Below are 57,671 nucleotides of genomic sequence, written 5' to 3'. Positions count from 1 at the left end.
GCACCGGGTTGGGCGTATCCGGCAGGATGAGTGCGGTGTGGATGAATTCCGATCCCTGCGCTTTGTGCACCGTCATGGCGAAGACGGTCTCGACCGCCATCAGTCGGCTGGGCAGGATCCAGCGGATCCCGCCGGTCCCGTCGCCGCTCGGGAAGGCGACCCGCAGTACCCGTCGGACGGCGCCATCGGTCTGGCGTACCGGGACCTCCAGCGCGATGCCGATGTCGCCGTTCATCAGCCGCAGTCCATAGTCGTTGCGGGTGACCAGCAGGGGGCGGCCGGCGAACCAGCCCTCGCTGGCGTTGGCGAATGTCTGTGCCGGGTTGGCGCGCGGTTGCAGCAGTGGCTCGTCGCCGGTGCTCAGCACATCGATGATGCGCCGGTTCAGTCCCTCGACACCCCAGGGCCCTTGGCGCAGTGCCGTGAGGAGCTGGAAACCGGCGTGCTCATTCAGCACGGCGGAGGCCCAGTCATCCAGGGTTTGACGATCGGCCTGGTCGTCTGGACGTCCATCGCGCATTAGGCGCAGATAGCCGGCATAGCCATCACGGACCAGATCGTCGAAGGACGTATCCTGAGTGTCTCTCAGCCGAATGGCGGCGATGCGCCCGAGTTGCGCGTCCAGGTCGGATTGCTGGCGCTCGAACAGCGACTTGAGCGCGGCCAGTCGGTCGGTGACCGGTCTTTGGTCCAACATGCCCGCGTTGACCAGCTCGGCCAGGGCGCCGATGCCGCCTTCCGGTTTGAAGCGATAACTGCGGCGCAGCATGGCGATGGCCTGATCGAGTGGTCGGCCCTCGGGGTCGAGATGGATCGATGGGATCGGCTGGCCGGTGACCCGTTGCAGCCAATCGGCGGTCTGCGGGCGGTAGTGGGCCTCGCGCGCCCGCTGGCAGAGATCGCCGAGCACCGCCCCGGCCTCGACCGATGCTAGCTGGTCCTTGTCGCCGAGCAGGATGAGCCGGACCTCGGGGCGCAGCGCGTCGAGCAGCCTGGCCATCATCTCCACGTCGATCATGGATGCCTCGTCGACCACCACCAGATCGGCCGGCAATGGATTGCCCGCGTGATGGCGGAAATGACGGCTGTCCGGGATGGGTCCGAGCAGGCGGTGCAGCGTGGTCACCTGGGTCGGGATCTCGGCGCGGATCCGCTCGCCTTCGGCGATAGCGTCGAGCGGAAGATCGGCCACCTGGCCGGCGATGGATGCGTTCAGGCGCGCGGCGGCCTTCCCGGTGGGCGCAGCGAGCCGGATGCGCAGCGGCGGTTCGCCACGGCCCATGGAGAGTCCCTGGAGTAGGGCCAGCAGGCGCACCACGGTGGTGGTCTTGCCCGTGCCCGGTCCGCCGGTGATGACGGCGAAGGCGTTGCGGGCGGCCAGGGCGCAGGCGACCCTTTGCCAGGCGTCCACCTGAGCGTCGGATCCGGGGGCGGGTGCGAAAAGCGGGTCCAGCAGACCCTTGACGTCCTCCTCCGGTAGTTCGATGGCGTCTTCGAGGCGTCGGTCGATTCCTGCGCGGATCCGTTGTTCGTCGCGCCAGTAGCGGCGCAGATAGAGCAACGGGCGTTCCGGCGTGCCATGCAGAACCAGTGGGGATTGGTCTTCCCCCTCGGTCACCTCGGTCGCCTCGATCGCGGTATCAGGGACGAGCTTGGAGTCGATGGCCGGACTGCGTGACAGACGTGCGATCCAGTCGGTGATCCGCAGCGGGGCGAGCAGTCCGGGCAGGTCGCGACGGACCTCCTCGGCTTTATCTACGTCGTTGCGCAGACGGGCCAGCAGCGCGTCCGGGTTTCGCTGCGTACCCTCCAGGTCGAGACAGACATGGCCGTGCGCGTTGCGTTCGCTCGTCAGCGCGACGGCGAGCAGCACGGCAGGATCGGTCTCGCCGCACTGCATATGGACGAAGCGCGCCAGTGCCAGGTCGAGCGCGCGCAGCACTCCGGTCTCTACCCAGGTTTCGAGCCGGAAGAAGAGATCTCCCGCCGTCATGCCGCCGAATTCTTCATCTCTAGGCCGCATCGCTGGTTCCCTCGGTTTCGCGACCGCCAGCGAACAGACGATCCAGTCGTTCGATCGCCTCTTGGCTCGGCCGGTTCATGTAGAGCCCCTGGGTCGCGTTTTCGGTGCCGCGCAGGAAGACATAGAGAATGCCGCCAATGTGACGATCGTAGTCGTAATCCGGCAGCCGCGCGCCGAGCTGGCGGTGCAGGGCGAGCAGATAGAGCAGGTATTGGAGGTCGTAGCGTCTGGCGAGAATGGTCTCGCGCAGGCGCTCGCGATCGTAGGCCGCGTCGTCCTCTCCCAGTGTGTTGGACTTCCAGTCGAGGAGGTAGTAGCGACCCTGATGCTCGAAGACCAGGTCGATGAACCCCTTGAGCATGCCGTTCAGGAAGTGGGGCGCCAGTGCCGGACGCGGCATTCCTGGATGGATGTACTCCATCGCCAGACGTTCGATGCGCCGCGTGTCGACGCCGTGGCTCGGCAGCCAGAATTCCATCTCGACCTGGATCTGGCGCGGACTCAGGTCGCGCAATGCCAGGTGGGTCGGATTGGCCGGATCCTCTGCCAGGTCGCTCAGCACCCAGGTCTGGACGAGCAGGTCGCGCAGCCAGGCATCCAGCGTGTCGATCCATTGGGTCAGGCCGCGCAGGTTGCAGCGCCGGCCGAGCATCTCGCGGCGCAGCGACTCCGACTCGGCTGCGGCGGCATAGCCGTTCAGCATGCGTCCTGTGTCGTCGCGGGTCTGCTGGGTGGCCGCCCATTCCAGAATGCCGTGCAGAAAGGTGCCGATATGAGCACCGGTCGGAAAGGCGTGCAAGCGTCCACGTGAGATCGCCGTCGCGCTGGAGCTCGGTGTCTCTGCGGCTACTGTGCTCGCCGATTCCTCTAGGGCCGTCTCCTGCGCGGCGGTTTCAGAGGAGAGCGGCAGGTTTGAGCCGGGTTCGCCGTCCGTTCCGGAGGCTGGATAGATGTCGTGCGTGATGGCCGAATAGCTGGCGATCCACCAGGGCTGGCGGCGGATGTTCGGGGCGGGGCGCGCGTGCTCCAGGCGCTCGGCCCCCTCGGGTGGAAGCGGGATCGCGCACGCGGTCGGCACCGGCTCGATGCGGATGTGCTGACACTTGTCGCGCAGTGCCCCGAGCGCCTCCCAGATCTCCGACGGGCTGTCGAAGACCCGTCCGCCGCCGAGCAGATGACCGATCGCCGACTTTTCCAGTTGCGGTCGCTTGGAGCGGCCGCTCTTGAGCGGCGCGATCCCGGCCCAAAGGGCGTGGCGGGCACGGGTGAGTGCGACATAGAGCAGACGCATGTCCTCGCTCAGACGCGCGTCGTCGGCCGCCAGCCAGGCCTCGGCGAATCCCTGCTTGGTCGCGATCTCCAGATAGGTTCGGCCCGCATGGCGATAGGGGACCTGGCGACTGTGTCCGTCGACCTCGCGCCAGCCGCAGATGAAGGGCAGCAGCACCAATGGGTATTCGAGCCCCTTCGATTTATGGATGGTGATGACCTGAATCAGCTCGGCGTCGCTCTCCAGGCGCAGAATCTGCTCGCTGTCCGAGTGTTCGATCTGCTCGGCGAAATGGCGGATCAGGGCCTGTTCGCCGTCGATCCCGGTGGCCGAGGATTGGAGCCATTCGGCCAGGTGCAGCAGATTGGTGAGGATGCGTTCGCCGTCGGCGCGTCCGACCAGACGGGCCGGCAGGTCCAGGTCTCCCATCAGGCGGTAGAGCATGGGGAGCACGCCCTGGCGGCGCCAGATGCGCTGGTAGATGCCGAAGCGCTCGACCTGCTCCTCCCAGGCCAGTTCGTCGTCCTGAAGTCGGGCTAGCTCTGCGAGCGGGACCGCGAGTGTGTTGGTGCCGAGCGCGGCCCGCGCCAGTCCCTCGTCGGTCGGTGCGGCGCAGGCACGCAGCCAGTGCAGCAGGTCGGCGGCCTCCTGGGAGTCGAGCACCGAGTCGCGGTCGGAGAGATAGACGCTCGGCACCTGGCGCGCGGCCAGCGCCTCGCGCATCAGGGCCGCCTCGCGGCCGGTGCGGACCAGGATGGCGATGTCCTTGGGACGCAGTCGCTCGAATCCGTCCGGCCGGGTGAATCCGGCCCGGTTCTCGCGCGCCGCGCTCAGCCAATCGACGATCTGGGTCGCTGCGGCCTCGGCCATCGTCTGGCGATAGGTGCCGGGTGAGACGGGCTCTTCGCCGGTGTCCAGTGTCCAGAGGGTGAGAGCGGGTGCCTCCCGGCTGTCCAGCGTCAGTCGCTCGGGACGGTCGTTGGATCCCGTGGAGACGAATGGGATGGGGTTGTATCCGGTGTCGTCCTTGAAGCGGAAGGCGCCGCGACTCCACGACTCGGCCTGTTCGAAGAGTGTATTGCAGGCGTCGACCAGCGGGGCGGTCGAGCGGAAGTTGGTGGCGAGCGTGTAATGGCGCCCTTCGGTGGCCGAGCGGGCCGCCAGATAGGCATGGATGTCGGCGCCACGGAAGCCGTAGATGGCCTGTTTGGGATCGCCGATCATCACCAGTGCGCTGCCCGGATGGGGCTCGGCGACCCTGTAGATGCGATCGAAGATGCGGTACTGGACCGGGTCCGTGTCCTGGAACTCGTCGATCAGGGCGACGGGGAACTGACGGCGGATGGTCGCGGCCAGGTGGCTCGCCTGGGCGGTGCCGAGTGTCGGGTCCAGCGCGGTATCGAGCTGGCGCAGCAGGTCGTCGAACCCCATCTCGGCGCGGCGCTGGAGTCGCTTCTCCAGCTCGGCCCGAACCCAGTCGGCGGCGTGCGCCAGCAGGCAGGACTCCAGTGGCGGCTCGGGCGCGTCGGGCTGGGCGGGTCGCATGCCGTCGGCCGCCCTCCAGTCGGCGATGGCCTGGAAGGCGGCATGCTGGGGTGCGGTCTGAACCTTGGCGGTCTTCTTGAAGGAGAAGGCGTCCTGGGCGAAGTTCTTGAGTTTGCCGGGTGCCGGGTCGCCCTCGGACCAGTCGGCGATGGACTGGAGCAGTTGGTCGAAGGTGTCCGCCTTGGCGCTAGCGTGCGAGGTGCCGTTGAGGTGCGGGCGCAGCGCGCGCAGCGTTTCCTCCAGCGCGGGCCGATCCGCGCGCCAGGCGGCGCGCGCCTTGTCTTCTTCCTGCTGAATCGCCGTATCGAGCCGCGCACATTCGGCCTCGACCTCGCGCTTGCTGGCGGACCAGGCGAGATGTGCGGCCAGTGGCTCGGTCAATGACTGGCAGATCAGAGGCTCGCCCCGATAGCTGAATCCGCTGTCGCGCCGACCGAGCCAGCGCGCGAGCTGATCGCGCAGGGCCTCGGGAGACTTCACGACCTCCAGCACGGCCTTCGCCTGATCGGGGGTGAGTCTATAAAAATGGGCGCGCCAGTAATCCCGCAGCACCTCGGCCACCAGGTCGGACTGATCGGTGACCAGTTCGCGGTCGAACAGACCCCGTGTGTCGAAGGCGTGCTCCTTGAGCATGCGGTTGCACCAGCCGTGGATGGTCGAGATGACGGCCTCGTCCATGGCCTCGGCGGCGAGACGCAGTCGGCGTGCGCATCCCGGCCAGTCCTCGGGCGGATAGTCGGCGCGCAGACCGATCATGGGGTCCGTTTGCATGTTCGCGGCGTTGATCTCGCGGTCTGGCGACTCGAAGAGGGTCGCGGCCTCGACCAGACGTGTCCGGATACGCTCGCGCAGCTCCTGGGTCGCGGCCTCGGTGAAGGTTACCACCAGGATTTCGGGGGGCGTCAGCGGGCGCTCGAAGGCGCTCTCTTCCGGGCCATGGCCGAGCACCAGACGGGTATAGAGCAGGGCCAGGGTGAAGGTCTTGCCGGTTCCGGCGCTGGCCTCGATGAGACGGCTGCCGCTTAGCGGGAAGCGGAGCAGGTCGAGTTCCTGGCTCATGCGAGGTCTCCCTCCTGGCACGGCGCCGGATCGGCGCTCAGATGGTCGAACAGTGGGCGGTAGAGTCGCTCGACGAGCGTCTCGAATGCCGGGTCGGCGGCGAGTCGGTCATAGCTCGGCCAGAAGCGCGCGTAGCCCGGATGGTCGCGCATTTCGCCCGTGCGGTCGTAGCCGTCCTCGTAGATGCTCGCCGGATCCGCCGACCGGCCGTCGCGGGAGCGGAGCAGGGCGAACCCGGTGCGGCAGGCGAGCGGTTGGAGTGCCGTCATGCCCTCAAGATAGGCGTCGAGCAGATCCTCCAGCAGTGCGCGTGCCTGCTCGGTCGGCAGCGGCTCCAGAGCCAGATCGGTCTCCGGCCCCAGGATACGGGTGACGACCGGGCCTTCGAGCTGAGCGGCGAGATGGACCGGCCAATGCCGCACCAGCTGGTACCACTTGAGGTCGTTGCCAGAGTGGAGACGGCTCGCCTGGAGCCGGAGCATGAGGCGCTGGTCGTCCGCGTTCTGGCGCAGATTCTCCAGGCTGTCCTCCAGACGGATCCCCGGACGTTCCAGAATCAGACGCTGCGATGGGCATTGCTCCGGGTAGTCGTGCAGCCACCCCTGGTAGGTGGCGATCGGCTCGCGCAGATTCTCGGTCAGCGACGCGATCCAGACACCATCGAACGGCGGCAGCGGCAGATGTCCGGCACGGGCCAGGCGCCGCACGTTGTGCTCCAGTGTGGCGTCGACATCGGTGCTCGGATCCTGGTGCAGTCGGCTCGCAACCCATTGGACCAGATTGTCCTGCAAGGCCCAGTTCCGCAACGAATCCAGGTCGAAGGTCTCCTCGTCGTCGGCGGTGTCGTCGGCCTCGGTGAAGTGGAGCGCGAGTCGCTCCTGATAGAAGCTGGCGACCGGATGGCGCAGAAAGCGTCCCAGGGTTTTGAGCCCGATGGGTGCGTCCAGGATCGGCGTGGACAGCCGGGGCGGGGGCTCGATGCCGGTCGCGCGATCCTCGTGAACCAGTCGCCACTCTTTGGCATAGGTGAAGAGGTTCGGATCGCGGCCGGACTCGAAATAGCGCCGGCTGAATGGCTGTAGCGGATGTTCGGTGGTAAGCGCCTTCAGCAGATCCTGTCCGCTGCCGCCTGGAAGGCGCCAGCCGGCGGCGATGTGATCGCGCAGCTGTCCGACCAGCACCGAGGGCGGTCGGACCGCGTTGTCGCGGATGCTGCGACCGACCCAGCCGATGACCAGACGCTCGCGCGCCGAGAGAAGAGCCTCCAGGAACAGATAGCGGTCGTCCTCGCGCCGCGAGCGGTCGCCCGGGCGATAGTCGTTGGCCATGAGATCGAAGTCGGCCGGTCGCCGGCTGCGCGGATAGTCGCCGTCGTTCATCCCCAAGAGCCAGATGTGTCGGAAGGGGATGGCGCGCATCGGCATCAGGGTGGCGAAATTGACCGCCCCGGCGAGGAAGCGCTGGCTCAATGTGGGCTGGTCGATCTCGCTCAGGATGGCCTCGCGCACCACCTCCAACGGCAGGCTCTCCTCGGTGGCCCCGGCCAGGCGGCACTGGTCCTCCCAGTGTTCGAGCGCCTGCTGGACCTGGGCGATGGCCAGGCCGTCCGCGTCGCCGGTCTCGGCGAAGGCATCCGCGAGCAGATTGACGATCAGGGCGGTCCATTCGGTCGGCCGGCGCGTCTCCTGCAATTGGCCCCAGTAATCATCCAAGGTCTCCAACAGCTCGGCCAGCGGACCCAGCAGGGCGGCATCCAGACCGCCGATCTCGTCGTAGGGCTCGACGCCACACCAGGGACCGCCCCCGGCGCTGGCGAATCCGAGCAGCATGCGCCTGAGTCCGAAACGCCACGTGTTCTGCTCCAGTCCATCCGGCAGATCGAGCGCGGCGCGCTGATGCGCGTCCAGGCCCCAGCGGATGTTGGCCCCGGCGACCCAGCGGCGCAGTCGCGGCAGGTCGGTCTCTTCGATGCCGAAGCGCGCGCGCAGGGCGGGGATGTCGAGGAGGTCGAGCAGCTCGCTCACGGCGAAGCGCGAGCTGGGCAGACCAAGCAGGGACTCCAGACCGATCAGCAGCGGATTGCGATGACGCAGACCCTGGTCCGAGAGATGGAAGGGGATGAAACGCGGATCCTTCGGCGCCAGCCGTCCGAAGACCGCCTCGATATGCGGTGCGTAGGTGTCGATGTCCGGCACCATGACCAGCACCTCGCGCGGCTGGAGCGGTCGGTCGGTTTGGGCCGTCCGCTCGAAGGCGTCGAGCAGTTGATCTTGGAGAATCTCGATCTCGCGCTGCGGACTGTGGGCGACCAGGAATTCCAGACTGCGGTCGCCGGTCGGATCGATCTCCGTGCCGTCTTCACGACGTTCGTGCAGTGGTCGCAGCTCCAGGATGTCGCTTTGCAGCTGTTTCAGCAGGCTGTCTTCGCCGGGCGATTCGAAGAGATCGATTTCCAGGCTCTGGGACTGGAAGCGCGGCTCGTATTGCTCGCGCTGGTCGTGCTCGTCGAGCAGACGGATATAGTCGCGCCCCTGCTTGCCCCAGGCAGCGAGCAGTGGGTGACCGTGCAGATGCAGGGCGTCTTCATCCAGCCCCTCGGGTACCTTGCGCGCCGCGCTGCGGCGGTAGGCACGGCGGAACAGATCGCGTCCCTCGACGATGTCGCCCCAGTAGTGCCGGCTCGGGTTGTGCACGAAGAGCATCACCTGAGAATGTCCGGCGAGCGCCTCCAGAACCTCCAGCGATTGGCGGGGCAGTGACGAGATGCCGAACAGGATGATCCGGCGTGGCAGTGCCTCGGCCTCGTCGGGCGTACTCGGAGAGCGGGCCGCGTCGAGGAAGCGCAGATGGACGCTGGCGCGGCTGGCTCGACCGAAGGGGCCATCGTCGAGACTCGGGTCGGTGGCGATGTCGTCCCGCAACGCGCGCCACAGTGCCGGTTGCCACTGCTGAGACGGGTCGAGCGCGGAACGCTCGCCATTCGGACGGATGAGGATGTCCTGACCCTGCTCCCAGGCATCCAGCCAATCGGCCCGGTAGACCTGATACTGGTCGTAGAGATCGGCGAGCCGAGCGGCCAGTTGATGACGTCGTCGCTCGGCATCCTCACCGGCGAGAAAGCCCGTCAGGGGCGCGCGCCAATCGCCGTCCTCGCCCTGGTCCAGGGTGCCGAGCAGGCGATAGAGGCGCCAGGTCAACGGGGCCTTGTCGAAGGGCGAGCTTGCGGGAAGATCGCCGAGAACCCTGCGATAGGCCTCCCAGATGAATCGACCCGGCAGCAGGATGCGCATCGCCGCAGCGATGCCGCAGCCACCGGAGTCGTCCTCCCTCGGATCGGCCGCCAGCGCCAGTTGCAGCCACTGGGCGATGCCGTTGCTCTGGACCAGCACCAGCTCGTTCTCCAGCGGATCGAGCGGATAGCGCTTCATCCAGGTGACCATGAGGCTGCGCAGCAGCTCCAGCCGGTTGCCCTGGATCAGCATGAATCCGCACGGCCAATCGTCCACCTGCTCCGACATTGGTGCCCCCACCTGAATCTCCCTTGTTTTGAATCGAGCCTCAACGTCCCCTGATCGCCCGAACCCGGTGCAGCGCAACGAAGCCAGGAAATGCCGGCGAACTTACCACCTAGCGGCTCACGGCATCCCCCGGATTCCGCTCTGCTCCACCAGGCTACGAGGTGGAGAGCATTCCCTGGTCGATGACGAAATCGACGACGCTATCGAGACCCTGCCCGGATTTGAGGTTGGTGAACACGAAGGGACGCTCGCCGCGCATGCGTCGCGCGTCCTGCTCCATGACCTCCAGCGAGGCGCCGACGTAGGGCGCGAGATCGATCTTGTTGATGACCAGCAGGTCCGAGCGGGTGATGCCGGGACCGCCCTTGCGCGGAATCTTCTCGCCCTCGGCCACGTCGATCACATAGATGGTCAGATCCGCCAGCTCCGGGCTGAAGGTGGCGCTCAGGTTGTCCCCGCCGCTCTCGACGAACACCAGGTCCAGTTCGGGGAAACGCGCCTGCAGATCCTCCACCGCCGCCAGATTCATAGAGGCATCCTCGCGGATGGCCGTGTGCGGACAGCCACCGGTCTCGACCCCGACGATACGCTCGGCCGGCAGGGCCTGGCTGCGGATCAGAAATTCGGCGTCCTCGCGGGTGTAGATGTCGTTGGTGACGACGGCGATCTCGAAGCGATCGCGCAGACGTTTGCAGAGCAGGTCGAGCAGCGCGGTCTTGCCGGAGCCGACCGGCCCGCCGACGCCGACGCGCAATGGGGACTGACTCATCTGAAATTCCTCGGGCGGAGAGGGTATGTCTCTGCGCCATCGCTGGGTGATGACGCCGCGAGGGTTCGTCGGCGTCGTCGGCAAACGTAACAAAAGCGCCGTGTGGGCGTAAGGGGCTCGGTGTGCGTTCGCGGGTCTGCCTCAGGACCGAAAGATCCGGGTGTATTGGGTCTCGTGCAGGCTGCTGGCGATGGCGAGCGCCGGTGAGCTGGCGCCGATGTCGGCGTCCTCGGCTTGGAGGGCCCTGTCGACGGCTGCGGGTATCTCCTTGATCAGGCGCGCGAGGGTCTGCTGGCCCTGGGTCTGGCCGAGCGGGACGATCTTGACGGCGGCGATGACCAAATTCTCCAGCCAGCTCCAGGTGTATGCGATGAGGGTCTGGCGCGGATCGATATCCCAGTGAGCGGCGGCATAGGCGAAGCCCGTGGCCTGTGCGCGGGCGAGCAGGGCCTTGCGCTCGGCCGCCTCCGCCACCTTCAGCGAGATCAGCAGCTCCGCCAGGGCACGACCGCGATTGGATTCCTCGCTGCGCAGCTCCTGGGTTTCGCGGCTGGCGAGCAGGCGCTGGGTCCAGGCGTCGAGCGCGGTGTCGTCGCCCTGTCGGGCCGCACTGTGCAGTCGGGCGAGCAGGGGCAGGTCGATGCCGGTCTGGGTTGTGCGCAGCTGATCGCGCAGCCAACCCTCCAGATCCGCCGCGTTGCGCACCCAGCCGCATTCGACCGCCCATTCGATGCCTTGCGAATAGCTGAATGCACCGGTCGGCAGACTGGGACTCGACAGATGCAGCAGTCGCAGCAGGGAGAGATCAGTGGTCATGGTGTTGGTGGCCGTGCCCCTGATGTCCGCCCTCGTAGGCACCGGCCTCTGGCTCGAAGGGGGCCTGTTCGAGGCCGACTGTCAGCCCCAGTCCGTGCAGCATGGCGTCCAGGACATGGTCGTGCGGATAGTGCAGGATGCCGGGTCCGATCTGAAGGGCGACGTGTCGGTTGCCGAGGTGGTAGCAGGCGCGGGCGAACAGCAGCGGATCGTCGCAGCGCACGCTGGAGAGTGTCTCGTCCCCGGCGCGCACCCGGACCGCCAATCCATCCTCCGAGACCAGGCAGTCGCCGTCGCGGATGCTGGTGCCCCGTTCGAGGAAGAGTCCCGCCTCGCGGCCGTCGTCGAGGACGACGCGCAGACGGCTGCGAACCCGTTGGTCGTAGGTCAGGGTCAGTGTGGTGTCTGTATCGAGCGGGTGGTCGGTCTTGCGGATGAGACGGATCATGAGTCGTGTGTCTTGGGTCGTTCGCGTGGTTGGATGCGATCCGGCCATCGTCGAACGATTGCCGGGGTCTCTGTGTCAGGCTAGCATGCCGCTTGCCCTGTCCTGGGTCGATCCGGACCTCTGTCTCCTCTCGGAGACTGTCACAAAAACCGATGGAAAGGCTTTTGCGACAGCCTCTATGTGACGTGCGAGATGGTCAGCCCTTTCTCACCCCTGCGTCGTGGCTATTCTTCGCGCCCCGTAGTCGGAGAGCGTCATCCGTTGTGACGCGCTCACCGCTTGGGCGTGCCATCTCGATTTTCAATGCAAGAGGCAATGACATGTCCAATCTGGTGTTCGAGGACATCCGGAGACGTCTGCGGGAGACGCAACAAGAATTCGACCGCGAATTCGACCGCATGCTCGCCGAGGGACGCGAGCGGTTTCGTTACGAGCGGCGGCGCGGCAAGGTCGTCTTCGAGCGGAACGTACGGCGTCTGCATCTGCGCAAGCGTATCGGCGTCTGGCGCTACATCACGAATGCACCGATCGCCTTCATCCTGACCGCGCCCGTCATCTACGGCATGATTCTGCCATTCGCCATCCTGGATTTTTCCATCACCCTCTACCAGCAGGTGTGTTTTCGGGTCTACGGTATTCCGCTGGTCCGTCGTTCCGACTATCTCATCGTCGACCGGCATCGTTTGCCCTATCTCAATCTGATCGAGAAGCTCAACTGCGTCTATTGCGGATACGGAAATCAGGTTCTGGAATACGCGCGCGAGGTCTCCGGACGGACCGAGCAGTTCTGGTGCCCCATCAAGCACGCCCAGCGCACCATGGATCCGCATCCGCGCACCAGCAGTTTCGTCGATTATGGCGACGCCGACGGCTATCGTGAGGATCTGCCACGCCTGCGCAAGCAATGGGAGGACGAACGTCTGTTGCAGTCTTGATGAGCCGCCAGCCGCCAGCCGCCAGCCGCCAGCCGTACAATCTTGCTGGTAGCTGGTAGCTGGTAGCTGGTAGCTGGTAGCTGGTAGCTGGTAGCTGGTAGCTGGTAGCTGGTAGCTGGTAGCTGGTAGCTAAAACAGGAAGTAGCGTTGCGCCATCGGCAGGACCTTCGCCGGTTCGCAGACGAGCAGTTCGCCGTCGGCGCGGACCTGGTAGGTCTGGGGATCGACCTCGATGTTTGGCAGGGCGTCGTTCAGCACCATGTGCTTCTTGCCGATGTCGCGACAGCCCATGACCACGCCGATCAGGCTCTGCAGACCGATGGCGTCCTGCACGCCGGCCGCGATGGCGGACTGCGAGAGGAAGGTCATGCGGGTCGCCGTGCGCGCGCCGCCGAGCGCGCCGAACATGGGCCGGTAGTGCACCGGCTGAGGCGTCGGGATGGAGGCGTTGGGATCGCCCATGGGCGCGGCCACGATCATGCCGCCCTTGATGATGAGGCTCGGCTTGGCGCCGAAGAAGGCCGGCTTCCAGAGCACCAGGTCGGCGAGCTTGCCGACCTCGACCGAGCCGACCTCGTGGGCGATGCCGTGGGCGATGGCCGGGTTGATGCTGTATTTGGCGATGTAGCGCCGGGCGCGCAGATTGTCGTGCTCGGCCGGGTCGCCCTTCAGGCTGCCGCGCTGGACCTTCATCTTGTGCGCGGTCTGCCAGGTGCGGGTGATGACCTCGCCGACCCGGCCCATGGCCTGCGAATCGGATGCGATCATCGAGAAGGCGCCCAGGTCGTGCAGGATGTCCTCGGCGGCGATGGTCTCGCGGCGGATGCGCGACTCGGCGAAGGCTACGTCCTCGGCGATGCTTGGGTCCAGGTGATGGCAGACCATGAGCATGTCCAGGTGCTCGTCGACTGTGTTGACCGTATAGGGTCGGGTCGGATTGGTCGAGGAGGGCAGGACGTTGGGCTCGCCGCACGCCTTGATGATGTCCGGTGCATGGCCGCCGCCGGCGCCCTCGGTGTGGTAGGTGTGGATGGTGCGCCCCTTGAAGGCGGCCATGCTGTGCTCGACGAATCCGGACTCGTTGAGGGTGTCGGTGTGGATGGCGACCTGGACGTCCATCCGCTCGGCGACGTCCAGGCAGCAGTCGATGGCGGCCGGCGTGGTGCCCCAGTCCTCGTGCAGCTTGAGCCCGATGGCACCGGCGCGGACCTGTTCCTCCAGCGCCTGCGGCAGACTGGCGTTGCCCTTGCCGAGAAAGCCCAGGTTCATCGGCAGGACGTCGGCGGCCTGGAGCATGCGGTGGATGTTCCAGGGACCCGGCGTGCAGGTGGTGGCGTTGGTGCCGGTCGCGGGACCCGTGCCTCCGCCGAGCATGGTGGTGACGCCGGACATGAGGGCGTCCTCGACCTGCTGGGGACAGATGAAATGGATGTGCGAGTCGATCCCGCCTGGCGTGAGGATCTGGCCCTCGCCGGCGATGGCCTCGGTGCCCGGACCGATGACGATGTCGACCCCGGCCTGGGTGTCCGGATTGCCGGCCTTGCCGATCCCGGTGATGCGTCCGTTCTTGATGCCGATGTCGGCCTTGACCACGCCCCAATGGTCCAGAATCAGGGCGTTGGTGATGACGACGTCGACCACCTCGTCCGCGATCCGCTGGGACTGTCCCATGCCGTCGCGGATGACCTTGCCGCCGCCGAACTTGACCTCGTCCCCATAGACCGTGTAATCGCGCTCGACCTGGATCCAGAGGTCCGAATCCGCGAGCCGCACCCGGTCGCCCGTGGTTGGGCCGTACATCTCCGCATAGGCCTGCCGGCCGATCTTTGCCATCGCTCGATCTCCAGATTCGGTTCTAAAGGGCGCCCATGACCTTGGCGTTGAAGCCGTAGACGGCGCGGTCCCCGGCATAGGCGACGAGTTCGACGTCCCGGCCCTGGCCGGGCTCGAAGCGCACCGCCGTGCCCGCCGGGATGTTCAGCCGGTAGCCGCGTGCCTGTTTGCGGTCGAATTGAAGCGCCGGGTTGGTCTCGTAGAAGTGATAGTGCGAGCCGACCTGGATCGGCCGGTCGCCGCTGTTCTCGACGCGCAGCATGATGGTGTCGCGTCCGGCGTTGATCTCGATCTCGCCGGGCGCGGCGATGACTTCGCCTGGAATCATGGTTGTCTCCACTGGAGCTGAGTTCGATGAGTCGAACCGCAAAGGCGCAAAGGACGCGAAGAGGGGTTCAGCATGCCGGCTATACCCGTGCGAGGGATCATCCCGGAAAGTCCTTTGCGCGCTTCGCGTCTTGGCGGTTAGAAAGGCGTCAGACGATCGGCTCGTGCACGGTCACCAGCTTGGTGCCGTCGGGGAAGGTCGCCTCGACCTGGACCTCCTGGACCATCTCCGGCACGCCATCCATGACGTCTTCGCGTGTCAGCAGGGTGCGGCCGTAGTCCATGACCTCGGCGACGCTCTGGCCGTCGCGGGCGCCCTCCAGGATGGCGGCGCTGATGAAGGCGACGGCCTCCGGGTAGTTGAGCTTCACGCCCCGGTCCTTGCGTCGCTCGGCGAGCAGGGCGGCGGTGAAGAGCAGCAGCTTGTCTTTCTCGCGTGGGGTCAGTTCCATGGTCGATCCTCGTACTGTGTCAGGTGGCCCAGATGCGCGGCGCCTGGGCCGGGCGGCCGAGCAGCGGCTGGCGAATGCCTGCCCAGATGGCGGTCAGTCGGTTGCGGACCCGGTCGCTGGCGAGCCCCAGTGCGCGCACGATCAGCAGGTCCTCAATGCGGGTGATGCCGATCAGTGTGTCCGGGTCCGGCACCAGGGTTTCTCGGGCCAGTCTCAGGACGTCGTCGTCGGCGCCGGTTGCGATCAGGGTTGCGGTGACGGGCATGCCGCGCAGACCGCTGGGGCCGTCCAGGTCGTTCGCATCCTCGATGTTCAGCCGATCCCAGAGCAGCGGACGTCCGTCGCGTTCGATACGCAAGTGTAGGCTGGCACGGCCGGGATCCATCCGTTCCCCATTGCTCGGCAGACCGAGACACTGGATCTCCCAGCCGATGAATCGCGCCGCGCCCTGCAGTTCGATCCGGGTGTTCAGGAGTGCGTGGCAGCCGGGGAAGAGGATGTTCTCCTGGGGCAGCCATTCCAGACAGGCGTCCCGAACGCGCAGGGTCTGATGCTGTTCCGCGCGCGGCCCCAGGCTGCGATAGAACTTGGCCGCGCCGGGCGTGGTGATCATGGCCGAGGATTCGGGCGCCAGATCCACCTCGACCTCCAGCCGATCGCCGCCGACCAATCCGCCCGGCGGGTGGAGCAGATAGAGATGACAGACATCCCCTTCCGGATAGAAGGGCCGCTGCACCGTGAGCGGACCGCGCGCGCGCCGCTCGGCGAGAACCGTGCGCGCGCCGCGTCGGGCGAACCCGAGCGAGAGACTGGCCTGCCAACCCAGGGTCGTTCCGTCGCCTTCCGGGGTCGGATCTGACGTTGCCTCTGCGATTGGACTGGGGGTCATGCTGAGCCGGTACGTCACGGGCGGTTGTCGGCCTTTTGGGTGATTGCGATTGCCTGGTTCCGATGGTCTGCACAATGCCTGGGATGGTCAAGAGGTCTGGTCCGATCGTCTCCAGACGTGTCAGGCATGCATCGAGTCGGTCTTCAGGCGTCGGGTGCGTACCAGCCGGATCAGTACCAGGACCAGGAGTCCGCCCAGCAGCCAGAACAGGGCCGGGCCGGTCGTTAGCAGGGATGTCAGTCAGTTCCGGAGACAGTTCACTTAATCGTCCTCTCCAGGCTCAAAAGGGCCCCGTGTGCATTCATCCCGCTTCCGAGGCTTGGGTCCGGACTTCTGGGGCTTGAGGCGTCGCTCGAGTTTCTCGACGAAGGAATCTGGACCGAGCGGGCGGCCCGAGCTGGCATGGGCGTGCAGCAGATCGGCGATCTTCGAGGCATCGGGCTCGCCGATGAATCGGTCCCAGTCAGTGACCAGTTCTAGCAGTGGCTCGACGCTCACGAGCGCATCGTCAACGCCTGCTGCACCATCGCCAGTCTTCTGGCCGGCCAGCGAGCCGTGCACGCACGGGATTGCGCTCCACATACCTGGCGGCAGCGAGCAGATGTCGCTCGTCCATGACGAACGAATGGACGCGCTCTTGCCAAAGGTGTCCGCGCCAGCCTTCTCGAAAGTTGATCCTACGGGTTGTACCGACGGTGCGCCTCGCCCAGCACATCACGCAGCCCGAGTTCATCGGCTGGCACCAAAATCAGGTGAACATGATTCGGCATGAGGCAGTAAGGTGATTTCCGGCATATAACAGACCCCCAGTTCCGATCCCGTAGGATGGGCAAAGCCTTGGCGATGCGCCTCTTTCGGAGTGCCGAGGGTCGAGGGGCGTGCCCATCATCACTACTCAGCGCTTTGCAGGATGGGCACGTCCGTCCAGTGCCGAGGTGACGCTCAAGCCCCGCGTGCGTACTTTGCCCATCCTGCCGACCCGCGCCATTTGGGTAAGGTCATTTCCGGAGTTCGCCTAAGCGAGGACGCCCGTGCCACAAGCTCGGCAGGACGACGACAGCAGACGCTGGTACTCGCATAGTCGTCATCGCACAAGAAGGTCTGCTGCCGTCGGTCGCCGCGCTGTGTCCCATGATGAGGGAGTTCAGGAACCACGACTCTCGGAAGTCTCGCCATCGGTCGATCAATCCTTTGCCGCTAAAATCCTTGCCTATCTTCCAGCCTACCCAACAGGTTCCGGCTAGCGAATTACGAAAACTGTCCTCGGAACCCGCGGGACTAACGGGCCTCACGCTTCGGTCTTCCGCCTGCTCTCGCTATACCGCCAACCAGGCCAAGTGCGGAGCCGAATAACCAAACGGCTGCAGGTATCGGGACGGTGGTTAGATTTCCTTCAAATGAAACATTATGGAATTCAGTGTTCCCGTTAAAGGATTTCGCAATCAATTGACCGTCTAAGGCACCAGAACCCGTCACGTCGGCAAAGGGGGCAAATACGGTGCCCAATGGGTTTTTGCTACCCTTTAGACTCAATGTCTCGGCATCGCTAAAATTATAAATGACATTAGCCGAATCAACACCTGTCAAAAACACTTGGCCATTCTGGAAAACCTGACCAGAACCGGTGACGTTGATCAAAACGGTCGAACCCGCAGCAGCATCAATATAGATGCTGTTAGTGTTGGTCAAATCATTACCGCTGACCGAGAAGATATTCAGGTCAGTATTGGTGCCGGTCAAGTTAAGACTACCATAAATAACACTGCTTGAACCGTTCGCAGCTAATGCTCCCAAACTTGTTGACAGTTTTTTATATTGGCTCTCCGCACCACCGAAGTCCACCAAATTTTGCGTTTGAACACCGCCTTTAGCAGTAAAGTCAGTCAATTCAGTGGTGCCACCGGCATAAATAGTACCGTTTTGGCCAGCGCCGACCCCGCCATACGTTGCAGTTACAGTACCGCCTGCCACCAGGCGGGCAGAACTGCCGGAAATACCGGATGCGACGCTATAACTCTTCAGGCTCACATTACCGCCTGCCGCTAAATTACCTACCGCATCAGTGCCTGAGCTGGTGAAGTCACCAAAAACAAACGCATTGTAAGCAGCGGCCGGCCCGACTAACCCAGCATGCGTGGAAGTGACGGCCGACCCAAGCAATAAGGCAGCAAGCACAGTTATGGTAGTACGCATATTTGCTCCTGGAACTGTTGAATGAAGGAATTTAGAAAGATGGGGCTCCACAACCGTTCACTAAACCGCCCTGCGACGAAATCAGGCAGACGATAGCCATCGCCTTCCCAGGCCTTGATCATACATTGGTCCAAGACCGAGTGTCTGGATAGGCGACGAAGGGTGTGAGAAAGGTGTGGCAGGAGCAACGGGGAAGCGTTCCCATGGAAGTGCTAACTGACCGAGGGAAGCGCCGTTGCAGGGCGAGCGTGTATAAATACGTCACGGGCGGTTGTCGGCCTTTATGTGATGATTGCGATTGCCTGGTTCCGATGGTCTGCACAATGCCTGGGATGGTCAAGAGGTCTGGTCCGATCGTCTCCAGACGTGTCAGGCATGCATCGAGTCGGTCTTCAGGTGTCGGGTGCGTACCAGCCGGATCAGTACCAGGACCAGGAGTCCGCCCAGCAGCCAGAACAGGGCCGGGCCGGTCGTTAGCAGGGATGTCAGATTCTCTCGGCTCGGCCAGCCGCTCAAATTGATTCCGATGCGCAGGAAGGCGGCTACGGCCAGCGTGGCGAAGAGCAGTCCGGTGAAGGTTGCGGTCCGTCCCGGACGTCCGGATTCGGCAGCCAGACCGAAGGCGCTCGGCAGTGCGCAGCCCCAGCCGAGCCCCGCGAGCGCATAGCCGCCGATCGCCGCGCCGAGTCCGTCGAGCGTCGTTAGGGCCAGACCGGCCGCGCCGGTCAGGCAGCCGAGGATGAAGATCCGGGGCGCGCCCCAGCGCGCGCCGAGCCGTCCGGCGATGAAGACCAGCAGGCTGAAGGTTACCCAGAAGGTGGGCATCAGCCAGGGCAGGGCGCTGGGGTCGACTTCGCGCAGATAGCGTGGACCGGCATTGATGAAGAACCCGATCTGGAAGGCGAGCGCGGCGAGCAGCAGCGCCGGCAGCCAACCCCAGGCGGGAAGACGGCGTGGAGGTGCCGTCTCGGTCGCGGCCGTGGCCGGGGCGTGGCGTTCGGCGACCAGGATGCCCGAGCAGACGGCGAGCAGGGTCAGGCTGGAGATGGCGAAGGGCAGGCGCGGATCCTGGGCGGCCAGCAGCGTGCCCAGATAGGGCGAGACGGCTGCGGCCAGCCCCATGCCGAGCAGGGCCAGTCCGGCGAGTCGAGGAACGGCGGGCGTTGCGGCGTGACGCGCGAGCAGGGCGAACAGCGGTGAGCGCAGCGCCGACGAGGTCAGGACCCAAATCGCGGTGACGCAGAGGAAGAGCGCGGGGCTCACACCCGCTCCGGGCAGCAGCGGCAGGGCGAGGAAGGCGGCGCAGGAGATCGCCGTGAACGCCAGCACCCAGGGCCCGATCCGGGCATAGAGCCGGAAGGCCCGGTCCGCCAGGAAGCCAAAGGCGATGTCGAAGCAGGCGAAGAGCGCCTGGTCGGCGAGCAGGATCCAGCCGGTCCAGCGACGTGCGATGCCGACCGACTCCAGCAGTCCGGGCAGATAGAGTGCATAGACGGTCCAGGTGAGCAGCAGCAGGAACTGCAGGACGCCGAGATAGAGCCCGAGGCCGGTCGATGAACCTGTCGGTTTGGAGGTGTCGGTCATGGGCGGCTCCGAGGGGCTGGATGTGGTCGGACCGGACGCGAACGCGGTCGCATGAATGCTGTGGCGAACCCGTTAGGGACGCACGTAGCGACCAAATGGTGTCGTGGATCCTGGGAATCGACCCCGAGTGAATCGGCCCTGAACGCCGGGCCGCTTGCGTCTTGGTTCGGCAATCGGCCTCTGTCAAGATGAGGGCCTTAGTTCCCATCGATTCACTCAGGGAGGTCTTGTATGCGATTTCGAGGACTCCACCATGTCGAGTTGTCCGTCCTGGACTATGAGCGGTCGGTCGCCTTCTATGACCGCATGTTCGGCTGGCTGGGATACACCAGCTTCTGGACGCTGGACATCGGATACCGCTCCACCTACTACATGGCGCGTTTTCCCATGCCGCACAGCTATATCGGCATTCAGCCGGCACGCGGCGGCGAGCGCCTGAATCACGAGGATCAATCCACCGGGATCCACCATGTCGCGCTCTGGGCGCGCAACCGCCGCGAGGTCGACCGCTTCCATGCCGAATTCCTGCTGCGGGAGGATGTGACCGTCACCGAGGCTCCGGCCGAGTATCCGATCTATGCGCCCGGCTACTATGCAGTCTTCTTCGTCGACGCAACCGGCATCCGTTGGGAGCTGGCCTATATCCCGCGTATCCCCTCGCCCTGGGCGATCCTGCGCAGCATCAAGGCCGGGAAGGCGCTGATGCGCCAGCATCCGGAGTGGGACGGATCTCCCATGAAGGCGATGATGCGCCGACTGTCGTCCAGGGATGCCTTGGCGCAGGACCGGAGCGATCCGTCCTGATCCGGGACGGCCGTTCGCAAGCGTCCGGCCCCTGGTGTTTCCTCTTTCTTCGAGAAGGTGACGAACATGAAGTCCGTTGAACTCATGAAATCCGTTGTGGGGCTGCAATCCGTTGTGCGGCATCGCGCGTCTTTTTCACCCTTGATCGCAGCCTGCCTGATCGGTTTTCTGATCGCCTCGGGCGTGCCTGGCCGCGTGTCGGCGGGCGATCCGGGTATCCGTCAGCCGACCGGCGAAGTGAATGCCTTCTGGCATGGGTTCGCCTGGTTCGATCTCACCCCGGACGAGCAGGCGTTGTGGACGGTGCTCGGATGGGACCCCGCCAGCTGGACCGGCAAGTCGCCGGCACCGGCCTCTCAGCGGATGAAATGGAGCGCGCTGCCAACCATGGATCGACTCGTCGCGGAGAAGCTGGGTTTCGATGCGTCCAGCTGGGATTCGGGGCGCTCGGCGCCCTGAGCGCGCGGCTGGTCAAACGGTCAGATATTCACGCACCAGGGTCTCGTCGAGCTGGTCGATGCCGCCGGTCGCCACCGCGTGACCCCGGTCGAGGATGCAGAATCGATCCGCGACGCGACGCGCGAACGGCAGCTTCTGCTCCACCAGGATGACGGTCAGGCCCATCTCGCGATTGAGTTTGCGGACGATGTCGCCGATCTCCTGCACGATATTGGGCTGGATGCCCTCGGTGGGCTCGTCGAGGATCAGGAGCTTGGGATCGATCACGAGCGCGCGGCCGATAGCGAGCTGTTGCTGCTGACCGCCCGAGAGGTCGCCGCCGCGTCGTCCGAGCATCTCCTTCAGCACGGGAAAGAGCGCGAAGACGGCGTCGGGGATCTGGCGCTTGCCGTCCGGGCGTGCCGGCAGACCGATGCGCAGGTTTTCCTCGACCGTCAGCAAGGGGAAGATCTGGCGTCCCTGGGGGACATAGCCGATGCCGAGTCCGGCGCGTTTCTCCGCCGATTGTCTGAGCAGATTCTGGCCCAGATAGTCCATGCGGCCGGAGGCGACCGGCAGCAGCCCCATGATGCACTGGAGCAGGGTCGTCTTGCCGACCCCGTTACGGCCCATGATGCAGGTGCATTGGCCCTCGGGAACCTCCAGGTCGAGATCCCAGAGCGTGTGGCTCTCGCCGTAGAATTGGTTGATTGCTTGAATGCTCAGCATGGCCTGCCGGGTCTCTGTTGATTCTCGGAAACGCTGTGTGCCGATGGTGGCAATTCCCTTGCGACATCGCTCTTCGGTGAAGCGTATTGCGCCGAGAGGAATTCGCTCCATCGGTACGCATGTGAGGCGCCATCCCTGTCCTCTGATGTTGGCCGAATTCGTTCGGCGATGGCGGTATCTCCATCCGGCGCAATACGCTTCGCTATTGCGCCCTACGTCTAGCCGCCCAGGTAGACTTCGATCACGCGCGGGTCGTTCTGGACCTCGTCCATGGTCCCTTCGGCGAGCACGCTGCCCTGGTGGAGCACGGTGACCTTGTTGGCGATGGAGCGCACGAAGTCCATGTCGTGCTCCACGACCACGACCGAGTGTTTGCCGGCGAGGGATTTCAGCAGTTCGGCGGTGCGATCCATCTCCTGGTGGGTCATGCCGGCGACCGGTTCGTCGACCAGCAGCAGATAGGGATCCTGCATCAGCAGCATGCCGATCTCTAGCCACTGCTTCTGACCGTGCGACAGTGCGCCCGCGCGCTGGGCGCGGTGCTTCTGCAGACCGATGGTCTCCAGTACCTCGTCGATGCGGGTTCGCTGTTCCGCTGTCAGACGCGCCCTCAGGGTTGGCCAGACGCGTTTGTCGGCGGCCATGGCCAATTCCAGGTTCTCCATCACCGAGAGCGGCTCGAAGACCGTGGGCTTCTGGAACTTGCGCCCGATGCCGAGGCTGGCGATCTCGGGCTCGGACAGACGCAGCAGGTCGATGGTCTGGCCGAACCAGGCGGTGCCGGTGTCGGGCCGCGTCTTGCCGGTGATGATGTCCATCATGGTGGTCTTGCCGGCGCCGTTCGGCCCGATGATGCAGCGCAGCTCGCCCGCGTCGATGTAGAGGTTGAGATGGTCGATGGCGCGGAAGCCGTCGAAGGTGACCGAGATGTCCTCCAGGTAGAGGATGGTGCCGTGACTCATGTCCAGCTCTAGCCCCTGTTTGGGACGCATGAAGTCCCAGACCTGGTCGCGGCGCATGGTGGTGCGCAGGGTGTCGAGCGTCTTCATGCGGCAGCCCCCTTGCGGCGCAGCAGGCCGGCGATGCCCTGGGGCAGGAAGAGCGTGACCAGGACGAAGAGTCCGCCGAGGGCGAACAGCCAGGCGTCCGGCATGACCCCGGTGAGATAGGTCTTGCCGTAGTTGACCAGCAATGCGCCGAGCACCGCGCCGTAGAGCGTGGCGCGCCCGCCGATGGCGACCCAGACCACGATCTCGATCGAGTTGAGCGGCGAGAACTCGCCAGGGTTGATGATGCCGACCTGGGGCACGTAGAGCGCCCCGGCGATCCCGGCGAGCACGGCGGAGAAGGCGAAGATCCAGAGCTTCACCTGCTCGACCCGGTAGCCGATGAAGCGGGTGCGGCTCTCGGCGTCGCGGATGGCGACGGCGACCCGTCCCAGCTTGGAGTTGACCAGATAGCGGCAGGCCAGATAGCCGCCAGCGAGCGCCAGTGCACTGGCGATGAAGAGCCCGATCCGGGTCGCGTCCGATTGCAGATCGAATCCCAGCAGGTCCTTGAAGTCGGTCAGGCCGTTGTTGCCGCCGAAGCCCATCTCGTTGCGGAAGAAGGCCAGCATCAGGGCGTAGGTCAGTGCCTGGGTGATGATGGACAGATAGACCCCGGTGACGCGCGAGCGGAAGGTGAGCCAGCCGAAGACGAAGGCCAGGACGCCGGGCACCAGCACCACCATGAGCGCGGAGAACCAGAATTGGTCGAAGCCGTGCCAGAACCAGGGCAGCTCGTGCCAGTTGAGGAACACCATGAAGTCGGGTAGATCCGGGTTGCCGTAGACGCCGCGGTCGCCGATCTGGCGCATCAGATACATGCCCATGGCATAGCCGCCGAGGGCGAAAAAGGCGCCGTGCCCCAGGCTCAGGATGCCGAGATAGCCCCACACCAGATCGACGGCGACGGCGAGCAGGGCATAGGTCAGATACTTGCCGAGCAGGGTCACCGTGAAGGTGGAGACGTGCAGCGGGCTGTCCGTCGGGACGGCCAGGTTGAGGATCGGGACCAGGAGGGTCGTGACCGCTAGCAGGATCAGAAAGATCTGACCGCCGCGATCGAGCTGGAGCCTGCCCGTTTGGATGTCGGATCGCATGACGGATCAGCCCTCCGCCGCCCGGCCCTTCTGCGGGAAGAGTCCGCGCGGGCGTTTTTGGATGAAGAGGATGATGAAGACCAAGACCAGGATCTTGGCCAGCACGGCCCCGGCCCAGGGTTCGAGGATCTTGTTGACGACGCCGAGCGACATGCCTGCCACCAGTGTTCCCCAGAGATTCCCGACTCCGCCGAAGACCACCACCATGAAGGAGTCGATGATGTAGGTCTGCCCGAGATTGGGGCCGACGTTGGTGAGCTGGCTGAGCGCCACGCCCGCCACGCCGGCGATGCCGGAGCCGAGTCCGAAGGTCAGCGCATCCACCCGCGCCGAGCGTACCCCCATGGCGCGTGCCATGGCGCGGTTCTGCGAGACCGCGCGCACCTGCAGCCCCAGCGCCGTTTTGCGCATCACCAGATAGAGCGCGCTGAAGACGATGAGACAGAAGGCGATGATGACCATGCGGTTCATGGTCAGGGACAGGACGCTGTTGATCTGCCAGGAGCCGGACATCCAATCCGGATTGGCGACCGGTACGTTTTGGGGCGAGATGAGGGTGCGCACCAGCTGCTGCAGGATCAGGCTGATACCGAAGGTGGCGAGCAGGGTCTCCAGCGGTCGGCCGTAGAGGAAGCGGATGACGCCGCGCTCGATGAGGATGCCGACCGCCCCCGAGACCATGAAGGCCGCCGGAATCGCCAGCAGGAGCGCGAGCCCGATGTGCCCCGGCATCAGCTGCTGGACGAGATAGGTCGTGTAGGCGCCGAGCATGATCAGCTCGCCGTGGGCCATGTTGATGACCCCCATGACGCCGAAGGTGATGGCCAGCCCGATCGCTGCCAGCACCAGCACCGAGCCCAGGCTCAGGCCGAAGAAGAGCGTTTCGGCCAGGCTGTAGAGTTCGAGCTTGAACTCGATGCTGTCCTGGACCCGCTGGGCGCTCTTGAGGACCTCGGGATCGGCATCGGTTTCGATCAACCGCCGGATGGCTCCGCGCACCGCCGGATGCAGGTTGCCTTGCAGGACGTCGAGCGATTGCAGCCGCACCTCGGGGTCCGCGCTGTCGAGATCGCCCAGGGCGATCGCGGTGGTCATCGCCTCGCGCACTTCGGTGTCCGTCTCGACCTGGATGCGCTCGCGCAGCAGCTTGAGTCCGTCGTCGTCCAGGTTGGCGAGCATCTCGTTGACGCCGGACAGCCTGACGGCGGGATCCTGATGCGAGAGGTCGAGGCCGGCGATGGCCGCGCTCAGCTGGGAGCGCAGTCGGTTGTTGATGCGGATGCGCTTGAGTTCGCGCTTGGAGGCGGCGGTTCCAGCCGACTCGCCAGTCAGCGGGTCGGTGAGGTCGTAGCCATCCGCCCCCTTGGCGGCGATGACGAGCGTCCGATCGGACTTGCGCAGATAGAGATCGCTTCCCTGCAGCGCCAGCAGCAGTTGGCGCGCCTTGGGGTCGCCGCTCGCGGCAACCAGCGCCACGCCGTCTTCGAGGTTGGCGAATCTGTTCTCGGCGATCAGCGCCGCGCCCTGCTGGAAGTCGCCTGGATCGGCGAATGCGCCCGGCATCAGTGCGATCAGCAGGAGGGCGGCGATCAGCCTGGCTCGCAGACCGGTACGGCTGAGACATCTGACTGGCATGGCGGGCCCTCGAACCGCGTCCAGATCGAAGGGGCGCGATTCATGAATACGTTTGGGTACGGGGTTTTTTGAGGAGCTAGACGCCGGGCGGAGAACCGGCGCCAGCCCACCCAGGGACACGCTCGTTGCATGAAAGCGCGACCCGTGACTCGGTCCGTCCCGATCCGGCCGGTCGGCCGGATTCGGGTTGGTCGTGCTTCGCGATCAGTAGTTCTGACCGGAGCACTTCTTGGTGACGGTGTTGTAGTTGCCGCAGGAGATGGGCGGCGTCCAGTCGGCGACGATGTCCTTGCTGCCCGGCAGATAGTCGGACCAGGCGTCGCCGGGCACCTCTTTCTCGGTCTCCCAGACCACGGCGAACTGGCCGTCGTCCTGGATCTCGCCGATCAGCACCGGCTTGGTGATGTGATGGTTCTTGAGCATCACCGCCTTGCCGCCGGTCAGGTTGGGCGTCTCCAGCCCGATGATGGCCTCGGCGACCTTGTCTGGATCGGTGCTGCCGGCCTTCTCGACCGCCTTCACCCACAGATTGAAGCCGATGTAATGGGCCTCCATGGGGTCGTTGGTGACGCGGTTGTCGTCCTTGATGAAGTCATGCCAGGTGTCGATGAATGCCTCGTTCTCGGGCGTATCGACGCTCATGAAGTAGTTCCAGGCCGCAAGATGGCCGACCAGCGGCTTGGTGTCGATGCCCGAAAGCTCCTCTTCGCCCACCGAGAAGGCGACCACCGGGATGTCCTCGGACGAGATGCCCTGGTTGCCCAGCTCCTTGTAGAAGGGCACGTTGGCGTCGCCGTTGATGGTCGAGACCACGGCGGTCTTCTTGCCGGTGGCGCCGAACTTCTTGATGTCCGAGACGATGCTCTGCCAGTCGGAATGACCGAAGGGCGTGTAGTTGATCATGATGTCCGCGTCCTTGACGCCCTTGGCCTTGAGGTAGGCCTCCAGGATCTTGTTGGTGGTGCGCGGATAGACATAGTCCGTGCCCGCCAGGACCCAGCGTTCCACGCCCAGGTCGTTCATCAGATAGTCGACCGCCGGGATTGCCTGCTGGTTGGGCGCGGCGCCGGTGTAGAAGACGTTCTTCGAGGACTCCTCGCCTTCGTACTGCACCGGATAGAAGAGCAGGCCATCCAGCTCCTCGAACACCGGCAGCACCGACTTGCGCGAGACCGAGGTCCAGCAGCCGAAGACCGCTGCGACCTTGTCCTTCTCCAGCAGTTCGCGCGCCTTCTCGGCGAACAGCGGCCAGTTTGAGGCTGGATCCACGACGACGGGTTCGAGCTTCTTGCCGAGCAGACCGCCCTTCTTGTTCTGCTCGTCGATGAGCATCAGCATGGTGTCCTTCAGCGTGGTCTCGCTGATCGCCATGGTGCCCGAGAGCGAATGGAGGATGCCGACCTTGATGGTGTCGGCAGCCGAGGCGACCGACGAGAGGCCGATCGAGAGTGCGGCAGCCAATGCTGCGGCAGAGACGCGAAGCCTGCTTTTCGACATAGACGCATATCTCCTGATGGGTGGATTCAAGCGCTCGTTCGAATGCGTCTTAAGCAGAGGTTATGCCATCTTCATGTGGCGCTTGTGCCCTGGTCCTCCGAGCCGTGATTCTTGACATTTCTAGGTTGTTTTAAGCCCCAGATTAGTGCCAAGCGCTGTGCTATTGCCCTATTTGTGTGCGAAGCGCCGAGGGCTGTTGCACCAAGGTTGGTCTCCTGCTGTCTTCCTCGGGTTTCGCTGCGCTGCCTCCGGGCTCCTTCGCGTCGGGCCGCCGCGATCCAATCAAAGCTGCTTGGCGGAGAAGGTGTCGCATGCGCCGATGTCGCCGTCCTGGAATCCGCGCTTGAACCAGCGCACGCGCTGCGTCGAGCTGCCGTGGGTGAAGCTGTCGGGTGTGACTCGGCCCTGCGACTGACGTTGGAGCCGGTCGTCGCCGATGGCGGAGGCGGCTCGCAGTCCCTCTTCGAGGTCGCCGGGCTCCAGGATGTCGCGCGAGACATGGGCGCGGTGCGCCCAGAGACCGGCGAAACAGTCGGCTTGGAGCTCCAGCCGGACGGAGAGCGCGTTGGCCTGGGTTCGGCTGGCCTTCTGCTGGGCGTTATGCACCTTGGTCGAGATGCCGAGCAGGTTCTGGACGTGATGGCCGACCTCGTGAGCGATGACATAGGCCTGGGCGAAATCGCCCGGCGCGCCGAAGCGCTCGCGCAGGTCGTCGTAGAAGGACAGGTCGATATAGACCTTGCGGTCGGCCGGACAATAGAAGGGTCCCATGGCCGCCTGTCCGAGTCCGCAGGCCGAGCGGGTCGCGCCGCTGAAGAGAACCAGGTGCGGATCGCTGTAGCCCTTGCCATGCTCGCGGAAAACCTGAGTCCAGGTGTCCTCCGTGTCGGCCAGCACGACCGAGACGAAGTCGGCGAGCTGGTCCTGACCGGCCGGATGGCTAGCGGCAGGCGGTGTCGTTTGATGACTGCTCGGCGTGGTGTCGATGGGCAGCCGGTCGAGTTGCGACAGCAGCTGGCTCGGATCGACCCCGAGTAGGAGCAGAACCACCACCACGAGGATGCCGCCGACTCCTCCGCGAATGCCGAGCCGTGGTCCGAAACCCGAGGGTCGGCCGCTGAAGCCCTCGTCCCGTCGGTCCTCAATGTTGTCGCTACGGCGACCGTCTTCCCAGCGCATTGGATGACCTATTCGATCGGTTGTGATCGGCGCCGTCGTCTAGCCGAACGCGCGCCAGCGCTTCAGACGCCCCTTGATGTCATCTAGCATGCCATTCGTCCCGAGATCGGTCGAGATGTCCGAGCGGTCTTCTGGGGATGCTTCGGGAGATTCCGTTTCCTGGGGTGCCTTCAACCGGACGCTCAGTGCGTGCAGCAGGCGTTTGCGATCCGCTGTGGTCGCGTCCCGTCGCGGGAAGGTGCAGCTCGGGCACAGCGGGTGCGCATAGCGTCTGACGAGGATTTCATCGCGGGTGAGATCGAGATAGGGGCCGATTTCGAGCGCCGGGTAGTTGGGATTGGCGCAGCAGAGCGAGACCATGCCGTTGGCGTCCACCGCGACTGTATCCATGATCAAGGGGCAGACCTCGCCGTCGTGCATCTGGAGCCTGGCCGGCGAATAGTCCCGCAGCCGCTTCAGGAAGCTTTCTTGATGGGCATAGTTGCTGACAGGGTTGTCCGCCGTTCCGACACCCTGGAGCGGTTCGAAAGCGAATCCCAGCCATTGCGCATAGTCTGCGACCAAGGGTTCCTGTTCCCGGTTGTGATCGAATCGCAGGAAGCGCAGCAGGATCTGGGTCTTGATCGGCTCTTGGGCCATGAGCTGGGATATGTGTTCCAGGTTGGCCTTCACCATGGCGAGATCGCCGCCTCGGTGGTTGATCTGGTGGATCTCCTGGGTAAAGCCGGAGACCGAGACGATCAGCTTGTTCAGCCCGGCCCTCAGCGACTCCTCGATCAGCGCGGTGCGCCCGCGAAAGGAGAGGGTGGTCGAGACTTCGCAATGGAGGCCGAGCGATTTGACCACTCGGATGTAGTCGGCGATCCGGGCATTGAGAAAGGGTTCGGTCCAGTTGTAGAGACCGACGTTTTCGTAACCCTCGTGTTTGGCCTTTTCGACGATACGTTCGAACTGCTCCATCGGGATTCGGCGCGAACTGTTCGGCAGCAATCGGGTGCCCCGGACGCAGGTGGGGCATTTCATGTGACAGGCGTCGATCAGATCGACATAGATGATGGACATGGGCATCCTCCTGATGCATTGAGTGAGCGGGCGATGTCTGTGCGACAGGCCGCCACGCTTTCGCGTTCGGTCGAGCGTTTCCGGTGCGCGCGGTTTCAGTTCGGGCGTAGACAGAGCCGCTGGATCAGCGATCGCAGGATGCCGAGCATGGGATCGATACGCTCAAGCGACAGATACTCGTCCGGCTGATGGGCCTGGGCGATGTCGCCTGGTCCGAGCACCAGGGTCTCCATCCCAAGCTGATTGAGGAAGGGCGCTTCGGTGCCGAAGCTGACCGATTCGGCCGCGTGTCCGGTCAGCTCCTCGCAGACGCGCACGATGGTCGAGTCGGCCGGGGTCTCGGCGGGCGGGATGGCCTCGAACAGTGGGGCGACCGACCATTGCAGGCCACGCTGCTCTCCCACCTGGGCGACGCGTTGCTTCAGTTCGGCGCGCAAATCGGCTGGATCCAGTCCCGGCAGCACCCGCAGGTCGAGATGCAGCTCGCACTCGCCGCAGATGCGGTTCGGGTTGTCGCCGCCGTGGATGTGGCCCAGATTGATGGTCGGGTAGGGCACCTTGAAGGCTGGATGATGGTGTTCGCGCTGCAACGCGTCGCGCCAGGTCAGGACTGCGCCGAGCACCTCGTGCATGCCCTCCAGTGCATTGTTGCCCAGGCTCGGGTCGCTCGCGTGCCCGCTGCGCCCGATCAGGCGCACCGCCTCGCCCATGACGCCCTTGTGCAGACGCACCGGACGCAGTCCGGTGGGTTCGCCGATGACGGCGTAGCGTCCGAGCGGACGTCCCGCGTCCGCCAGTGCGCGCGCGCCATTCATGGCCGACTCCTCGTCGGCCGTGGCCAGGATCATCAGCGGTCGGTCCAGATCGTGCGCCGCCAGTCCCCGCGCCGCCTCCAGGGCGAGGGCGAAGAAGGACTTCATGTCGGTGATGCCGAGCCCGTAATAGCGTCCGTCCGCCTCGGTCAGCTTGAGCGGGTCATGGGTCCAGAGCGGCGCGTCGAAGGGGACGGTGTCCGTGTGCCCAGACAGCACCAGTCCGCCGGGGCCGGTGCCCATGGTGCCGAGGAGATTGAATTTATCCGGATGACCCGGGATCGGAAGGATCTCGACCCGAAATCCAGCCGACTCCAGCCAGCCGGCGAGCAGATCGATCAGCGGTCGGTTGCTGTGGTCGAAATCCGGTGTGACGCTGCTCACCGAGAGTGTGCCGACGAGTTCGGCGAGCATGCGGGTGAGCGTTGGAGCCTCTGTGGTCATGGCGGTCTGGGTCTCGGCGAAGGGGCAGTGCGTTTGGTGGGCTACTGAGCAGGCGCGCATCGTGCGCGCGTCCGGCTTGCATTTTTGCGGGCGCTCTGTAGATTGATCTCAGCTTATCCCTCTGTCCGATCCGTCGCCAGTGTCGACCCCTTCCACGACCGCATTCGTCTCATTGAATCCTCCAGCGCCCTCTGTTCGTCCAGCCGTCCTGAGCGATTTGGGCGCCCTGCTGCGGCTTGAAAATGCCTGTTTCGAGACCGACCGCATCAATCGGCGTCAGTTCCGCTATCTGCTCACGCGCGGTCGGGCCAGAACCCTGGTGGTCGAACTCGACGGCCTGCTGCTCGGCTACGTCCTGCTGCTGTTCAGCCGCGCCACCTCGGTGGCCCGCATCTACTCGATTGCGGTTGCCGCCCAGGCGCGCGGACGGGGCGTCGGTCGGATGCTGGTGACGGCCGCCGAGGATGTCGCCTGGGAGGAGGATCGCGCCTATCTGCGACTGGAGATCCGGCGCGACAATCTGGCCTCTCAGGCCCTGTTCGAGGGGGCCGGTTACCGGCGCTTCGGGGTCCTCTCGGACTATTACGAGGACCACATGGAGGCGTTGCGCTACGAGAAGACGCTCTCGCCCGGTCTGCAGGCCGATCTGAAACGGGTGCCCTTCTACGAGCAGACCCTGGATTTCACCTGTGGTCCCTCATCGCTGATGATGGCGATGCAGGCGCTGCGTCCCTCGCTCGAGCTCAATCGCACGCTCGAACTGCGCATCTGGCGCGAGTCGACCACCATCTTCATGACCTCGGGACATGGCGGCTGCGGTCCGCTCGGGCTGGCGTTGGCGGCCCATCATCGCGGTTTCGTGGTCGACCTCTTCGTCAACGACATCGGGGTGCCGTTGGTGGATTCGGTACGCAGCCCCGAGAAGAAAGAGGTGATGCGCCTGGTCCACGAGGACATGCTGGCCGAGGCGGGCGGGCTCGGGATCCCAATCAATTACGAGACGCTCGGCATCGAGGACCTCCAGGCGCGCTGGGACGCCGGTGCCGTGCCTCTGGTGCTCATCAGTTCCTACCGTATCTATCAGGAAAAATTTCCTCATTGGGTCGTGGTCACCGGCTTTGACGAGCACTTCGTCTATGTCCACGATCCCTACGTCGACTACGAGAACGGAGAGTCCACGCTGGATTCCATCGACATGCCCATTCAACGCGACGAATTCACCCGCATGGCCCGCTACGGTCGGGTCGGGCTGCAGGCCGTCGTCCTGGTTCAGGAGCGCGCGGGAATCGACCAGGATGGCTGAGCACATTCTTTTGGTGGAACAGCAGGGCGACTGGAAGCCCGGCTATCCAAACATGCCCGTGGTGACGGCGCGGGACTATCTGGCCGGCGGCGAACTGGCGGCGAAGCGCGATCTGCGGGTCATCAATCTGTGCCGCAGCTACCGCTATCTCTCGGTTGGCTACTATTGTTCGCTGCTGGCCGAGGCGCGTGGTCACAAGGTGATCCCGAGCGTGCGCACCATGCAGGAACTCTCCAGTCGCGAGCTCTATACCCTGGCCACGGAGGAGCTGGACGCGCTCGCCCAGCGGTTGCTGGCGCGGCGTAAGACGAACGCGCTGGTTCCGACCGCCTATGAGCTGACCATTTGCTTCGGTCACTGCGATGTCAAGGAGCTGCAATCGCTGGCCAGGCGTATCTTCGAGACCTTTCGCTGTCCGCTCCTCAAGGTGGAGTTCAGGCTGAACGGCACCTGGCGCATCGGCGCCATCAAGGCGCTGCCGTTGACCTCGGTGGCGCCCGAGGGCGAGGCGCAGTTGTTCGCAGCCATGGAGGTCTATCTGTCGCGGCGCTGGCGCCAGCCGCGCGCGCGTTTGTCCTATCGCTACGATCTCGCCATTCTCTACGATCCGGACGAGGATCTGCCGCCCTCCGACGCCAAGGCGCTCACCCGCTTCGTCAAGGCCGGCAAGGCGCTGGGCGTCAATGTCGAGCTCATCCAGCGCAAGGACTACAGTCGTCTCGCCGAGTACGATGCGCTCTTCATCCGCGAGACCACGCGCATTGGCCATCACACCTTCCGGTTTGCCAAGAAGGCGGACAGCGAGGGGCTGGTGGTGATCGACGATCCGGATTCCATCCTGCGCTGCACCAACAAGGTCTATCTGGCCGAACTGCTCGCCGCGCACCGTATTCCGCGTCCCAAGACACTGGTGCTGCGCAAGGAGAACCTGCTCGATGCCGAGGCGCAGATCGGCTATCCGGTGGTGCTCAAGATCCCAGAAGGCTCCTTCTCGCGCGGCGTTTTCAAGGCCGAGGACCGCCCCGGTCTGACCCGAATCGCGACCAAACTGTTCAAGGAGTCGGATCTGATCCTGGCCCAGGAATATCTCTATACCCCGTTCGATTGGCGTATCGGTGTGCTCGGCCGCAAGCCCTTCTATGCCTGCAAATACCTGATGACCCGCGATCACTGGCAGATCGTCAAGCACGAGGCCGACGGCGGACACGAGGAGGGCGGGTTCGAGACGCTTGCGCTCGAGTCGGTTCCGCCGGCGGTGCTCAAGACGGCCCTGCGCGCGGCCGATCTGATCGGTGACGGTCTCTACGGCGTGGATCTCAAGGAGACGCCCGCCGGGCCGGTGGTGATCGAGGTCAACGACAATCCGAGCCTGGACGCCGACGTCGAGGACAAGATCCTGGGCGACCAGCTCTATTCGCAGCTGATTGCCGAGTTCGTTGCGCGATTGGATCGTCGTCGCGGGGGGAAGGGGTGAAGGAGCGGTCAGCCTCCTGCTGCCAGCTTTCAGCCGCCAGCCTTCAGCTTCAATCGTTCCAAAATAGGGCCGTCAACGGTTTGCTGGCGGCCGATCGCTCTTTATCAGGCTGAATCATGACGCAATTGAAGAGAACCGCCCGCAACAGTGAGGCATCCCTGTGCACCCCGGACGCGATCGCCGATTCGCTCCTGGCACGTTATCGCGATCTGGTGGACGATTGGGATGCCTTCGCCGCCGCGCTGGGGCGTGCGTTGCCGACCTGCGTCTGGGCCAATCCGACCCGGATCACGCCAGAGGCGCTTGGCTTGCTGTTGGCCGAGGACGGTATCGAGTCGGTCCCTCAGCCGAATCTGCCACGGGCGTTGTCCTTGGCCCCTGGGGTGAAGACAGGCCAGCGCTGGTGGTATTGCGCGGGTCTGGCCCACGCCCAGGAGTCTGTGTCTCAGCTTCCGGCGCTACTGCTCGATCTCAAACCCGGACAGCGGGTGCTGGATATGTGCGCGGCGCCCGGTGGCAAGACCGCGCAGATCGCTTTCGGGCTCGACAACCGGGGCACCCTCGTTGCCAACGACATCGCCTATGCGCGCATCAAGGCGCTGCAGGGCAATCTCGATCGGCTGGGCGTGGTCAACGTCACCACCACCTGTCGCGACGCCGCCAACTGGCCGACGGCGAGCGGACAGTTCGATCGCATTCTGGTGGATGCGCCCTGTTCCAGCGAGGGGACCCTGAGACGCAATCCATCGCTGCTGGCGCGGCTCGATCTGTCGAACGCGCAGCGGCTCGGGCCGCGCCAGCGCGGTTTGCTGCGCAAGGCGGTCCAGCGCTGCCGGCCCGGCGGACGGATCCTCTATTCGACCTGCACCTTCGCGCCGGAGGAGAACGAGCTGGTGGTGGCCGACATCCTGGCCGAGTTTCCCGGGATGCTGCGTCTGCTGCCGGTCTCGGTTCCCGGCTGGATCGCGAGCCCTGGAATCCGTGTCTGGGAGGGGCGCGAGCTGTCGCCCGAACTCGGGCGCTGTCTGCGCTTCTGGCCCCATCACAACGACAGCGGCGGGTTCTTCATCGCCGTGTTGGAAAAGGATGCCTCGGCGCCTGCCGAGCCGGAACCGGTTCTGGCTCCGATGGACACGGCCGACAGTGCCGAGTGGCTTGCCGGTCTGTCCTTCAAGTTCGGGTTGTCCGACGACTATTGGAGCGCCTATCGCGTGAACCGCCAGACCCGCCGAGGTCTGCATCTGATGGCGGCCGATCATGCGCCGCCCGCTCAGCCGCCGGCGGCCGGAAGCGGGCTCTTCTTCCACCGCACCAACGCCCGTCCGCCCAAGCCCACCACGGGTGGGGCCATGCTGTTCGGGCGCGATGTGGGTCAGTTCATTCTGGATCTCTCACGGCCGCAGCGCGATGCCTATCTGCGTCGCGAGACCTTTGCGCCTACGCCCGAGCAATGGGCATCCTGCACGCCGGGGCAGGTGATGGTTCGCTATCGTGGCCATATCCTGGGGATCGCCGTGATGCACCGCTCGGGTGTCATCGAAAGCCAGTTTCCGAGCCGCTGGAGCGCCGGTTTGGCCGCCGCGTCGGCGGTGTCCGATGTCTCGGACAAGGAGGATGCGGGTGGCTGACGGTAGCCTGGCCTCGGCCCGTCCGGCGGTTGTGGCTTGCGGTCTGTCTCCGCGCCGCCCCGCGTGCAAAAATTCCCGCTGGTCGCTGTCTCTCATTCATTTTCGCAGGGCCGTTGAGGTCTGTACTGGAGGTCGACGATGACTCGACAGGGTCGGATGTGTTTGCTGTTACCCCTTTTGATGATCGGCGCTCAGGCCGTCTGGGCTCAGGATCCGGCTGGCGAGAGGCGTCCCGAGCCGAGGGCGGTCGAATCGAGCCCGGCCGAATGGGCGATCGCCCCGCCGGGTACCCGCATGCCCGAGGGCAGCCGCATCCCGGAGGATGCCGTGCTGCCGGATGGAACCGTGTTGCAGGACGCCGTGACCCTGCCGGCGGGGACCATCCTGCCCGGTGGTGCCATTCTGCCCAAGACGGCTGCTCCCGAGGCGGCTCCAGCCCAGGCACCGAGCGCCCCGGCTGCGCCCGAGGAGCCGGAGGTGGCGTCGGGCGTGCCCTATATCAGCGGAGGGATCGGCGCCTCGGGCCGCGAGGAGATGCAGGAGCTCAAGTCCAAGTTCAATCTACGTCTGTTGTTTGCGATACAGGGCTCGGGCGAATATCTGGCCGACGTCAAGGTGCGCATCGACGATGCCTCTGGGCCGACGCTGCTGACGGCCGTCTCACAGGGGCCCTGGTTCTATGCGAGCCTGGCGCCTGGACGTTATCGGCTAACGGTCGATAATGCGGGGCAATCCCAGACCCGCGAGGTGACGGTGCGCGAAGGCAGGGCGACGGAGCAGTCCTTCTATTGGGCGCCTTGAACGATCCCGAGCGGTTCCCTTCTTAGGCATGCCGAGGTTGCGTTCGCAGTTTTTGTAAAGCACATGGTTGGAGTTTCGTTTCCGATTGCGGTCCGATTGTTTCCATCAATGGGTCGTGCCGCATCGGGGCGAATTTTTGGTTGGCGGTTCCGTCTCAGCGTCTGGCGCACTCTGGGCTTCTAGCGGTGCGGGATCGCTGTTTCGGAGCAGAGGGGGAATGCTGGATTCAGTGCCGATTCGCTCTGCTTCATCAAGGGTCGTGTCACGAGTGATGACCGACCGAAAGAGAGTGAATCATGAAATGGATCGATAACGCGAAGATCAGCGCCAAGCTTGCCACGATGGCCTTGGTTCCCAGCTTCGCGATGTTGCTGATCGGCGGTGTCACACTGCACCTTCTGGGGCAGGTCAATGCGGGGGTGGATCGCATCTACCTCGATCGGGTGGTGCCGCTGAAGGAGTTGAAGGGGATCGCCGACGACTATGCGGTCGATGTGATCGATGCGGTCAACAAGGCCAATGCGGGTCGCTTCACGGCGCAAGAGGCGCTGAATCGTGTCGAGGAGGCGCAGTCTCTGATTCGCGAACGCTGGAGTGCCTATCTCAAGTCGGATCTCACGGCCGATGAGATGCGCCTCGTAGACGAAGCCCGGAAGCTCTTCGATGATGCGGACGCCATGATCCAACGGTTGGTCGTCCATTTGCGAGGGAAGCAAGGGCGAATCAGCGGTCAGCTGAACGATTTCGATGGACCGCTCTACGCTGTGATCGATCCGATCAGCGACAAGCTGACCGAGCTAGTGGATCTTCAGTTGAGCGTGGCGCATGACGAAAGCGAGTACGCCCATGGGATCTATCGGCAGTCGATGTTGCTGTTCGGACTCCTGTCGGGAGGGGCCATTTTGGTCGTCGTGCTGTTGGGCTGGGTCTTCTACCGCTCCATCACCGGCCAGCTCGGGCATTTGCATGCCGCCATGCAGCAGATCCTGCATCAATCGGATCTGTCTCAGGCGACCTCGCTCGATATTCCTAACGAGATCGGCGACATCGCCAAGGACTTCGACCGCATGGTCGATCGTCTGAGGGGGCTGGTCGAGCGTGTCGGTGGATCCGCCGTGACGCTGTCCGGCTCGGCGCAACAGATGGCCGACAGTCTGCAGGAAGCGCGCGAGACGGCGCACCGGCAGAACCAGGAAACGGATCAAGTGGCTACCGCCATGCATGAGATGACGGCCACGGCGGTCGAGGTGGCCGCCAATACGGCTTCGGCCGCAGAATCGGCCGAGCGCTCCAAGGATCTGGCCGGACAGGGACGCGAATCGGTTCAGGACACTATCGACTCCATGTCGGTGACGGTCGAGCATATCGGTGCCGTGGCCGAGACCATCGTCGCTCTGGAGACGCATGCGGGCACGATCGGCAAGATCCTGGATGTCATTCAGGGCGTGACGGCCCAGACCAATCTGCTGGCGCTCAATGCCGCGATCGAGGCGGCGCGCGCCGGCGAGCAGGGTCGGGGATTCGCCGTCGTCGCCGACGAGGTGCGTACCTTGGCCCGGCGTACCCAGGCATCGGCGCTCGAAATCGAGGACATGGTGGTCCAGTTGCAGAGCACGACGCATCAGGCGGGCGAGCAGATGGCGCGCAGTCGCGACAGTGCCGAGTCATCGATGGAAGCGGCGACCAAGGCGGGTCGGTCGCTGGAAGAGATCACCGAGGCGGTCGACGCCATCACCGCAACCATGACTCAGATCGCCAGCGCCGCCGAGGAACAGACGGCGGTTGCGAGCGAGATCAGCAAGGGCGTCGTGGCGATCAGCGATGCCGCGCATCAGTCCAGCGCTGGGATGACTCAGCTGGAGTCTGCTGGTCAGGCGTTGGAGCGGCTCGCCGATGAATTGCGGGGAGAGGCGACCGGCTTTCGAACCTGATCGCAGTCTTGTGAGTCGGGCAGGGGGTGACGGTTCGGCTCACAGCAGCGCGCGCATCACCTTGCGCAGCAAGGGCGTCAGCGCCTCGCGGTCGAGTTCAGGGTGTGAGATGGCGCGCGTGGAGAGTCCGTCGAACAGGGCCATGAGGATTTCCGTTTCGGCCACCATCGATTCTGTCTGCGTCTTCGGATCTCGCGTCTCTTGACCGCTGGTGCGGGCTTGCCGCGCCTTCTGGGTCACCCTGATGAGACAGTCGCGCTTGATGCGGTCGGCTTCGATCAGAATGGAGGCCACCGCCGGATTGCGGGCGGCCTCGGCGAAGATTTCCAATTCGAGCGCCGCAGATTCGCGGTCGGTCTTCTCCTTGAGTCCGATATCGACCCGATCGAGCAGGGCTTGGAAGACGTCTTCCGTGCTATCGAAGTGTCGCGCCATTTCCTGGGCGCATTCCAGTCGCCGTTCGATCAGGGCGGCGATGATCGCCTCCTTGTTCTCGAAGAAATGATAGATATGACCGGGACTCATGCCGGCCTCCTTGGAGAGCTTGGCGATGCTGGAGCCGTGGAAACCCTCGCGGGCGAAACAGACGGCCGCAGCGTCTAGGATCTGTTCACGTCGTGCCTCGCAACGCGGTAGGGCCGAGGTGGGTGTGTTCGGCATTATGGTCCTCCAGGTCGTTGATTCATGTCGGCCAAGTGGCCGGCGGCGGTGCTTGTTTCCCCAGAGCGGGGCGGTCTCACTGCCCAGTCGTCGATTGAGATGCATTTCCGATATTCTAGGCTTGACGCATCCAGTTTTGCCGACTAGATTGAACGTTCATTCTAGAATGAACGTTCATTCTCTCAAAGATCAAATTGCTGAAGACCAGACACGAGGTGACCATGAAGTTCGTAAATCGTCAGCCAGACGCGACCCTGTCGTTCGCGCTCGCGGCCGCGCTCTTCGTGGTCGGCTGCGGTCTGCAGGCGCATGCGGCTGGACCCGGTGGTCCGGCAACGGTCGGCGTGGTGCGTATCGAGGCGCATCCGGCCGTGTTGACCACGGAGCTTCCGGGACGCACGACGCCTTACCAGATCGCCGAGGTGCGTCCACAGGTTGGCGGCATCATTCAGGAGCGCAAATTCAAGGAGGGCGGTCAGATCGAGGCCGGTGAGGTGCTCTATCAGATCGATCCTGCGGTCTATCAGGCTACCTACGACAGCGCCAAGGCATCCCTCGCGCGCTCGGAGGCGACCCTGGCCCGGGCGCGTCTCAAGGCCGATCGCTATGCCAATCTGCTCAAGGCCAACGCGGTCAGTCAGGAGGACTACGACGACGCGGAGGCGGCACTCAAGGAGGCGATCGCCAGCGTTGCGGTCGATCAGGCCGACCTGGTCAGCGCGCGCATCAATCTGGACTACACCCGGGTGACCTCGCCGATCGCAGGTCGGATCGGGCGTTCTGCGGTGACCCAGGGCGCGTTGGTGACGGCCTATCAGGATCTGGCGCTCGCGACCGTTCAGCAGCTCGATCCCATCTATGTCGATCTGACGCAGTCGAGCGCTCAGTTGCTGCGTCTGCGTCGTGCCTTGGAGGATGGCGATCTGCAAGGCCCGGATGGTAAACAGCCCAAGGTAACGCTCATCCTTGAGGACGGGTCGGCCTATCCGCTGCCTGGACGTCTGGAGTTCAGCGAGGTGACAGTCGATCAGGGCACGGGCGCGGTGACCATGCGCGCGACCTTTCCCAATCCGGATGACCTGTTGCTTCCCGGCATGTTCGTGCGTGCCACCGTGGAGGAGGGCATACGGCCAGATGCCATTCTCGCGCCCCAGCAGGGTGTTCAGCGCGATCGGCGGGGCGACCCCTTCGCCCTGGTGTTGAGCGAGGACGGGACCGTCGAGCAGCGCAAGCTGGAGACCAATCGCGCCATGGGCGATCGCTGGCTGATCGATTCCGGCCTGAAGCCGGGGGATCGGTTGATCGTCGACGGCATCCAGATGGTGCGCCCAGGCGCCAAGGCACAGGCCGTCGATCGCAGCGCGGACCCGGAATTCGCCACGACGCCGCAGAACGCTGAATAAAAGCGGCCAGCCGCCATCGATCAACCTCCAGCGTATTTTGCCGATGCCTTCGCTGTATTGAAGTCTTCAACCAACGCAAGGACCCCTGGAGAACCATCGTTCGATGGTCAGGTCCATCAGCTGGTAGCTGGTAGCTGGTAGCTGGTAGCTGGTAGCTGGTAGCTGGTAGCTGGTAGCTCTGTCCCAGTTTCATTGTCCGCCGCCTTCGATGGCGGTGGACCTCATCGACGTACCGAGGAACGCCCTCCATGGCCCGCTTCTTCATCGATCGCCCCGTCTTCGCATGGGTCATTGCCATTGCCATCATGCTGGCGGGCGTGCTCTCCATTCTGTCCCTGCCGGTGTCTCAATACCCTAGTATTGCGCCGCCGGCGATCGCCATCACCTCCACCTATCCGGGCGCCTCGGCCGAGACCGTGCAGGACTCGGTGACCCAGGTCATCGAGCAGCAGATGAACGGGCTCGACGGTCTGCGCTATATGTCCTCGACCAGCGAGTCGAATGGCGTTTCCACCATCACCTTGACCTTCAATAACGATGTCAATCCGGACATCGCCCAGATGCAGGTCCAGAACAAGCTGCAGCTGGCCAATGCGTTGTTGCCGTCCGCAGTGCAGCAGCAGGGCATCCAGGTCGCCAAGTCGGTGCGCAACTTCCTCATGGTGGTGGCCTTCGTCTCGAATGATGGCCGTCTCGACAGCGCCGATCTGGGCGATTACGCCGCGAGTCTGGTGAAGGATCCGATCAGCCGTGTCGAGGGTGTCGGCGAGATCACTTTGTTCGAGTCTCAGTACGCCATGCGGATCTGGCTCGATCCCAACCGTCTGAATCAGTACGGGCTGACGCCGACGGATGTCGCCAAGGCCATCGAGGCCGAGAACGCCCAGGTTTCGGCTGGGCAGCTCGGCGCCATCCCGGCCGAGGAGGGTCAGCAGCTCACCGCGACGGTGAACGTGCAGAGCCGTCTCAACACGCCGGATGAGTTCGGTGCCATCCGGCTTCGCACGGAGGAGGACGGCTCGACCGTCCTGCTGCGTGACGTGGCGCGCGTCGCCTTGGGCAGCGAGACGTACGGCAAGACGGCTCGATACAACGGCAAGCCGGCCGCCGGCATGGCGATTCGTCTCGCGACCGGTGCCAACGCGCTGGATACCGCCGATGCGGTCAAGCGCAAGATCGACGAACTCTCGGCCTTCTTCCCGCCGGGGATGGAGGCGGTCTATCCCTACGACACCACGCCTTTCGTGCGCATCTCCATCAGCGAGGTGGTCAAGACCCTGTTCGAGGCGGTCATCCTGGTCTTTCTGGTGATGTATCTCTTCCTTCAGAACTTCCGCGCCACCCTCATCCCCACCATTGCGGTGCCCGTGGTGTTGCTCGGAACCTTCGGCGTGCTGGCTGCGTTCGGTTATTCGATCAATACCCTGACGCTGTTCGCCATGGTGTTGGCCATTGGTCTGTTGGTCGACGATGCCATCGTGGTGGTGGAGAACGTCGAACGGGTCATGCACGATGACGGATTGCCGCCCAAGGAGGCGACGCGCCGCTCCATGGATCAGATCACCAGCGCCCTGGTCGGTATCGCTCTGGTGCTCTCGGCGGTCTTCGTCCCCATGGCCTTCTTCAGCGGCTCGACCGGCGTCATCTATCGTCAGTTCTCGATCACCATCGTTTCGGCCATGCTGCTTTCGGTGGTGGTGGCCCTGACCCTGAGTCCGGCACTGACAGCCACGTTGCTCAAGCCGGTTCCTCATGGACCGCGACGCGGCTTCTTCGGCTGGTTCAACCGCAATTTCGGTCGCAGCGTCGATCTCTACGGCGAGGCGGTGGAGCGGATCGTCAAATGGCGTTGGCTGTTCTTGGGCGTCTATGCCTTGCTGGTGGGCGCGATGATCGCGCTGCATGAGCGTATGCCGACCTCCTTCCTGCCTGAGGAGGATCAGGGAATTCTCATTATCCAGGCCGTACTGCCCTCCGGCGCCACCCGCGAGCGAACCCTGGACGTACTGGCCCAGGTCGAGAAGTATTTCAATGAGAACGAGCAGGAGGCCGTGAAGGAAATGATTACGGTCGCCGGATTCAGCTTCTCGGGCCAGGGTCAGAACATGGCGATCGGCTTCGTGCGGCTGAAGGATTGGAGCCAGCGCGACCGACCGGACCTGCACGTCGGGGCGATTGCCGGGCGGGCGATGGGGGCCTTCTCCAAGATCCGCGATGCCCGGGTCTTCGCCTTCGCGCCGCCAGCGGTCATCGAGCTAGGTACCGCCTCGGGGTGGGATGTTCAGCTGCAGGACCGCGCCGGCCTCGGCCATGACGCCCTGGTGGCCGCGCGCGGCCAGTTCCTCGGCATGGCGATGAAGGACCCGAATCTGGTGGCCGTGCGTCCCAACGGTCGCGAGGACGAGCCTCAGTATCAGGTGGAGGTCGATCGCACCAAGGCAGGGGCGCTTGGCCTGTCTCTGGCCGACATCAATAATACCCTCTCGATCGCCTGGGGTAGCGCCTATGTCGACGACTTCGTCCATGAGGGCCGGGTGAAAAAGGTCTATCTACAGGCCGACGCCCCCTATCGCATGCTGCCGGAGGATCTGGATGCCTGGTATGTGCGTAACGGTAAAGGGGAGATGGTGCCCTTTTCAGCCTTCGCCTCGGCGCACTGGACCTATGGGTCTCCGCGCTTGGAGCGTTACAACGGACTGCCGTCGTTCGAGGTGCTGGGCCAGGCCGCGCCGGGGCTGAGCACGGGCGCGTCGATGGAAACCGTGGCCGAGCTGGCCTCGAAGCTGCCGAAGGGGATCGGTATCGAATGGACCGGGCTGTCCTTCGAGGAGCGCGCTGCCGGTGCCCAGGCGTCGGCTCTCTATGCGCTGTCGGCGCTGGTGGTGTTCCTCGCTCTGGCCGCGCTCTACGAGAGCTGGTCGGTACCCTTCGCCGTCATGTTGGCAGTGCCCTTGGGCGTGCTGGGCGCCGTGATCGCCGCGACCGGGCGTGGACTGCCGAGCGACATCTATTTCCAGGTGGGTCTGCTGGCCACCATCGGTCTCTCGGCCAAAAACGCCATCCTCATCGTCGAGTTCGCCAAGACGCTTCAGGAGCAGGGCGCCGATGCCTTGTCTGCGGCACTGGAGGCGGCGCGGATGCGTATTCGTCCCATCATCATGACCTCGCTGGCCTTCGGTTTCGGTGTGTTGCCGCTCGCGATCAGCTCGGGTGCCGGAGCCGGTGGGCGCAATGCCATCGGGACCGGCGTGCTCGGCGGCGTGGTTGCGGCCAGCATGCTCGGCGTTTTCTTCGTTCCGCTCTTCTTCGTGCTGATCCGAGGGCGTATGAAACCATCCACGGTCAAACCGTCGACGGATTGATTCGGCTATGCCTGGTGTCGCCCGAGGGCGATCCAGGCATGGCTTTTCGTCCTCATTCCGTTTCTAATTGAGGCCAGGAATTCAGTTTTCTTGGCCAACAAAGGGGACGGTTCGTGGAAGTTTTCGTGGGTAATCTGCCGGCAACGGCGACGTTGCTCGATCTCCACGCCTTGCTCGAAGTCATTATGGTGCGCCCCGACTTCCGGGTGCACCAGGGACGCGATCACCAGGAGCGGGGCTATCACTTTCTGGTCGTTCGGACCGACAGCCGCGAGGCGGGGGAGTCCCTCATCGCCGCATTGCACGGGCGGGAGTATGCAGGGCATGTGCTCGAGGCGAGGGAATATCACTCTCGAGCGGTCGATACGGGTTGGCCCGATCAGGAGCGTCGACTCAATCCTGGGTGAAGCGATCGAGCTGTCTTAATCGTCCTCGTAACGGGCCTGAAGGCGTTGTCTCTGTAGTAGATAGATGTGTCGGATGAGTGCCTCGCGGTCGGCCTCGCGCAGGTGGGTGAATTCGATCGCTACGTCGGCCTTCGATGAGGTCGTCTCGCCGCGCACGACGCGACCCAACGCCTCAATCCGGCAATGATCGGGGAACAGGGCCAGCTTTACGCTCACCATGGAATCCATGGTAAAGACTGTATCGGTGATCAGGCTCAATCCCTGAGCGCTGATGTTGGCTGTGGTGTTGGGCTCGTTTGGGAAGTCGTCCTGGCCATCGATTGCCCGGGCCAGGATGTCGAGTTGGCGCTCAAGGATGCGGATGTAGCTGGCAACCGTCGGGAATTTGCTTTCTAGGCTGCGCTGTTGCGGAAGATGCTCATAGCGCATGCCCCGCAGCTCGTTCAGGAGACCGACTCGGTTGATATTCCCCTGGTGGGTGGCGATGGCCGCCTCTTCCTCGGATGCAGCGACGGGCGTCAAGACGAGTCCGACCTCATCGTCGATCCGGAAGAAGCGTCGCCGTTCCTGTTCCGCCGTCGAGGGCTTGTCTTCGGTCATCGGGTGGTCTTCGTCGTTGAGTTTATGTTCAGCTCGGGGATCCCTTCGAGCGCCTCGCTCACGCTTTGATCTCCAAGCACGATGATCTCCACGCGGCGGTTCGCGGCGCGACCCATAGCGGTATCGTTGGAGTCGATCGGTTTGTTTTCGCCGTAGGCGCGGATCTCGACCCGGTTCGGGTCGATCTGGTCCTCGCGGGTCATGGCATCGGCCACGGCGGCGGCGCGTGCAGCCGAGAGGACCCAGTTGGAGGGGAATTCGTAGGTCTGGATCGGGATGTTGTCCGTATGTCCGGCCACGATGATCTTGCCTTCGACCTGATTGAGCGCGTTGCTGATCTTGTTCAGCGTCCCTCTGAATCCAGGCGAGACCTTGGCGGAGGCCGATTCGAACGAGCCCTTCTCCTGGATGCGGATGATCACCTGATCCTCGATCGTCGAGATTTCCAGCAATCCCTCGGAGATCTCTTTCTTCAGCATCTCCTTGAGTTCCTCGGCCTTATCCTCCGCTTTGGCGGCTTCCTCCACCTTTAGATTTTGCTTCATCTCGTCCATGGTCTGCTGGCGCACCTCGTTGACCACGGTCGCTTCAGGCTGTGCGGGCGAGAATTCCTGGGCGATGATGCTGGTCCCGAGCGGGATGCTGGTCGCCTCGACCTCTTGCTGTACGCCGAACGCGGCCTTCATGGATCCGGCGAGTTGTTTGTATTTTTGGACATCCATCTCGGAGAAGGACAGCAGCAGCACAAAAAAGCACATCATCAGCGACATCAGGTCGGCGAAGGTGGCCATCCATTCGGGTGCGCCGGCCGGCGGATCGGGGCATTCGCATTCTTCTGTCACGGCATCGACCTCATCCGGTTGAAATTCAGCGGTATTAGCCCTTGTCCGAGCTCTGACGCAGGTGTTCCGGCAGATAGGTCATGAGCAGCTGCTCCAGAACGCGCGGGTTCAGTCCTTCCTGGATCCCTGCGATCGACTCGAGGATCAGTGACTTGGACAGCTTTTCCTCGCCGCTGCGTAGTTTGAGTTTCTCGGCGATCGGGGTGGCGAAGGCATTCGCCAGCACCGCGCCATAGAGTGTAGTCAGAAGCGCCACGGCCATGGCCGGACCGATCGCCTTGGGGTCGGACATGTTTGCCAGCATCTGCACCAGTCCGATGAGTGTACCGATCATCCCCATGGCCGGAGCGACTTCGGCCGTGGCTTTGAAAACACCGTAGCCGGCCTCCTGACGCTGGATGGTCAGATTGATGTCCTTTTCCAGAACCTTCTGCACCACCTCGGGCGGATGGCCGTCGATGCACAGCGAGATTCCGGTTTGCAGAAATGGGTGCGAGATCGGTTTGCCTTCGAGCGCCAGCAGTCCCTCGCGGCGGGCCGTATTGGCCAGGGATACGGCCTCCTCGACCAGGGCCGTCGGCGAGATCGATTTGTGCAGGAAGGCGCCGAGCGCGACCTTGAAGCTGCCCAGAAACTGGCCAAGCGTGGTCCGAAACAGTACGACGAACATGGTTCCGACGAGAACGATGGCGATCGAGGGAACGTCGACGAAGACCATGAGATCGCCGCCGAGCACGATGGCACCAATCATCACGCCGGTTGCTCCAAGCATTCCCAATAGGGTCGCCAAATCCACGTTATTGTCCTCTACGTCAGTGATTCAATCATGCAGGGCTCGACCCCGCTGATGCCGATAGACCCAGGTCGCGACCGGGAACATCTAGCGTAGGTAGGGTACGCCCCCGCGTACCCTATAGGCTATTGTCCAGTGATTGTGCTGTTCGGGTCTAGCCGTCGTCCGCAGCTACAATGGTCGATCCACGATGGCCCGAAGGACCCGAACAACGATGCAAAGCGCTCCCGACATCTTCTCCTACCGTAAATATTGGGCGCACCGTTTCGGCGTCGCGCCCGAGCTCCCCATGTCACGCGCCGAAATGGATCGGCTGGGTTGGGACAGTTGCGACGTCATCGTCGTCACCGGAGATGCCTATGTGGACCATCCCTCCTTCGGCATGGCCATCATCGGTCGTCTGCTGGAGGCCCAGGGGTTTCGGGTCGGCATCCTCTCGCAGCCGGACTGGACCTCGGCCGAGGACTTCAGGCGTCTCGGTCGACCGAATCTCTTCTTCGGCGTGACCGCCGGCAACATGGATTCCATGGTCAATCGCTACACCGCCGATCGGCGTCTGCGTTCGGACGATGCCTATACCCCGGACGCGCAGCCCGGCCGGCGGCCTGACCGTTCGGTGACCGTCTATGCCCAGCGGGCGCGCGAGGCGTTCAGGGACGTACCGATCGTACTGGGGGGGATCGAAGCCAGTCTGAGGCGCATTGCCCACTTCGACTACTGGTCCGAGAAGGTGCGGCGTTCGGTCCTGCTCGACTCCAAGGCCGACATCCTGCTCTATGGCAATGCCGAGCGTTCGGTGGTCGAGCTGGCGCATCGGCTGGCGCGTGGCGAGTCGGTTTCAGAGATCCGCGACCTGCGCGGCAGCGCCTTCATGACGCGTGGCTGTCTGGATGGCTGGAGCGAGCTGGACATGAGCCAGGTCGAAGGGCCGGTTGCGCCCAAGCGCCATCCTAATCCCTACGAGCCGGAGCCTGAGTGCGAGCGCCAGGGCGAGGCGCCCGCGCCGCGTCGGGTGCGCCCGGCCGATCGTGTGCGAACCGTGGTGCGATTGCCGTCGTTCGAGCAGGTGCGCGACGATCAGGTCCTCTACGCCCATGCCTCGCGCGTCTTCCATCAGGAGACCAATCCGGGCAATGCACGCGCCTTGGTGCAGGGTTACGGCGACCGGGACGTCTGGCTCAATCCGCCACCCATCCCGCTGACGACCGAGGAATTGGACCGGGTCTATGAGCTGCCTTTCAGTCGGCGTCCCCATTCCGACTATGGCGAGTCTCGCATGCCGGCCTGGGAGATGATTCGCTGCTCGGTCAACATCATGCGCGGCTGTTTCGGTGGCTGCACCTTCTGCTCGATCACCGAGCACGAGGGGCGGATCATCCAGAGCCGTTCGGAGGCGTCCATCCTGCGCGAGGTCGAGGATATCCGCGATCGCACACCCGGTTTCACCGGCACTATCTCCGACCTTGGCGGCCCGAGCGCCAATATGTGGCGTATGGCCTGCAAGGACCGACGCATCGAGGCCGCCTGCCGCAAGCTGTCCTGTGTCTATCCGGATATCTGCCGCAATCTCGATGCGGATCACGAGCCGCTGATTCGGCTCTACCGCCTGGCGCGCGCCATTCCCAAGGTCAAGCGCGTGCTCATCGCCTCCGGATTGCGTTACGACTTGGCGGTGCGCTCTCCGGCCTATGTGCGCGAGCTGGTCATGCACCATGTGGGCGGCTATCTCAAGATCGCCCCGGAGCATACGGAGGAGGGGCCGCTCTCGATGATGATGAAGCCCGGGATCGGCACCTTCGATCGTTTCAAGGAGATGTTTGAGCGCTACTCGCGCGAGGCCGGCAAGGAGCAGTATCTCATCCCCTATTTCATCTCCGCCCATCCGGGGACGACCGACCGCGACATGCTCAATCTCGCGCTCTGGCTCAAGCGCAACGGCTTTCGGCTCGATCAGGTGCAGTCGTTTCTGCCGACGCCGTTGGCGATTGCCTCCACCATGTATCACAGCGAGCGCAATCCACTGAAGCGCGTGACCCGAGGCGCACCGAGGGTGCCGGTGGTGCGCGGCCAGCGCCAGCGCCGGCTGCACAAGGCATTCCTGCGCTATCACGATCCCGATAACTGGCCGCTGTTGCGTCAGGCGCTGAAGGACATGGGGCGGGCGGATCTCATCGGCAACGGCAAGCGCCACCTGATTCCGAGCTTCCAGCCGGCCGGAACCGGAGGGGCGCCTGAGGGACAGCGCCGGCCTCGGGCTCAGGTCAAGCCCTCGTCCGCGCGCACGCGGGCGTTCAAACCGAAGCCGGGGCGTGGTCGGCGCTGAAACCGCCTGATGGGGGCGCGCTTATTTCGGTGCCCATCGCAGACAGGTTCCGGGCGCGTCGTCCTCGATGAAGCCGTACTGGCGTCCCATCCAGTAGGCGAGCAGGTAGTCGACACCCGCGTAGGCCAGATTCGGCGTTCCCGGATCGTAGAGCTTCCAAGGGTGGCGCTCCCAGACGAAGGTCGCCGGAACCCGTTCGTCGACATTGACGGCGACGGCCGAGGTGCCCGGGCATTCCTCGCTCTCCGGATAGATGCCGCGCAGATCGCGACTAGTGGCCAGATTGGGCGCGATCGGAAAGCGTGCCAATTGGGCGGCGTTGGTCGTGATGACGGACTGAACCGCATCCTCGGCGGGCGCCTGTGAGGCATAGATGAAGGCGAAGAAGACGTTCTTGTGGTCGGCGACCTCGGCCCACATGGCGTCGCGCAGCACCTTGCGCTGCAGGCGGGCCTTGATCGTCGGATCGGTCTCCAGCCGGATCCAGCTATAGAGCGGCATGAACCCGATGTTGAGCCCGAAGTAGCCGCTGTCGCAGCGGTTGGTGTTACGCCATTTCTCGGCGATGTTCAGCCATTCGCCGACATGCCGCTGATAGTGCTCGGCGATCGCCTGGCGCCGTTGAGCGTAATCCGGGACGCCCTCGGTCACCTGGAGCGCGATTCGGAAGATGGCGCCGAGCTGGATCGCCTGGGTCGGTTGCGGCGTGCTGGGGAAGAATGAAAATCCAGGCACCTGCCGGATCAGATCCGCCGCGTCTGCGGTGAAGAAGAGGATGCCCTCGCCGGCCGCATCGAAGGGGCTGGTCTGCAGCGTCAGTGTCGGTACGCCATCGGGCGCGTCGGCATGGCTGAAGACGGCGTAGGGAATGTGTGCGGTGGTGGAGAGAGTCGAGCCGTTGATTCGGAGCGATACGGGCTGGCTCTCGCTCTGCATCAGCTGCTCGACGAAGCGCACGACATCGCTGCGGATCGTTTCGCGCAAGGCGGGACTCTTGGTCGCCGAGTAGGCCAGCGAGTAGCCGAGCAAGACCCCCTGATACTGGTCGCGACTGATGTTGCCCCGCCAGTGCCAGGTCGAGCCCTCGAAGGCGACATCCCGATGCACCTCCGGGTCGTCTGCGGGCAGCAAGGCCAGGATTTGCTCGGAGCTGTCGGCCGGTGCGGCGTATCGGGCGAGATAGCCGCGATCGCCTGAGATGTGCCACCAGCGGTGCAGCGTCTCGACGGTCTGCCGCATCCAGCGCGCGGCATCCGGCGCCCCCGTGTCCATGAAATGCAGCGACTCCGCAGCCAGATAGGCCCCGGTCCAGATCGCGGAGTCGCGTCGACCACCGTAGGCCAGCACCTGGTTGAGCGATGCGTCGGTGAACTGGGTGCTGGTAATGCCGCCGGCGGGCATCATCCAGGTATGCAGCCAGCTCGTATAGTTGCGGGCGCGTCCAAGTAGGCTGTCGCTCGATGTCGTGAGCGAGGCATCCCAATCGCCCGCGATTCCATCCCAGATTTGGCAATTGGCTTCAGTGCCTTGGGTTCCGGCCAGACAGGTGTCGGCGCAGGGCGGCTGCACGGCGCCGTGGGACTGTGCCGTGATCAATGTCGAGAGGATTGTCGCTGTGATCGCTCGCATCTCGGGTTCCTCGTGAGAAATTCGCTGTATGCCTGTGCAGCACGCGGCATCCGGGCTAGGGATCCCGATCGAGTATAGAATAGCGCCCCATCTCTCCGCCCCGATTTGCGCCTTTGCTGTCCCAGAGTCTTCATGTCCCACGATAAACCGCGTTGGTCCCCTAGGACGATTGCAGTCGACCTGACGCCTGTTCTCCCAGGAGGGGAAAATGGCGGGGCTCGAATCTTTGTGCTCGAACTGGTCAGGCGGTTGTCTGAATTGGCGCCTTCGACGCGGTTTGTGCTCTTGACTCAGGCGGCATCGCACGATGGTTTGGCGGAACTGGATCGATCCAATGTCGAGCGTCGCTTGGTGGTCGGGGATTTGGTTGGCAATGGGTTGCGTCCACGCCTGCTTGCCCTGGCGGGGCGTCTTCTGCCGCGACTGCCTGCTTGGCCAAGATCGCTGTTGAGCCGATTGGGTTATGGCCTAAACAGGTTGCTGAAGCGTGCCGGCACGGGTGGGCTGCTGGGCGATCTGGGCGCGGAGCTTCTCTTTTGCCCTTTCACGGCTCCGACCTATTGGGAGCCTGGCGTGCCGGTCGTCTCCGTCCTCTATGACCTTCAGTACAGGGCCTATCCTGAGTTTTTCGCAGCCGAGGACGTCGCTAATCGGGAGGCGACTTTCAGGGACGCTTGTCGGCGCGCGACGCTGTTGGTTGCCATCTCGGAGTATGCGCGTGCCTCCACAATCGCCGCAGCCGATCTGGATCCTGTTCGTGTCCTGACCATTCCGTTGCGTTTGGCTCGACGTTTGGTCGTGGAGCCATGTTCCCGGGCTGGGGTATTTGATAGGTTTGGATTGGAGGCCGAGGGCTATCTGCTCTATCCGGCCAATTTTTGGCCGCACAAGAACCACGTCCGGCTGTTCGAGGCGTTTGCCATGGCCCGAGAGATGGGGTTGCCGAACGATTTGAAGTTGGTTTGCACGGGTGCTCCGGGGGCACGACTCGACGCGATCCAGGAGTCGGTCGTGGGTTTCGGCGTGGCTGATCGGGTATGCTTTCCCGGCTATGTGTCCGACGAAGCGCTCGCCGAACTCATGTCTCGGGCAACGGGTCTTATTTTTCCCTCGCTCTATGAAGGGTTCGGTTTGCCTGTCATTGAGGCGATGTCGTTAGGTGTTCCTGTCGCCTGTAGCGACCGGACCGCGCTGCCAGAGGTCGTCGGCGATGCGGCGCTGCTTTTCGATCCGACCGAGCCGTCGGCGATCGCGCGTTCGATCTTGGTGCTGACGTCAGATCATGAGCGGCGCGCCAGTCTGGTCGAGGCCGGTTATGTGCGGGCGAGGGCCTATGCCGATACGCGCCGCATGGCGGATGCCTACTGGAAGGTCTTCCGCGAAGCGCTAAGTTTAGACGATGCGTCAGGCCGCTAGCGTCCTGATGGGATATTTTCGATCGAGAGGATTTGGGTGCGAACAGGTCGAATGACGGCTCTTTTATCGCCGTTTGGCCGCTGACATCATGGATATCGACACGTGACACGAAAGGCATTTATTACCGGCATCACCGGACAAGATGGCTCCTATCTAACCGAATTGCTCTTGGAGCAAGGCTACGAGGTCCATGGCTCCGTGCGCCGAACCAGTACATTGGAACGGAGTCGGTTGGCGCACCTCTATGCCGATGAGTCGATCTATAAGCAGACCCTGTTTTTGCATTACGCGGATCTCGATGATCCGACGACCTTGCGTCGCGTGCTCAATCAGGTTCGCCCGGACGAACTCTACCATCTGGCGGGCCAAAGCCATGTCGGATTGAGCTTTGAAATCCCCGAGACTACCTGCGAATTCACCGCCATGGGCACCCTGCGTCTCTTGGAGATCCTGCGCGATCTCCCCGAGCCGCCCAGATTTTTCCATGCCACCTCCAGCGAGATCTTCGGTCGTCCGGCCCAAAGCCCGCAGAGCGAAGAGACGCCGATCGCGCCGGTCAATCCATACGGCTGCGCCAAGGCGTTTGCGACCCAGATGGTGCGTGTCTATCGGGAGAGTCACGGCCTTTTCGCGGTCAACGGCATACTCTATAACCATGAATCTCCTCGGCGTGGCGAGAACTTTGTTACCCGCAAGATCTGTCACGCAGCGGCCGCCATCAAGGCGGGGGTGCAGCAGGAACTGATGCTTGGAGATACCAGCGCACAGCGCGACTGGGGGCATGCTCGCGACTATGTGCGTGGCATGTGGATGGCGCTCCGTCATGAGTCACCCGACGACTACGTCTTTGCGACCGGAATCCTGCATCGTGTCCAAGATGTCATTGAGGTCGCCTTCGCGGCGGTCGAATTGAACTGGGGTGATTACGTGCGCTTCGATCAGCGTTTTATGCGGCCCGCCGAACCGCTTCATTTGGTCGGAGATGCCTCGAAGGCGCGGACTCAACTCGGTTGGGCGCCTCAAACCTCCTTTCAGGATCTCATTCAAGAAATGACTCGGGGCGAACTCGAGCAACTGACTCATCTCGATTAATAGATCGCTAGAACATGACTCAGCGTAAGACCGCCCTCATTACGGGCATCACTGGGCAGGACGGCGCCTATCTTGCCGAATTCCTCCTCGGCAAAGGCTATCTGGTGCACGGCATCAAGCGTCGCACCTCGCTCTTCAATACCGACCGTATCGACCATCTCTATCAGGATCCGCACGAGACCAACCGTCGCTTCGTGCTCCATCATGGTGATCTCACCTATTCCAGCAGCCGACCGAGCGCGATGAGTTGGTGAAGCGCCACGGCTTCCAGACCTTCGATCATCACGAATGACGGCCCGATCCGATGCGCCCTTGGTGACGATAGCCGTTCCCTCGTTCAACCAGGGGCGCTATCTCGACCAGGCGCTGGAGTCCATCTTCGTCCAGGACGTGCCTGTCGAGGTCTATGTGTTGGATGGTGGCTCGACGGACGAATCGCTCGCTATCATCGAGCGTTGGTCGGATCGGCTCGCTGGCTGGCGCAGCCATCCCGATGCCGGTCAGTCGGCGGCCATCAACGAGGGGGTCTCAGCCGGCTGCGCGCCCTTTGTCTGTTGGCTCAACAGTGACGATCTGCTTTTGTCGGGCGCTTTGAAGACCCTGGCGGCCGCTTTGGAATCGGCCCCAGAGGCTGTAGCCGTCTATGGTCGGGCCTGGGATCTCGACGAGGCGACCGGCACCCGCCGTCCGGCCCTGGTCGCGCGGTTCCGGGAATGGCTCTTCGCCAACCTCTGTCTCGTCTCCCAACCGGCTACCCTGATCCGCCGCTCGGCCTGGGAGTCGGTCGGCGGCCTGGATGTCAGCCTGCATATGGCCATGGATTACGATCTATGGTGGCGGTTGCATAAATCCTGTGGTCACCTGGAATTCGTCGATGCCTTCGTCGCCGTCAATCGCGAGCACGATCAAACCAAGACCCGGCGCCAGCGGCGATTGCATTATCGAGAGGCCATCAATGTCGTGCGTCGTCATCATGGTCGCGTGCCTCTGAAATGGTGGCTGGCTCAGCCCTATGCGGTGTGGTATCGGTCGTTGCTTAATCGCTGAGCAGCGGTTTGCGTGTTGTCGAAAAGCGGCCTGTTTCTTGCTTAATCACTCAAAGCAGTCAAACGCTCAATGATACAGTCACGTATGAAGCGGCTGACTTCCGCTGTGTTAGCACCGTTTTCAATGAGGGAGGCATTCATGTCTAGGATCACCACCATCAAGCGTGCGCGCTGGCGCGCCTTTCTGGCGCTGGCGCTGCTCATCCTGTTGTCGGGACAGGTTATGGCCATGGCGCCGGATGTGGCCATGTCGGCCGACTCGTCGGGTACTCGGCTCAGTCCCAAGTCGTCGCCCGACTTTCCACTGCTGTTTGTACCTAACCGGGGGCAGTGGGAGTCGGATCTTGCCTTCCTCGTTCAGACCCCTGGGTCCAATGTCTTCTTCGCCGCCGATCACGTGGCCTTCGTGGTGCCGGATGGCGAGTCCCAATCCTCCGTGGTGTCGATGCGTCTGCTCGGCGTCGAGTCGGACGCCGAGATCTTGCCGGGCCAACCACTCAAGACCCGGTTCAGCTATCTGCGCGGACAGGATCCGAGCCAATGGCGCAGCGGCGTGCCGAGCTATGACTCGATCCTCTATCAGGGACTCTATCCGGGCGTGGACCTGGTCTTTCGTCAGGATGGGCACGATTTGGCCTACGACTTCGTGCTCACGCCCGGTGCCAAACCCGAACGTATCCAGGTCGCGCTAAAAGGTGTCGAAAAACTGGCGCTCGCCGAGGATGGCGCCATGATCATGACTCTGCCCAATGGTCGTCAGATGCGACAGAAGGCGCCGGTTATCTATCAGGAGATCGACGGCGAGCGTCGGCCGGTCGCGGGACGTTTCAGGATCCAGTCGTCCGGCTCCGGGCAGGGTGGGGCGGTCTTCGGGTTCGAGGTCGCGGCCTATGATGTCTCCCAGCCTCTCGTCATCGATCCCACGCTCCTGTACTCAGGCTATATGGGAGGCAGTAAGGACGAGGATGCGCGCGTCGCGGCTGTTGCGAGTGATGGCGGCCTCATTGTGGCGGGAACGGTTGCATCCGTCGATTTCCCTGGGGGGAATGAGAGTATCCAGAAAAAAGACGGGCTTCTATACAAAATCGCCACAGATGGATCGGACGTTGATTACGTGGTGATCATCGGTGGCGCCAAAGACGATCAGATCAATGACTTCGTGATCTATAATGATGAGATCTATCTGACTGGTCAAACGAATTCAGTGGATTTTCCAACCACCTCTGGATCAATGTATCCGGTTTTGCCAGGGGGCAAGTCGCAGGCCGCTTTTATCGTCAAGCTTGATGCAAGCCAAGCGATCGAATTCGCAACCTATTTTGGCGGTACTGGAGCCGATGCGGGTCAGGCAATCGATCTCGAATATACTGGAGCGACTGGCGCGAGAACTCCTATATATCTGTACATTGCGGGGCAGACGTCTTCGAGTGACTTGGTGCTGCGAGATCCGCTTTATGCCCGCTTGGCGGGTGGAATTGATGGGTTTTTGGCTAAATTCAGCTTGGGTGGAGATGTGCTCTACTGGTCGACTTATTTTGGCGGATCCAAGGATGACAGTATAAAGTTTATAGATATCAATGAGGATGGAGTCGCCTATCTGTCTGGAGAGACTGCGTCAAGTGATCTGCCTGCTATTAACAATATTCAGGCTTACGGCGGTAAAGTTGACGTTTTTTTGGCGAGAATTTCACGAGCATCTTTAGAGCTCGTGTCATCGACTTATATCGGTGGTAAAAGCGATGACAACCTCACAGGAATGGCATTGGATGCTGATCGCAATATTTTTCTAGGTGGTTATACGGCTTCCAAGGATTTTCCGACCAAGAATGCACTGGATTCCGTACTGAACGTGCAAGACACCGATAAAGGTAGCGACGGTTTTGTCCTAAAGATCGATCGCTCCGCTAAATTTATGCGTTTTTCCACCTTTATCGGCGCTGAAAAAGACGACAAGGTAATGGCGCTCGCGCTCGATTCAAACTATTATCTCTACGTAGGAGGTGAGACTTCATCCAATAATTTCCCGGTCGAGAACGCCTATCAAACATATCACGCTGGGGGTACGGATGGCTTTTTGATGCAGCTCGACCGCCATGGCCTGGGTGTGTTGAATTCTTCTTATTTCGGTGGCGTTAAGGATGATGTTATCACCTATATTGGCGCGGCTTCTGTGACGGGCGGTATCATTGTTGCGGGTAATACGAAGTCGAGCTCAACCGACTCTTTTCCTTTGATTGGCACGCTCTATCCAACGCATGGGGGTAGTGTCGATACATTCGTCGCCAAGCTGACAGGGGTTGGCTTTACCTCCTATGTGCCAACATTGGCGTTCAATTTCGTCACAACGACGCCGGAGGTCGATAATGATTTTCCGGCGCCTCAAATCGATGTCGTTTTGACTCTCAATAGAAACAATAGTCCTGACGGTATCAGTGCCTACAGTACTAGGCTGTATTATGATTTGAGCGAGTTGGCGCTCGCGTCTTTTGTCTGGTCGGGGCAAAAGCCGTCTGGTTTTGATGGTTTTGATGGTTTGACGGGGGGGTTGATTCCAACGGAGGATGATGGGGTTACCTTGAATACTCCCGGAATATTGGAAATCGATGTTCGTCAGGAAACCTTGACTAACGGGAGTCTGCTTGATCTGGATGGCATGAAGTTGACCCTGACGTTCAGTATTCAGCCGGGCCTTTTCGATCCTGGCTTCACTGCGGCGACAGCGGTCTCTCACACCCCAAGTGAGTGGGGCGGTTCTAAACAGTTGCTGTTGAAGCTCGATCATCCTTGGGCGGCTGATACGAACGGACTTGAACTTCCTATATGGACGATGCGAGGCGGGATTTTAATCGACCGGCGACGTAGTGATCTGCTCGGCGACTGCGACTATAATGGCTTGGTTCGATCATGGGAATTCGAGCGTGCCGTTCTATTTGCGGGTAAGAACCTTAGTGCCCCGACCTGTATGGTTAGTGATTACGGTTCAACAATGAGGGCAGTGGATCTAACCGAGATTATAAACAATAGTTATAGTCAGAATCCCCCCGCTCCTAAGCCGCCTTGGTGGAGCCTTATTCGCGCAAACGTGTCGACTACCAATCCATCTTTGATTTTCAGCGCAGCCAGGCTCCGAGGTTCGATTATCGAGACGGATCTGAACCTGAGCGCAGCAGGTCAGGAAATTGCTACGCTGACTACGGACATCACCTATGACCCCCAGGCCTTCTCTGGTGCCGACGCCGTGATCGGGGCTTCCGCTCAGGCAAGCGGTAAGTCGATGACGGTGAACCTGATCGAGCCGGGGTGGGTGCGGTTGCTGTTTTACAGCATCGACAATGCCCCTATTTCCGATGGAGTGATCGCTACCGTTCGGCTCACCCCTAATCCTGGCTATGGCTTGGCGCAGACCAACCTCGTTCACGTTCCAGATGCATCCACGCCGGACTCTGCGGTTGTTGACCTGCATGGCAGCGCGCTCGTCGCCGGCCAACTGCGTGACGACACCTGGCGCGTTGCCGAGATCTACATCGCGACCCTTGGTTACGCCCCTGATGAGGAGGGGCTGCAATATTGGGTCGATGCCTTGGCGTCCGGTTCGGGCTGGACTCCGACCGAGGTCGCCAAGAGCTTTTTCGATCAGCCCTTGGTGCAGGCTCAATATCCCGAGGCGCTTGGTTATGGTGGGTTGATCGACGCGCTTTACGAAAACCTGTTCGATCGGGCGGCGGATGATGCTGGCCGAAGTTATTGGCTGGCTGAACTTGAGTCCGGGCGCATCGGGCGTAACGAGATGATCATCGCCATGATCGAGGGCGGCTGGGTCAACGCCGATGCAAAAGACGATATGGCGAGGTTTGCCAATCGCGTTGAAGTCAGCTTGGCCTTTGCCGATTATCAAGCTGAGCACGATATTCGCTACGCCGAGCTTTCTTCCTCCGATCAGGCCTATTTGCGTCAAATCGGGCGTGAGTTGTTGGTCGGTGTCACGGAAGATCCCGTCTCGCGTAATGAGGCAATTCATGCGATCTCGACGCGGCTAGCGCGCCTCTTGTGATTCGGTTTTAGGATCTTGTCCATCGTGTTAGACCGCTGGGGCGGGGAGAGACGCTCGCTGGCGTCTCGAACCGATCTGATTCTAGAAGCGAGGCCGATGCCAAGTGACCGGAACGATGATCTAATGCCGCTCAAGCGATAATTTTCAGTTGAGGAGAGTCATGGAAAATTTTGTTCCCGTATCTCGTGAGCGTCATACCAAACAGCGCTGGAGGCGTGTGGACTCATACGCTTTCGCTGCGAATAACGTTTTGATTTCGATATCTAGGGTTCAAACCCATCCCATTACACAGAACTCTGAGTGTACGATAGCGAACTATTTTTTCTGAGACATGTTGGAGCACACGATGGGCTGGGCGTCGGAAGAATTGGCCTCGATTGATCTGGGCGACACGCGCCGCAACCGGCGCGCGATTCAGTTGATCGAGCGCTTGGCTGAGCATCCGACGGCGAGTATTCCGGGGGCCTGCAACGGCTGGTCGGAGACGCAGGCGGGCTATCGGTTTC

Annotated in this window: 43 protein-coding genes and 1 pseudogene (1 of these 44 running past the window's edge); 18 read left to right on the top strand and 26 right to left on the bottom strand. The window is 63.2% G+C overall.

The features are described 5' to 3' along the window. From recD to ureE, 6 genes are all read right to left on the bottom strand, one after another. Nucleotides 1-2,023: the 5' portion of an exodeoxyribonuclease V subunit alpha gene (recD, locus tag THIDRDRAFT_RS11165; protein WP_007040949.1), read on the bottom strand. The gene continues 170 nt to the left of window position 1, outside the view; only the first 2,023 of its 2,193 coding nucleotides appear in the window; its start codon is at nucleotides 2,021-2,023; the stop codon falls past the left edge of the window. Beyond that, nucleotides 2,013-5,897 (bottom strand): exodeoxyribonuclease V subunit beta, encoded by a 3,885-nt coding sequence (gene recB, locus THIDRDRAFT_RS11160; RefSeq protein WP_007040948.1) that lies wholly within the window; start codon nucleotides 5,895-5,897, stop codon nucleotides 2,013-2,015. Before recB ends, recD begins: the two co-directional genes overlap by 11 nt. Continuing rightward, on the bottom strand, nucleotides 5,894-9,427 hold the full coding sequence (recC, locus tag THIDRDRAFT_RS11155; protein ID WP_342610852.1) for an exodeoxyribonuclease V subunit gamma: 3,534 nt from the start codon (nucleotides 9,425-9,427) through the stop codon (nucleotides 5,894-5,896). Before recC ends, recB begins: the two co-directional genes overlap by 4 nt. Nucleotides 9,428-9,569: 142 nt before the next feature. After that, nucleotides 9,570-10,184: an urease accessory protein UreG gene (gene ureG, locus THIDRDRAFT_RS11150; RefSeq protein WP_007040946.1), complete on the bottom strand. Its 615-nt coding sequence runs from the start codon at nucleotides 10,182-10,184 to the stop codon at nucleotides 9,570-9,572. 141 nt (nucleotides 10,185-10,325) lie between these two features. Beyond that, nucleotides 10,326-11,000 (bottom strand): urease accessory protein UreF, encoded by a 675-nt coding sequence (locus THIDRDRAFT_RS11145; RefSeq protein WP_040844626.1) that lies wholly within the window; start codon nucleotides 10,998-11,000, stop codon nucleotides 10,326-10,328. After that, nucleotides 10,990-11,448, bottom strand: coding sequence for an urease accessory protein UreE (ureE, locus tag THIDRDRAFT_RS11140; RefSeq protein ID WP_007040944.1), 459 nt, complete (start codon nucleotides 11,446-11,448; stop codon nucleotides 10,990-10,992). The genes THIDRDRAFT_RS11145 and ureE overlap by 11 nt, the downstream gene beginning before the upstream one ends. Before the next feature lie 320 nt (nucleotides 11,449-11,768). Between ureE and THIDRDRAFT_RS11135 the strand changes: the two genes are divergently transcribed. Beyond that, on the top strand, nucleotides 11,769-12,383 hold the full coding sequence (locus tag THIDRDRAFT_RS11135; RefSeq protein WP_007040943.1) for a hypothetical protein: 615 nt from the start codon (nucleotides 11,769-11,771) through the stop codon (nucleotides 12,381-12,383). 129 nt (nucleotides 12,384-12,512) lie between these two features. Here the strand turns inward: THIDRDRAFT_RS11135 and ureC are convergent, their stop codons facing one another. From ureC to THIDRDRAFT_RS11105, 7 genes are all read right to left on the bottom strand, one after another. Then, a complete protein-coding gene (gene ureC / locus THIDRDRAFT_RS11130) occupies nucleotides 12,513-14,216 on the bottom strand; it encodes an urease subunit alpha (RefSeq protein ID WP_007040942.1) in 1,704 nt (567 codons plus the stop codon). A 22-nt stretch (nucleotides 14,217-14,238) separates the two neighbouring features. Beyond that, nucleotides 14,239-14,544, bottom strand: a complete 306-nt coding sequence (locus THIDRDRAFT_RS11125) for an urease subunit beta (RefSeq protein ID WP_007040941.1) — start codon at nucleotides 14,542-14,544, stop codon at nucleotides 14,239-14,241. A gap of 148 nt (nucleotides 14,545-14,692) precedes the next feature. Further along, nucleotides 14,693-14,995 (bottom strand): urease subunit gamma, encoded by a 303-nt coding sequence (ureA, locus tag THIDRDRAFT_RS11120; protein ID WP_007040940.1) that lies wholly within the window; start codon nucleotides 14,993-14,995, stop codon nucleotides 14,693-14,695. A 19-nt stretch (nucleotides 14,996-15,014) separates the two neighbouring features. Next, a complete protein-coding gene (locus tag THIDRDRAFT_RS11115; RefSeq protein ID WP_007040939.1) occupies nucleotides 15,015-15,884 on the bottom strand; it encodes an urease accessory protein UreD in 870 nt (289 codons plus the stop codon). 261 nt (nucleotides 15,885-16,145) lie between these two features. Then, nucleotides 16,146-16,382, bottom strand: coding sequence for a hypothetical protein (locus tag THIDRDRAFT_RS26720; protein ID WP_245535828.1), 237 nt, complete (start codon nucleotides 16,380-16,382; stop codon nucleotides 16,146-16,148). Between the two features lie 780 nt (nucleotides 16,383-17,162). Beyond that, a complete protein-coding gene (locus THIDRDRAFT_RS24540) occupies nucleotides 17,163-18,077 on the bottom strand; it encodes a choice-of-anchor A family protein (RefSeq protein WP_007040937.1) in 915 nt (304 codons plus the stop codon). 369 nt (nucleotides 18,078-18,446) lie between these two features. Next, a complete protein-coding gene (locus tag THIDRDRAFT_RS11105) occupies nucleotides 18,447-19,661 on the bottom strand; it encodes an MFS transporter (RefSeq protein ID WP_007040935.1) in 1,215 nt (404 codons plus the stop codon). 231 nt (nucleotides 19,662-19,892) lie between these two features. Between THIDRDRAFT_RS11105 and THIDRDRAFT_RS11100 the strand changes: the two genes are divergently transcribed. Further along, entirely contained in the window at nucleotides 19,893-20,465 is a 573-nt protein-coding gene (locus THIDRDRAFT_RS11100; RefSeq protein WP_007040934.1) for a VOC family protein, read from the top strand. Nucleotides 20,466-20,531: 66 nt separating this feature from the next. Then, nucleotides 20,532-20,924: a hypothetical protein gene (locus THIDRDRAFT_RS11095; RefSeq protein ID WP_007040933.1), complete on the top strand. Its 393-nt coding sequence runs from the start codon at nucleotides 20,532-20,534 to the stop codon at nucleotides 20,922-20,924. 12 nt (nucleotides 20,925-20,936) lie between these two features. Here the strand turns inward: THIDRDRAFT_RS11095 and urtE are convergent, their stop codons facing one another. The 8 genes from urtE to argE all read right to left on the bottom strand — a co-directional run bounded on the left by urtE (nucleotide 20,937) and on the right by argE (nucleotide 30,404). Further along, nucleotides 20,937-21,632 (bottom strand): urea ABC transporter ATP-binding subunit UrtE, encoded by a 696-nt coding sequence (gene urtE, locus THIDRDRAFT_RS11090; protein ID WP_007040932.1) that lies wholly within the window; start codon nucleotides 21,630-21,632, stop codon nucleotides 20,937-20,939. Between the two features lie 218 nt (nucleotides 21,633-21,850). Then, nucleotides 21,851-22,681 (bottom strand): urea ABC transporter ATP-binding protein UrtD, encoded by an 831-nt coding sequence (gene urtD, locus THIDRDRAFT_RS11085; RefSeq protein ID WP_007040931.1) that lies wholly within the window; start codon nucleotides 22,679-22,681, stop codon nucleotides 21,851-21,853. Beyond that, nucleotides 22,678-23,775 (bottom strand): urea ABC transporter permease subunit UrtC, encoded by a 1,098-nt coding sequence (gene urtC, locus THIDRDRAFT_RS11080; protein WP_007040930.1) that lies wholly within the window; start codon nucleotides 23,773-23,775, stop codon nucleotides 22,678-22,680. The genes urtD and urtC overlap by 4 nt, the downstream gene beginning before the upstream one ends. A gap of 6 nt (nucleotides 23,776-23,781) precedes the next feature. Next, nucleotides 23,782-25,410: an urea ABC transporter permease subunit UrtB gene (gene urtB, locus THIDRDRAFT_RS11075; protein ID WP_007040929.1), complete on the bottom strand. Its 1,629-nt coding sequence runs from the start codon at nucleotides 25,408-25,410 to the stop codon at nucleotides 23,782-23,784. Between the two features lie 204 nt (nucleotides 25,411-25,614). Further along, a complete protein-coding gene (urtA, locus tag THIDRDRAFT_RS11070; protein ID WP_007040928.1) occupies nucleotides 25,615-26,907 on the bottom strand; it encodes an urea ABC transporter substrate-binding protein in 1,293 nt (430 codons plus the stop codon). A 282-nt stretch (nucleotides 26,908-27,189) separates the two neighbouring features. After that, nucleotides 27,190-28,086 carry a KPN_02809 family neutral zinc metallopeptidase gene (gene ypfJ / locus THIDRDRAFT_RS11065; RefSeq protein ID WP_007040927.1) on the bottom strand — a complete coding sequence of 299 codons (897 nt, stop codon included), beginning with the start codon at nucleotides 28,084-28,086 and terminating at the stop codon, nucleotides 27,190-27,192. A 39-nt stretch (nucleotides 28,087-28,125) separates the two neighbouring features. After that, nucleotides 28,126-29,148, bottom strand: coding sequence for a radical SAM protein (locus THIDRDRAFT_RS11060; protein WP_007040926.1), 1,023 nt, complete (start codon nucleotides 29,146-29,148; stop codon nucleotides 28,126-28,128). Between the two features lie 95 nt (nucleotides 29,149-29,243). After that, complete coding sequence (gene argE, locus THIDRDRAFT_RS11055) at nucleotides 29,244-30,404, bottom strand: acetylornithine deacetylase (protein ID WP_040844624.1); 1,161 nt, start codon at nucleotides 30,402-30,404, stop codon at nucleotides 29,244-29,246. Between the two features lie 139 nt (nucleotides 30,405-30,543). On the opposite strand from argE, the gene THIDRDRAFT_RS11050 reads away from it, so the two are divergent. The 5 genes from THIDRDRAFT_RS11050 (at nucleotide 30,544) to THIDRDRAFT_RS11030 (ending at nucleotide 37,541) form a co-directional block, all read left to right on the top strand. After that, the gene (locus tag THIDRDRAFT_RS11050; protein ID WP_007040924.1) at nucleotides 30,544-31,707 is read left to right on the top strand and encodes a GNAT family N-acetyltransferase/peptidase C39 family protein; all 1,164 of its coding nucleotides are present in this window, start codon (nucleotides 30,544-30,546) and stop codon (nucleotides 31,705-31,707) included. Beyond that, complete coding sequence (locus tag THIDRDRAFT_RS11045) at nucleotides 31,700-33,181, top strand: RimK family alpha-L-glutamate ligase (RefSeq protein WP_007040923.1); 1,482 nt, start codon at nucleotides 31,700-31,702, stop codon at nucleotides 33,179-33,181. The genes THIDRDRAFT_RS11050 and THIDRDRAFT_RS11045 overlap by 8 nt, the downstream gene beginning before the upstream one ends. A gap of 116 nt (nucleotides 33,182-33,297) precedes the next feature. Beyond that, a complete protein-coding gene (locus THIDRDRAFT_RS23770) occupies nucleotides 33,298-34,809 on the top strand; it encodes an RsmB/NOP family class I SAM-dependent RNA methyltransferase (RefSeq protein ID WP_007040922.1) in 1,512 nt (503 codons plus the stop codon). A 138-nt stretch (nucleotides 34,810-34,947) separates the two neighbouring features. Further along, nucleotides 34,948-35,610 (top strand): carboxypeptidase-like regulatory domain-containing protein, encoded by a 663-nt coding sequence (locus THIDRDRAFT_RS11035; RefSeq protein ID WP_007040921.1) that lies wholly within the window; start codon nucleotides 34,948-34,950, stop codon nucleotides 35,608-35,610. Between the two features lie 296 nt (nucleotides 35,611-35,906). Next, nucleotides 35,907-37,541 (top strand): methyl-accepting chemotaxis protein, encoded by a 1,635-nt coding sequence (locus THIDRDRAFT_RS11030; protein ID WP_007040920.1) that lies wholly within the window; start codon nucleotides 35,907-35,909, stop codon nucleotides 37,539-37,541. A 39-nt stretch (nucleotides 37,542-37,580) separates the two neighbouring features. Here the strand turns inward: THIDRDRAFT_RS11030 and THIDRDRAFT_RS11025 are convergent, their stop codons facing one another. Then, nucleotides 37,581-38,201 carry a TetR/AcrR family transcriptional regulator gene (locus tag THIDRDRAFT_RS11025; protein WP_007040919.1) on the bottom strand — a complete coding sequence of 207 codons (621 nt, stop codon included), beginning with the start codon at nucleotides 38,199-38,201 and terminating at the stop codon, nucleotides 37,581-37,583. 221 nt (nucleotides 38,202-38,422) lie between these two features. On the opposite strand from THIDRDRAFT_RS11025, the gene THIDRDRAFT_RS11020 reads away from it, so the two are divergent. The 3 genes from THIDRDRAFT_RS11020 (at nucleotide 38,423) to THIDRDRAFT_RS11010 (ending at nucleotide 43,373) form a co-directional block, all read left to right on the top strand. Further along, nucleotides 38,423-39,604, top strand: coding sequence for an efflux RND transporter periplasmic adaptor subunit (locus THIDRDRAFT_RS11020; RefSeq protein ID WP_007040918.1), 1,182 nt, complete (start codon nucleotides 38,423-38,425; stop codon nucleotides 39,602-39,604). 248 nt (nucleotides 39,605-39,852) lie between these two features. Continuing rightward, nucleotides 39,853-42,966 (top strand): efflux RND transporter permease subunit, encoded by a 3,114-nt coding sequence (locus THIDRDRAFT_RS11015; RefSeq protein ID WP_007040917.1) that lies wholly within the window; start codon nucleotides 39,853-39,855, stop codon nucleotides 42,964-42,966. A 113-nt stretch (nucleotides 42,967-43,079) separates the two neighbouring features. Then, on the top strand, nucleotides 43,080-43,373 hold the full coding sequence (locus tag THIDRDRAFT_RS11010; RefSeq protein ID WP_007040916.1) for an RNA-binding protein: 294 nt from the start codon (nucleotides 43,080-43,082) through the stop codon (nucleotides 43,371-43,373). Between the two features lie 15 nt (nucleotides 43,374-43,388). Here the strand turns inward: THIDRDRAFT_RS11010 and THIDRDRAFT_RS11005 are convergent, their stop codons facing one another. From THIDRDRAFT_RS11005 to pomA, 3 genes are read right to left on the bottom strand one after another with little or no spacing between them, the layout of a single operon-like run. After that, on the bottom strand, nucleotides 43,389-43,973 hold the full coding sequence (locus THIDRDRAFT_RS11005; protein WP_007040915.1) for a PilZ domain-containing protein: 585 nt from the start codon (nucleotides 43,971-43,973) through the stop codon (nucleotides 43,389-43,391). Continuing rightward, entirely contained in the window at nucleotides 43,970-44,815 is an 846-nt protein-coding gene (locus tag THIDRDRAFT_RS11000) for a flagellar motor protein MotB (RefSeq protein WP_007040914.1), read from the bottom strand. The genes THIDRDRAFT_RS11005 and THIDRDRAFT_RS11000 overlap by 4 nt, the downstream gene beginning before the upstream one ends. 34 nt (nucleotides 44,816-44,849) lie before the next feature. After that, the gene (gene pomA / locus THIDRDRAFT_RS10995; protein WP_007040913.1) at nucleotides 44,850-45,611 is read right to left on the bottom strand and encodes a flagellar motor protein PomA; all 762 of its coding nucleotides are present in this window, start codon (nucleotides 45,609-45,611) and stop codon (nucleotides 44,850-44,852) included. Between the two features lie 211 nt (nucleotides 45,612-45,822). On the opposite strand from pomA, the gene THIDRDRAFT_RS10990 reads away from it, so the two are divergent. Continuing rightward, nucleotides 45,823-47,931, top strand: a complete 2,109-nt coding sequence (locus tag THIDRDRAFT_RS10990) for a YgiQ family radical SAM protein (RefSeq protein WP_007040912.1) — start codon at nucleotides 45,823-45,825, stop codon at nucleotides 47,929-47,931. Between the two features lie 21 nt (nucleotides 47,932-47,952). On the opposite strand, the gene THIDRDRAFT_RS10985 is transcribed toward THIDRDRAFT_RS10990, so the two are convergent. Continuing rightward, nucleotides 47,953-49,560, bottom strand: a complete 1,608-nt coding sequence (locus THIDRDRAFT_RS10985; RefSeq protein WP_007040911.1) for a hypothetical protein — start codon at nucleotides 49,558-49,560, stop codon at nucleotides 47,953-47,955. A 279-nt stretch (nucleotides 49,561-49,839) separates the two neighbouring features. Between THIDRDRAFT_RS10985 and THIDRDRAFT_RS10980 the strand changes: the two genes are divergently transcribed. The 6 genes and pseudogenes from THIDRDRAFT_RS10980 to THIDRDRAFT_RS24535 all read left to right on the top strand — a co-directional run. Then, on the top strand, nucleotides 49,840-50,976 hold the full coding sequence (locus THIDRDRAFT_RS10980) for a glycosyltransferase family 4 protein (protein WP_245535827.1): 1,137 nt from the start codon (nucleotides 49,840-49,842) through the stop codon (nucleotides 50,974-50,976). Between the two features lie 102 nt (nucleotides 50,977-51,078). Beyond that, nucleotides 51,079-52,068 (top strand): GDP-mannose 4,6-dehydratase, encoded by a 990-nt coding sequence (locus THIDRDRAFT_RS10975; protein ID WP_007040909.1) that lies wholly within the window; start codon nucleotides 51,079-51,081, stop codon nucleotides 52,066-52,068. Nucleotides 52,069-52,082: 14 nt separating this feature from the next. Continuing rightward, a pseudogene (locus THIDRDRAFT_RS10970) lies at nucleotides 52,083-52,295 on the top strand (GDP-mannose 4,6-dehydratase); the annotation flags it as partial. 61 nt (nucleotides 52,296-52,356) lie between these two features. Further along, nucleotides 52,357-53,115, top strand: coding sequence for a glycosyltransferase family 2 protein (locus THIDRDRAFT_RS10965; protein WP_007040907.1), 759 nt, complete (start codon nucleotides 52,357-52,359; stop codon nucleotides 53,113-53,115). A gap of 138 nt (nucleotides 53,116-53,253) precedes the next feature. Then, complete coding sequence (locus THIDRDRAFT_RS10960) at nucleotides 53,254-57,165, top strand: DUF7948 domain-containing protein (protein WP_007040906.1); 3,912 nt, start codon at nucleotides 53,254-53,256, stop codon at nucleotides 57,163-57,165. Nucleotides 57,166-57,496: 331 nt separating this feature from the next. Continuing rightward, nucleotides 57,497-57,671, top strand: a 175-nt coding sequence (locus THIDRDRAFT_RS24535; protein ID WP_425358438.1) for an IS4/Tn5 family transposase DNA-binding protein, incomplete at its 3' end; no start/stop codon positions are given.

Origin of the sequence: Thiorhodococcus drewsii AZ1 (assembly GCF_000224065.1) — a bacterium.
GTDB lineage: Bacteria > Pseudomonadota > Gammaproteobacteria > Chromatiales > Chromatiaceae > Imhoffiella > Imhoffiella drewsii.
Note: the sequence above shows the minus strand (reverse complement) of the source record. Positions and strands in the feature narration are given on the sequence as shown.

What these genes read in the sequence shown, in the direction of transcription:
- urtE (WP_007040932.1), bottom strand. Translation starts at nt 21,632, where the DNA reads ATGCTGAGCATTCAAGCAATCAACCAATTCTACGGCGAGAGCCACACG.
- urtA (WP_007040928.1), bottom strand. Translation starts at nt 26,907, where the DNA reads ATGTCGAAAAGCAGGCTTCGCGTCTCTGCCGCAGCATTGGCTGCCGCA.
- THIDRDRAFT_RS11125 (WP_007040941.1), bottom strand. Translation starts at nt 14,544, where the DNA reads ATGATTCCAGGCGAAGTCATCGCCGCGCCCGGCGAGATCGAGATCAAC.
- urtD (WP_007040931.1), bottom strand. Translation starts at nt 22,681, where the DNA reads ATGAAGACGCTCGACACCCTGCGCACCACCATGCGCCGCGACCAGGTC.
- THIDRDRAFT_RS23770 (WP_007040922.1), top strand. Translation starts at nt 33,298, where the DNA reads ATGACGCAATTGAAGAGAACCGCCCGCAACAGTGAGGCATCCCTGTGC.
- THIDRDRAFT_RS24540 (WP_007040937.1), bottom strand. Translation starts at nt 18,077, where the DNA reads ATGCGTACTACCATAACTGTGCTTGCTGCCTTATTGCTTGGGTCGGCC.
- recB (WP_007040948.1), bottom strand. Translation starts at nt 5,897, where the DNA reads ATGAGCCAGGAACTCGACCTGCTCCGCTTCCCGCTAAGCGGCAGCCGT.
- THIDRDRAFT_RS11060 (WP_007040926.1), bottom strand. Translation starts at nt 29,148, where the DNA reads ATGTCCATCATCTATGTCGATCTGATCGACGCCTGTCACATGAAATGC.
- THIDRDRAFT_RS11020 (WP_007040918.1), top strand. Translation starts at nt 38,423, where the DNA reads ATGAAGTTCGTAAATCGTCAGCCAGACGCGACCCTGTCGTTCGCGCTC.
- ypfJ (WP_007040927.1), bottom strand. Translation starts at nt 28,086, where the DNA reads ATGCGCTGGGAAGACGGTCGCCGTAGCGACAACATTGAGGACCGACGG.
- urtB (WP_007040929.1), bottom strand. Translation starts at nt 25,410, where the DNA reads ATGCCAGTCAGATGTCTCAGCCGTACCGGTCTGCGAGCCAGGCTGATC.
- THIDRDRAFT_RS11100 (WP_007040934.1), top strand. Translation starts at nt 19,893, where the DNA reads ATGCGATTTCGAGGACTCCACCATGTCGAGTTGTCCGTCCTGGACTAT.
- ureG (WP_007040946.1), bottom strand. Translation starts at nt 10,184, where the DNA reads ATGAGTCAGTCCCCATTGCGCGTCGGCGTCGGCGGGCCGGTCGGCTCC.
- THIDRDRAFT_RS11095 (WP_007040933.1), top strand. Translation starts at nt 20,532, where the DNA reads ATGAAGTCCGTTGAACTCATGAAATCCGTTGTGGGGCTGCAATCCGTT.
- ureE (WP_007040944.1), bottom strand. Translation starts at nt 11,448, where the DNA reads ATGATCCGTCTCATCCGCAAGACCGACCACCCGCTCGATACAGACACC.
- THIDRDRAFT_RS10985 (WP_007040911.1), bottom strand. Translation starts at nt 49,560, where the DNA reads ATGCGAGCGATCACAGCGACAATCCTCTCGACATTGATCACGGCACAG.
- THIDRDRAFT_RS10960 (WP_007040906.1), top strand. Translation starts at nt 53,254, where the DNA reads ATGTCTAGGATCACCACCATCAAGCGTGCGCGCTGGCGCGCCTTTCTG.
- THIDRDRAFT_RS11035 (WP_007040921.1), top strand. Translation starts at nt 34,948, where the DNA reads ATGACTCGACAGGGTCGGATGTGTTTGCTGTTACCCCTTTTGATGATC.
- argE (WP_040844624.1), bottom strand. Translation starts at nt 30,404, where the DNA reads ATGACCACAGAGGCTCCAACGCTCACCCGCATGCTCGCCGAACTCGTC.
- THIDRDRAFT_RS11135 (WP_007040943.1), top strand. Translation starts at nt 11,769, where the DNA reads ATGTCCAATCTGGTGTTCGAGGACATCCGGAGACGTCTGCGGGAGACG.
- THIDRDRAFT_RS11145 (WP_040844626.1), bottom strand. Translation starts at nt 11,000, where the DNA reads ATGACCACTGATCTCTCCCTGCTGCGACTGCTGCATCTGTCGAGTCCC.
- THIDRDRAFT_RS11005 (WP_007040915.1), bottom strand. Translation starts at nt 43,973, where the DNA reads ATGACCGAAGACAAGCCCTCGACGGCGGAACAGGAACGGCGACGCTTC.
- THIDRDRAFT_RS11015 (WP_007040917.1), top strand. Translation starts at nt 39,853, where the DNA reads ATGGCCCGCTTCTTCATCGATCGCCCCGTCTTCGCATGGGTCATTGCC.
- THIDRDRAFT_RS11045 (WP_007040923.1), top strand. Translation starts at nt 31,700, where the DNA reads ATGGCTGAGCACATTCTTTTGGTGGAACAGCAGGGCGACTGGAAGCCC.
- ureC (WP_007040942.1), bottom strand. Translation starts at nt 14,216, where the DNA reads ATGGCAAAGATCGGCCGGCAGGCCTATGCGGAGATGTACGGCCCAACC.
- THIDRDRAFT_RS10965 (WP_007040907.1), top strand. Translation starts at nt 52,357, where the DNA reads ATGACGGCCCGATCCGATGCGCCCTTGGTGACGATAGCCGTTCCCTCG.
- THIDRDRAFT_RS11025 (WP_007040919.1), bottom strand. Translation starts at nt 38,201, where the DNA reads ATGCCGAACACACCCACCTCGGCCCTACCGCGTTGCGAGGCACGACGT.
- THIDRDRAFT_RS11105 (WP_007040935.1), bottom strand. Translation starts at nt 19,661, where the DNA reads ATGACCGACACCTCCAAACCGACAGGTTCATCGACCGGCCTCGGGCTC.
- ureA (WP_007040940.1), bottom strand. Translation starts at nt 14,995, where the DNA reads ATGGAACTGACCCCACGCGAGAAAGACAAGCTGCTGCTCTTCACCGCC.
- THIDRDRAFT_RS11115 (WP_007040939.1), bottom strand. Translation starts at nt 15,884, where the DNA reads ATGACCCCCAGTCCAATCGCAGAGGCAACGTCAGATCCGACCCCGGAA.
- THIDRDRAFT_RS11030 (WP_007040920.1), top strand. Translation starts at nt 35,907, where the DNA reads ATGAAATGGATCGATAACGCGAAGATCAGCGCCAAGCTTGCCACGATG.
- urtC (WP_007040930.1), bottom strand. Translation starts at nt 23,775, where the DNA reads ATGCGATCCGACATCCAAACGGGCAGGCTCCAGCTCGATCGCGGCGGT.
- THIDRDRAFT_RS10990 (WP_007040912.1), top strand. Translation starts at nt 45,823, where the DNA reads ATGCAAAGCGCTCCCGACATCTTCTCCTACCGTAAATATTGGGCGCAC.